The sequence below is a fragment of the Candidatus Bathyarchaeota archaeon genome, from assembly GCA_030739585.1.
Taxonomy (GTDB): domain Archaea; phylum Thermoproteota; class Bathyarchaeia; order TCS64; family TCS64.
Window position 1 is genome coordinate 342,703 of record JASLYX010000001.1, and the last position, 57,671, is coordinate 400,373.

The window sequence follows — 57,671 nt, forward strand, 5'->3', positions numbered from 1 at the left end:
CTACTGCGGCTATCGCTAGGAAGATCCTGGAGAGACTCTAAATGGATCGAAGGAAAATCCTCATCGCCATGACCTTGTCGGCCACTTTCTATGTCCTATTCTATAGGGCGCTATTATTCCTCATTCAGAGAACCTCTGTGCAGGAGGTGACTATGGCAAATACAGACCCGTTCATCTGGATGGTGGCTTACACCGCAGCCATCACGATGGTACCCCGTTTTATTATAGGCGTGATTTTTGTGTGTAATTTTCCTCTTCCTTGTCCCGAGGAAGAAGTTTAAGCCGATATTTGTATTTCCATCTGAGAAAACAGTTGTTCAAGAAGAGGCCGTAGCCCACAAAATGTCATGCGTCTCACGCGTGATGCCGCTTTCTTTTTACTCGAAGTTTTACCTCTTTTTTGGGTAAGGAGCCTAGGCATCAGTCCCTGCGTGTACCTAAGTTCTACAAATCCATTGGAGTATATTTCAAATATAGCATATTATTCTGCCGAGTATGGCGAAAAGATCGAGTTGGTCTAGAAGCTCCAAATTTTCTCCTTTAATCAGGCTCTTTTGGTCATTAATAGTCTCGCATTCAACCTCAGCTTCCATGTCCCAGGGCTGTACTGGGAGACCCGTGTGTGATCCATAAATTCTGCCGACCGTCCATGTTTTGCAGCAGCTTCCGCAATGAGCTTCTCTGCTTCGGTAAATCCATTCTCCTGGGGGCTCCAATAGTAGAGGTGGATGGCGCCTCTGTCCCTTAGGAGCGGGACAGCAACATCAAGAAACTTGTAGGCTCCCAGGGGGAGGGGCATAATAATCCTATCGTACGTCTTTCCTATCTCGGGGCAGATCTGCCTAACGTCGCCCTTGATGGGTTGGACCCTGTCAGAGACCCTATTGAGATAGATGTTTTCTATGCAGTAGTTATGGGCTACGGGATTCAACTCGACGGCGATCACATTGACCGAGGTTTTTTTTTTAGCTATTCTTATTGGAATCGGACCGATACCGCTAAACATCACCAGAACCTCTTCGCCGTTTCCCACAACCTCCGTCAATCTATCTCTCTCCATGCTTTCTCGGGGAGAGAAGTAGACGGTTGCTGGGTCGAGCCTGAATACGCAGCCAGACTCCCTATGGAGGACCTCGGTGTCCGGGTTTCCTGCGATAAGCCTGAGCTCTCTGATCCGATAGTCTCCGGTTCTGGCCGATTCCTTCGCGAGGACGCTGGAGACATTCCTGTGGACCCTCATGATAGCCTCAGCGATCTGCTTCTCCACGTCCCTCAGTTCGTCAGATATCTCAATCACCGCCACGGCCTTTCTCTTGGAGCCGTAAATATCGAAGGACTTTGTCATAATGCTGAACTTGTCGGGAGGGAGGAGGGTCTTCAGCTCAGCTCGAAGGCTAAGGCTCATTTCAGGAATAGAATAATAGCATGGACCTTATTTATCCAATGGTTCAGTCTCTTGGACTAAAAGATGGATCTCTCGCCCGTTTTTCGCATCAGTTTACCTCTAACCTTAATCTCATCCTGGAAAAGGTCATCGGGATCATAATCTTCCTGAGTCCTTCGCTTTACGGTCTTTCCGCAGACGCCAGTTTCGAGGAGCTGAGCCCGGTAACATACGGCGTAGTTGCAGCCCTTAGGGGCGCAATCATCGCCAGTCCATTCACACCTTGCCTCTCTGCCACTAATGATCAGAGATCGTTTGGTGCACTTGAAGTCGCGACAGTCCGGAAAACACTGTTTTACTTCTGTCAAAATAAATTACCTCGTCGTAGTAGGGGCGAATTTAGTAATAGTTTTATTCATAGGATAGCATTTAAACTTTATTTATGCCCCGATGTTTCTCCAACTACACTAACTAAAATTGAACTAAATTAGAGATCGGAACGCGGAAATCTTCAGTTTGAACCTTAGCCCAAACCTATACGAACCTCCTCTATTTTATCTCTCAAATCCCACGCAGGGCTATTAATCTGGGGCTGAGGGTTTCTTATATTCCACCATTTTGGAGCCGATCAATTGCACCAGAACGGTTCTTAGGATCGAAGCTGCAGGAAGGGTCCCGCCTTCATCTAAACCATTATTATCTCCTTAGTTTAGGGACCAAAAAGTTATGGAGGTGAATTTCTCAGTGATCTGGTACGTAACGTGGTCCCAGAGAGACATTAAGAAATGGCGAGGGATGTCGCGGTGAAGACCGGAGGGTTCAGTAAGGAGGCCGTCTCCCAAGTTCCGGGGTTACCCCGCTTGGGGGAGTTCATTGCTTTGTTATCCTACGGGGGATTGGAAGCTAGCTCCTTTCTCGTAGCTCCTTGTATTGCTCCTTGACTTCGTTTATCCTGTTGCAGGTGAATCTCCCCTCGGTGCAGTATCCCCGCTGGCTACAATAGGGGCCGGTTTCCTTAAAGAGGCTGGGGGCCACAGCTATGACTTCGAGGAGCATAGCGTCTGCCAAGTCCCTGATCTCCCATTGAGCCCGTTCACAGCAACGAAGACCGAAAAAGTGGTTGAGCGATTCTCCATCCATTGTCATGATCATACTTGTCTCGGCAGCATTTGGGAGAACGAACCTAGCGTCTTCCTTGGGGACGCCTGATTCCACCAGTTTTCCATATGCTTCTCCGGAGGCTTCCACAAGATCACGGAATATTTCGGATCTTTCTCCGATGGAACTGGGAGTGACGATTTTTTCTCTGAGCTTTTTCTCTGTGATGTATCGCTGGCTCTGCTGGGAATAGGATGCCACTCTATGCCTAACAAGCTGATGGCTGCAAGCCCGGCTGATCCCTTCAATGGCGAAGGTGAATGCCGTGTGAGATAGGAGGTCATTATCCGTCAGGCCTTCCTTGGCGTTTTTCTTTAACCGTTCAATGGGGGTATGGCTCAGCAGTTCTGCTTTCATCTCATTCTCCCCCTCAATGCCTTCAAAGAGGGGGCGAGATCACTCACCGAGTCAACGAGGGCGTCCCTGAATTCGGTTCTCTCCGTGCTTGAGTATTCCATAACTGTCCTGAGATTGGCGCTCATGAGCCATTTACCATCGCTGAGGGGAGTGAACTTGAAGAAGTTATTCTTCAGGATAATCCTGAGCACTTCACTTTTTGTTACCTCAATAGTCCAAGTAAACCTGTTGTGCTCTAGGACACTCCCATGTTGCAACTCGAGCCTCCCAACGGTGGTCTTTATTTTATTTGGTTTGTTCCTTAGTCGCTTGTAGAGTACAGATGGTTTGGCTCCTGTGGTCGTAGTGAGTATTGCTGTGGCTATGAGCGTCTCGATGTCCGGTGTATAACAGATAAGCTTCAGTCTCACTGTGTCCTTCCCCTGAAGGGATCAGGTTAGATAGGGGGCATCTCAGACTTTTTTGGCTTGGCCTTAAGTTCCTGGGGAATATCGACTGCTCTTGAGACATTTATCGCATTGATGATATACATAGGTGCACCATCGGGCTCGAAGGTTCTCAGTCTTTTAACCCCCCGGAGAACGAGCTTTACCTTTAGGGTGGTACCGTCGCTTAGGGTGTATGCGTTCCATGTATCCTCAATTTCCTTAAAGTCGAGATCGACGCTCCCTTCAAGGGCCCCCATGGGCAATTTACGCATCGCCATATTACCTTTCTGTATGCAGGGGCGTATATTTACTCTTTCTCACAACGAACCTTTAAAACAGACTGTTCAATATGTTCTGATGTTAGAAAAATGTCTAATTGGGATGATTGGTTCAAGAGGCTCAGAGAGCGGAAGGGATTGTTCTTCCCAGAGATCGATAAGATAATTGATGATATGGAAAAGGCGATGGCTGAGTCATTTAGAGACATGGAAGGCGAGATGCCCCGGAACATGGTCAGGGTGAGGCGCCTACCTGACGGATCGGTACACAGAGAGTACGGCCCTTTCGTCTACGGCTACTCCGTCAAGATAGGGCCAAACGGTAAGCCTATCATCAGGGAGTTTGGGAATATGAAGCCAACCCAGGGGGGCAAGGAGGGGCCCGCACTCAGTCTTCAGGATCAGAGAGAGCCACTCGTGGATATCATCGATGAAGGGGATCAGATCAGGGTGCTCGCAGAGCTTCCGGGCGTGGACAAGGATGCCATCCACCTCTACGTCGAAGAGCACACCCTCACCATAAAAGTGGAGTCTCTAGAGCGGAGGTACTATAAGGAGCTATCACTCCCCAGCGAGGTCGTAGGTTCCTCCTCAAAATCCACCTACAGGAATGGGGTCTTGGAGACGATTCTTAAAAAGAGAAAGCAGAGAGACCGAGGCACCCGCATCACTATCAAGTAAGTCTATTCTATCCAGGCAAGACCTATCTTTAACGGATATTCAATTTTCTTTCCGGCTCTGATTGCCCCTCTGAACCTTTCTAAGGGGCCGGGCTGACTCCAGAACCACTCGAAGACATGATACTCCACCTCTGATGATTCTAATGTTTCAGGACTGTGTCCTGGAATCATCTCTAATCTGATGCCTTGGCTCCTTGCTGCCTTCAAAAGGACAGGATAGTCTCGTATAGCCAGGGTGGGATCCATGAACATTAGTCCCTTGACGGGGGTGAACAAGGTTCTGTTGTCCCTATCGGATTGAGATGCCGTGTCGTTCGCGACCTTTATGAGAGCCATAATGTAAGCCGATGGATCTCTTGTTTGGTCGACAGCATACCTGTCGCCAAAGGAGGAAGCAGAATGCGTCGCGGTAACGTATTGGGACACAGTAAGGGCGAATGGGATGTATCCGATTGCAGCCATGACTTTGTCGACGAATTGCTCCCTGGGGTTGCCCATTCTGCTCTCGATGTATCTGCTCGTTAACCTGTATGAGAGAATGAGGATCCCAGCAAACATTGTTGCAGCAACTAGGAAACCTGACATCGAGGTCCCTATCATATAGGATATCACCGCTCTCATCTCACGGTAACTGAGTCTTTGCATCAGGCCCTTAGTGAGGAGGAGTATAGGCTCCCCCCTAAATGAGGCCGCTATCAACGCATTTGGGGACTCTGAATTGATGACTCCAATCTTCGTAATCTTGATCCCAGCCCTGCTGGCCTCCCCATGGACCAGAGCCCAGATGACGGGGTCGGATGCCTCACTGAGCCATCGGGGGTCCAGATGGTTGACGACCTGGCTGGAGCCTATCATCACCTCCATGAAGAGAGATGTGATCGTTAGCAGGAATCCCACTGCTATTATGGTGACAGGGTCAAATCTTAGCAGTAGTGACAGGAGGACCCATGAGAGGAAGAAAATGAACGCGAAATGGATCACAAAGTGAAAGACTATGACCGGGCGGAGCTTGGCTTTGAGTCTCCACATGAGATGTAGACGAATCACTTGGGGAAGATAATACCTTTTGTGAGCTGTCTTGTTAGGTACTAGGATTCGAGACCATGAGTCCTTTGTATGGCAATCTATATAATGGGTAGCGAGTTGGTAGGGGCTGGCCGATGATGTGAAGGCATTAGTGAGATTCGTGATCGATCAGAGTTACGCTGAGGCCATCGTTCACGTGGTAGGTTAGATGAATCAACTTACAGTGTCTCATTGGCTCATATAGAGCCTAGATTACGGAAAGAGGATCTCCACAGCGTTTAAGTCTAGGATCCTAGGGATCGCCGTATAGTTTTTAGATATCGAGGTATCTTTGCTAGAGACGAGAAGAAAAGATCTTTTCGGGAATCATAGATCTGAGATGACTAATGACGAAATGGGTGCCCTAGAGGAACAAGCCTCTGAACTATTCAAGAAGCGGGATGGCTTCAACCAAGAGAGGGAGACGCGGAGGAAGGAGAGAGATCATCTCAATGAGTCCGTGAGAGAGCTGCGACTGAAAGCTAATAACGCGAAGGCCGAGAGAGATGTGGTGAACGCGAGGGTCGCTGGACTCAAAGGAAGGCTCGGTGGTCTTAGAGAGCGTCTCGAGGCAAAGCGGGAGGTCGCAGGGGAGATCTATAAAGAGAACGATGGGGATAGAAGGGGGCTAAGGCCCAGATGGAGGCTCCTGGAGGGGATCCGAGAGATAGAATGGGAGCTCTCTACCACCCCTACTTTAGTGATAAAGGATAGGGAAGCGGAGCTCATCGAAAGGGCAAAGTACCTGAAGGCTCAGGTAGAGGAGCATAGGAAGCTTGACACCCGGGACGATATGTACCTGATGTCTCTCGCGGACTCCAATGCCGTAGGGATAGAGATCCGGAAGACCCGGGGTGAGATGGACGCCCTCCGGCATACGGGGCAGAAGCATCACGAGAGGATGCTTGCCTTCTACAGGCAGGCAGATGAAGAGAGAAAGAGATCAGACGAGGCCCACAAAATGTTTGTGGATGCTCTAAAAGCCCTCAAGGAGGTCGGCAGGGAGCTCGACGAGATCATCCCAGAGTTGAAAAAGATGCGGAGGCTCTCACAGGATGAGACACGTTTCCTGCGGGAGAAGCGAGACAAGATCGTAGCCGATAAGCGGAAGGAGTTTGTCGCAATAGCTAAACGGAAGCTGGATGCCGGAGAGAAGCTCAGTTTCGACGAGATGAAGCTCGTCTACGGCGAGGGTTAACTCCTTTCGCGCACGTGATTATAAAATAGGTGGAATAGTTAACCTAGTGCTGGTTGATTCGCAAATTATTTCTGCACAACGCGCGTGGTGTCCTTAATGCAAGGAATGCGTCGTCTAAAATCATGAATGATCCTCTTTCCTCGAGCATTCTCTAAGCCATATCTATTTTAAGGTTAAAATAGAGTTGGCTTAATACTCTTTATGTTATAGTCTTCATTTTTTTCAAAAAGATGTTTTACGAATATCTTATTTCTGTATTTTCAGAAAAGACTCTGTAGTAGCATCAAAAGTCATTTTATGCACATATGGTCTTACTTCTTATGAGTAATACCGGTGAGATCCGATTGTAGTCCTTGTTGTTTCGATAATTCTTTATCGTGATTGAATAGATGTAAGCGCGAGGGTGCGTAAATGGTAAAGCTCAGAATAAGCCGGAGCGAGTACCGCAGGAGGATTTCAGATATAAGGAAAGTCATGGAGGAGAGGGGACTCGATGCTCTCCTTCTCACTAGAGGGAAGAGCATGTTCTATCTCTCCCACTTTAGCCACATAACCACGGAGAGGCCGGCAATTTTACTGGTTCCTCCTGACGGGGACCTGGTCTTCCTTGGGCCACTCCTAGAGGCGGATCACCTAGGGCATCAGACAGACCTCATAGGGGAAGTTAGGACCTATCTTGATTACCCCGGGGATGTACACCCAATCGATAAGTTCTCCGAGTGGCTTATTGACCTCGGCTACGGGAAGTCCAAGATTGGCACCGACAACCCAGCTGGGGCGGCGGGGATTATGGGATATACGGGTCCTCCTCTTCCCGAGAAGATGCCGGACGCCGAGTTTGAGAGGGCGGGGGACATTCTCTGGGAAATGAGGCTCCGCAAGTCTGAGGAGGAGGTTGCCCTCATAAGGGAGAGTGCGAAATGGGGAAACCTCGCGCATCAGTTCCTCCAGGACTATTCCTCTCCAGGTAGGTGGGACGTCGAAGTGAGTCTCATGGCCAGTATGGAAGCATCATCAATCATGAAAAAGACGCTGGGATCCGAGTACGAGACTCTAACAAGGAGGTCCCCTGCGTCAGCCGGTTTCCGTGGTCAGGTGGGGTGGAAATCCGCTATGCCTCATAGTATAGGGACTCCTAAGATGATTGAGAAGGGGGATGTCCTGGTAACTGGAGCCGGCTCTGATGTTGGGGGCTATTGCAGTGAGTTAGAGCGGACTATGATTGTGGGGGAGCCCACCCCCAAGATGAAGAACTACTTTAGGGTAATGATGGAATCTCAAGACGCTGCTATCGAGGCCCTTGGGCCTGGGGTGAAGTGCAGCGAGGTGGATAAGGCGTCCGGAAATGTAATCCGGGACGCCGGATACACCGCCCTCATGAGACATCACACCGGCCATGGCATTGGCCTCGAAGGGCACGAGCCCCCCTGGCTTGACATTGGAAACGACTCCGAGCTGCAGCCGGGGATGGTGGTGAGCATCGAGCCTGGAATTTATGAACTGGGATATGCCGGCTTCCGTCACTCCGACACCGCTGTCATCACTGAGGATGGATGCGAGCTGTTAACCTATTATCCGAGGGACATTGAGTCTCTTACTATCCAATAATCTTGTCTCGCCCTTCAGGAGCTTTACCAGTTTGAATATGTCGAACTGTTCTGAGTCTTTTAAGGATCCTTTGAGTTTGAACACGAATTTTATAGTATATCCCACTTTAATTAGGTAGATTTCGGGTTCAATTCCCACGGGCACTCTTAGGGGATAATCAAGGGCCATGAAGGTTAACTCTATAGTTCTCTATATCCTGGAGACTAATCCACCGGACCTCTTGACAAACCCCTCGCGTTTGTGGGGTCTTTTCAGAGTTCTCTCTGGATATAGAGAAGAAGCCCTCCCGGACAGATTTAATACTTGAGAAACTCAGAACTTGCTGCTATGGCCGAATATCTGTACTGAGATTAACCCTCAAGCTATATTCCATTTATGAATGCTTAGATGATGTACATATTCGCGAAGGTCTTGAAACCCGGAGAAAACCCTTGGTATCAACCTAGGAGGAGGACAGTTAAACCTACCACTCAGGAGGTCTCTCCTAGGGTACGAAAGTGGAACTTTACAAGGCCCGCGTTGAGCATACCCGAGGTATATGTGCCCAACTTGTCATGTAAGAAGAACAGGCCCCCGAATAGGAGGACAACCGAGCTGGAAATACCATTTAGTTTCTAGCAAGCGTCCTCAACACAGATCTGCTTTATGATTCTGGTGTAGAATACTGCGAATCATATACAAACTGGCGTGATTATTAGTGATGTGAAAGTTATTAATATCTGAGATCGAGCACTTTCATCACAGTCCCTCCTTTAATCTCCCCCTCAATCTATTTATCGGCCCTGCTCAGAGCATTCCCCGAGTTGGGTAAGAAGATCACGAAGCGGGTTCAGAAGCCCAAGAACGTCTGGATCCGGGAAATGTTCTCAGGGGACCCTAGGATGGGGTCTGGTCTAGACTACACCAACGATTATCTGAAGATGCAGGCGCCCTCGGGGAGCATATGCGCTGTCTGCAAGGGCTCCAAGCTCCTCTGCGGTAAGACGAGCTGCCCCGTGGTGGCCCGGGCCGCCTCCCACTTCAACATCTGGAGAAGCATCAAAGGCACAGAGATCAGCGGCTCATCCCCCCCCAGCGTCTTCGTGGGCCGCTTCGGCTACCCCTACGTCAACATCGGCCCACTAGCACCCAACCGTTACGGGGACACGTCCATTCTCGACTCCCCGGAACAGTGGATGGGACGAACCATCGACGAGATCATAGACTACCGGAGCCAACTCATCAGGGGGATGACCAGGGTCAACGTCCGGAAGCCCGAGAAAGCGGGGCGCATCATGGACAGAACCCGGGAGCTCAGCCTCGCAGAGCACTACGTCGAGACAGAGATGAAGCTCAAGAAGAGGCCCCGTAGGAGCTTCAGGGTCGACGCCGACGTTCAGCCCATTGGACCCACTGCCCCATTGGAGCGGATAGAGATTGGGTACATCCGGTGGAACAGGGAGATGGAGAAGGCTCACTACGACACCGATTTCAAGGCGGCTCCTGCCACAAAGGCGCTCTACCAGGAGGGTGTCCCGGTGACCCAGATCATGAAGGCGTTCAGCATGGGGAGCTTCGGGGTCGAGAAGAATAGGCGCCTCGTCCCCACTCGGTGGAGTATCACCGCGGTCGACGACATCCTAGGGAAGGACATGGCCCGGCAGACCAAGCACTTCCCCCTAATCAACAACTACGAGATCTACGAGTCCGACTATATGGGGAACAGGTTCGAGGTCCTCCTCGTCCCCGACGCCTGGGGCTACGAGGCCTACGAGGCGTGGTACCCAGGAACAGTCTGGAACCCGAGTACGAGTCACGTCGCGATCATCACAGATTGGGAGGGCTACAACGGCCGGAGCAAGTACGCATCCATGGGGGGCTGCTACTACTCGGGGAGGCTCGCCGTGATGGAGCACCTCATGAAGGAGAGGCGCCAAGCCCGGGTATTCATCATCCGAGAGGCCTATCCTGACTACATCCTCCCGGTTGGGGTCTGGCAGGTAAGGGAGAACGTCAGGAACGCAATGAGGCAGCCCCCAATGGTCTACGCCACCTTGGATGAGGCCATGGCGAGGCTCCAGAGCAGGCTCAGCATCCCATTGGAGCAGTGGATGGATGCCGGTTTCCTCCTAAGGCAGACCATCTCCCAGAGGAAGATCACCGAATACTTCTGATTCAGCGGATTTTTTGACCGATCCATGTAATATGTACTGATTTTGTTAATATGTCCCAGATAAGATTAATAAATTTAACATGTTAATACATCTCATGGGATCGCATCCAGCCCCTAACATCATTTATACAAGGAATCCACGAGATATCCCCGTGAGGTCTAGTAAATGAAGTTCAACGCAAAGGTCTACGTCAGCCTCAAGAAGGGATACTCCGATCCTGAGGGAGAGACAGCCGCCAACTCCCTCAGGGGGCTCGGGTATAATGTCGACGATGTCCGGGCCAGCAAGGCCTATGAGGTCTCGTTCCGGGCTGATGACAGAAAGTCCGCCAAGGCGGTCCTCGACGAAATGTGCCGGAGGCTCCTCACCAACCCCACGAAGGACGACTACAGCTTCGAGATCAGTGAAGCCTGATGGCCCGCATCACTAGAAGCCCTCATCCCTTCGAGCACCATGATGTCGATCTCCTCAACGCGAGCGACGACGACCTCCGAGAGATAGCCTCCACCCTAGGTCTCGGCCTCAGCATCGATGAACTCCGCCACATCCGGGACGGCTACGTGGTGAGGGAGAGGAAGGCGACGGACCTGGAGCTCCAGACATATGACCAGACCTGGAGCGAGCACTGCAGCCATAAGACCTTCGCGGGGATCATCCACACCCCCGAGGGCACCGTAGACGGCCTCCTCAAGACCTACTTCAGGAGCCTCATCGACGAGCTGGAGCCGGAGTGGTGCTACAGCGTCTTCGAGGACAACGCAGGAATCGTAGACCTCACCGACGAGGTGGGGATCGCCATCAAGGTGGAGACTCACAACCACCCTTCCGCCATAGAGCCTTTCGGAGGAGCAGCCACCGGCCTAGGCGGGGTCATCAGGGACATCTTAGGCGTCTGGGCGAACCCCATCGCATGCACAGACGTCCTCTGCTTCGGGCCTCTGAACTATCCATATGAGAAACTCCCCGAGGGGGTGAAGCATCCCCGATACATCTTTGGCGGAGTCGTGGACGGCATCGGGAGCTACGGGAACAGCATCGGGATACCCACGGTGAACGGGGCCACCATATTCCATGAGAACTACACTGGGAACGTGGTGGTCTACGCCGGCTGCGTCGGGGTCATCCCAAAAGATCAATACATCAGAGCGGTGAAGCCCGGGGACAGCGTGCTCCTAGTCGGGGGTAGGACGGGCCGGGATGGAATCCACGGGGTTACATTCGCCTCCGCGGAGCTCACCGAGGAGTCCGAGGAGGTCTCCCGGCCAGCGGTTCAGATCGCGAATCCCATCGAGGAGGAGAAGATCAAGAGAGCCCTCAAGGAGGTTAGCGACCGCAAACTCGGCTCTGGCATCACCGACATCGGCGGCGGAGGCCTCAGCTGCGGAGTCTGCGAGACCGCAGAAACATACGGACTAGGGGTCGAGGCCCACCTGGACAGGGTGCCCCTCAAGGCTACAGACATGGCCCCCTGGGAGATATGGGTCTCCGAGAGCCAGGAGAGGATGCTCCTCGCCGTCCCTACGGGGAACATCGACGAGGTAGTATCCATATTTCACGATGAACAGGTGGAGACCACAGTCCTGGGCACATACAACGAGACTGGACAGGCGGACATTTACTATCATGGGGTTAAAGTCGCCGAGATGGAGCTGGGACCTCTTTTTAACCCTCCCAAGCTCGAACGCACCACGAACTGGGCGCCACCCATGCTCGAGGAACCCGAGATTCCTGAGCCAGACGACCTAGGCTCCATCCTACTGAGCCTTCTGGTATCGTATAACATCGCGAGCAAGGAGAAGGTGGTCCGCCGCTACGACCAAGAGGTGAAAGGCCAGACAGTGGTGAAGCCTCTCCAGGGCTGGAACGCAGGCCCCAGCGACGCCGCTGTCCTCAAGCCCCTCGACGACAACTGGAGGGGCATCGCGATCAGCAGCGGCATCAACCCTCGGTACGGGCTCATAGACCCCTACTGGATGGCGGCATCAGTCATCGACGAGGCGGTCAGGAACAACGTCTCAGTGGGGGGGCGCAGGATCGCCCTCTTGGACAACTTTACATGGGGAAACCCAGAATACGAGGACCGCCTCGGGGGACTGGTTCTCGCCTCCCGGGCCTGCCACGACGTGGGGAAGGCTTACGGGACCCCCTTCGTCTCGGGGAAGGACAGCCTCTACAACGAGTCCCCCCTAGGTCCGGTAACCCCGACCCTCCTCATCACGGCCTTAGGGATCGTCCCGGATATCCGGAAGGCTGTGACAATGGACCTTAAGGAGGCGGGAAACGCCCTCTACATCATCGGAACCACCAAACCCGAGCTGGGAGGCTCAGAGTACTACGCACTCCACGGAAAGCTGGGAGCATCCGTACCCAAACTAGAGCCCAAGAAGAATATCATAGCCTACGCCCGCCTGAACGAGGCGATGGACAGGGGCATCGTGAGGGCCTGCCACGACCTCTCCGAAGGGGGGCTGGGGGTCTCCGCCGCCGAGATGGCTTTCACGGGAGACCTGGGCATAGACATAGACCTTTCCAAAGTACCATTGTCTAAGGATATGAGGGACGACTTTGCGCTCTACTCCGAGTCCAACGGGAGGCTTCTGGTGGAGGTGCCGGAGAAGGATTGCGGAGAGTTCGAATCCATCATGAATGACTCGGTCTTCGCCCGAATCGGTAATGTGAAGGAGGAGAAAACGCTGAGACTTGCAAAAAAAGGGGAGCCCATCATCGAGCTGCCGCTCAAGACGCTTATCCGGGCATGGAAGACCCCCCTGGAGGACCCGAGATGAGGCGGGAAGAGATCGACGTCCTCCTCATGAGGGCGCCGGGAACCAACTGCGACCTCGAAACCTTGAGAGCCTTCAGAGACCTTGGGGTCCGGGCCCACCTCGTCCACAGTCAGAAGGTCTTCAAGAAAAAGAACCTCCTCGACTACAACGTCCTCGTTTTCCCCGGGGGATTCAGCTACGGCGACTACGTCCGGAGCGGCGCCATCTGGGCCAAAGAGATGGAGTCCCACATCGGAAGGGAGATGGTGGAATACGTGGACACGGGACGCCCCGTCATCGGCATCTGCAACGGCTTCCAGGTCCTAGTGGAGACAGGGTTCCTCCCCGGCTTCGAGGGACGGAGCCCCGAGCCCCAGGTCGCCCTCGCGAACAGCAGCCACGGCTACCAGAACCGCTGGATCAGGATTAAGAACATCGGGAAGGGGAACTGCGAGATGCTCCAGGGCGTCCCAGAGGGTCAGGTCATCGCGTGCCCCATCGCCCACGGAGAGGGACGTTTCATCATGCCCCAGGACAAGACCGAGGAATGGCTGGAGAGACTCTACGACCAGAACCAGCTTGTCTTCAGATACGTCAAGGGGGACGGCTCCTACCCCGAGGGCGCCTGGCCCGAGAACCCCAACGGAGCCTACCACGACATTGCGGGCATCTGCAACCCCGAGGGGAACGTTCTGGGGCTTATGCCACATCCGGAGAGGTCCTACTTCGGCTACTTGATGCCCGAGTGGACCAAGAAGGGGTGTCCCGACGAGTACGGGGATGGCAGGATCTTCTTCGAGTCCATCGTCCGGTACGTGGAGGCTAAGTTCTAGCCGCCCTCTTCCGGTGATACTCGACCAATTTTTCTCTCAGACCTTCATCGGATAGGGCTAGAATCTCTATAGCGAGCAGCGCTCCGTTCCTGGAGTTGTCGATCCCAACGGTGGCCACAGGGACTCCGGGGGGCATCTGGGCGATGGAGAGCAGGGAATCGATTCCACCGAGCTTAGCGTCCTTGGGGACCCCGATGACGGGCTTCAGAGTGTGGGCAGCGATGAAACCGGGGAGGGCCGCGGAGAGCCCCGCGACGGCGATGTAGATTGACGCGTCCGACGCTACGATGTACTCCTGGAGGGCCTTGGGGTTCCTATGTGCCGAGTAGACCTGATAGTCATATTCGATCTCGAACTCTTTTAAGATGGCTTCTGCCTTGTCTCCTATCTCTTTGTCGGATGTGCTACCTATAATCAGCGCGATCCTGGACATTTTCGAACTCTTACTAAACTGATGAGACTAAATAAGACTGCGCCTCAGGGCTCTCGTTTTTGCGAGCGCAGGGTCTGTATTGCCGCTATACTTTGATCAAACCTCTGAATTTTTGAAGTTTTTTCTGCCCAGTATTCTAGTTGGATCAAAGAGCCGGAATATGAAGGATTGGAGATACTAGCTAAGACTGCTCTCTGCTGCGGGCTACAGCGCTCTCATAGATCCTACCTTTCTCAGATTCGCCCAGTTTGATCTGTTCCCGCATCTTTTTAGCGAGATACATGGCCAGGGGCGTAGGGTACTCTCCTGTTACACAGCCGAAGCAGAACTCATCCTTAGCCATACCAGTTACCCGGACGTAGTCATCTATTGACTGGTAGTTAACAGTATCAGCCCCTATAGTCTCTGCTATCTCCTCGTGTTCCTTCCAGGCTCCAATGAGCTCGGTGTAGGTGGACATGTCAATGCCGTAGAAGCATGGACCTGTGATCCTAGGGAATGTGACGAACATGTGGACTTCCGCAGCTCCAAAGGCCCTAAGCTTGGAGATCACCCTCCGGGTCGTTTCCCCTCGAACGATGCTGTCGTCGACTACAGCTAGCTTCTTCCCCTTAATCCTCGGCTCTAGGATGTTTATCTTCCTATCGATGATGCTACCCCGCTTTGTTCCCCCTGTGATGAAGGCCCTTTGAGTGACATACCTGTGCCGTCTAGTTGCCATGTCCCAGGTAAGTCCCGACTCCTCGTGGAAACCATAGGTTGCATCATTAGCCGATTCTGGTAGGGAGAGGACCACGTCGCACCTCTCTACGATACCAGGGGAGGCCTTGGCTAGGTTGGCCCCGAAGCCCTGCCGGGCCAGGTAGACATAGGTGTCGTTGAACCTTGAGTCTGGCCGCGCGAAGTAGGAGAACTCAAAGGCACAGAAAGCCTTCCTCTTGCATGGATAGAGCTGCTCCCGGGTGACCTCGCTACCTGAGACCTTTATGAACTCCCCTGGCTCTACCTCTCGCTCTAGGTTTATCCCATTAATATCGAGGCCAACACTTTCCGAGCTGAACGCGTTCACGTTTCCTTTAGAGCCATGACAGAGGGGCTTTATACCATAGGGGTCCTTAAACGCGAAGAGTATACCTTCGCTGTCCAGTCCAGTGATGGAGAATGAGCCCTCCACCTCCTCCATGCATTTCCGGGCGGCCTCCTCAATTGATCCTAAGTTCCCGGTCTCCTGAAGTATCAGCTTACATAGGGCGTGGGCATCGGAACGGTCTTTTTCTACCCCCACGAGCTCTTGGAGGCTTCGGACGTTCACCACGTTCCCGTTGAAAGAAATCGCGACGGATCGCCCCCCCTGTGAGGCAATAATTGGCATCGCGTCCCCGTGGAGGCCGCTCAAATCAGAAGGGCCCGAGGTGGTGTACCGGACGTTCCCAATCCCGATGCTCCCCTTGAGGTTCCTCAACCCGTCCATCCTTCCTGCATTACTTATTGGGGGGATTAACCCTATCTCCGAGTACCGTTTGAGACTCCCATTGTAGGTTGCGAATCCATGGCTCTGGTGTCCCCTATGGTTCTGGGAGAGCATGCCCCAGTAAAGGTATGGAAAGGCCTCCTCGGCTCCAGCCTGGACTCCGTAGATGCCGCAGCTCTCCCTTAAGCTCAGGTTTCCAGCTCCTTCATTACCTCGTCCACAGTCTTCAGGTCTAAGTCTTTGAGAGTAACCTGGCCGGTGATTATTCTATGAGAGGCGATGCACCGCTTTGAGACCTCCCGGATCACAGGTTCAGGTATGACGGGGGGTGGCCCATCCCCTATGTATCCGATCCGTCTGAGACACTCGCGGAGGAACTCTTTGTCTAGGCATGTTGCCTCCTGGCCTTTCCCGGGCTCGTAGAACGCCTCAGCCCAGTATCTGGCAGAATCATGGGTGGGGGGCTCATCGATCTGGATTAAACCTCCGTCAAGCCGGCCGAATTCGAGCTTGAAATCCGGGATGATAAATCCCCTGCTCTTTGCAGTCTCCCTGTAATAGGTGAAGAGGTTATGGGTGGCCTCCTCAAGATGATCCCACTCATCCCGGGTGATGAGACTCTGTTCGATGGCCTTTTCTCTACTAATCTCCATGTCGTGGCCTACATCGCTCTTGGTGGTGGGGGTTATAATGACCTCTGGGAGCTCTTCTGCCATCACGAGGCCGTCTGGGAGGTCTATGCCACTAACCGTCCTAGCCCCGTTCCTATAGGCCCTCCAGGCCGAACCGTAAAGATATGCCCTGCAGACCCACTCGACATCTATGCGCTCCGCTTTGGTTACCCGCATGCTGCGGTCGTCCACCATCTCCTTGAAGTGGTTGGGAAAGACTTTTTCCGTTTTCTTGAACCAGAAAACACTTAGTGCGTGGAGACTCCTCCCCTTGTGGGGTATGAGATTGGGAAAGACGACGTCAAAGGATGAGATCCGGTCGCTGGTGACGATGAGTAGCTCCTCTCCTAGATCATAAACGTCCCTAACCTTTCCTTTCCTAGGTGGGTTCGCGTCCCCATAGACCTCCGAAGCCCCAAGTACTTCAACCATGCCATCGCTCAGAGGGTCCGGGACCATGTATGAACCCATCTTTGGGTTTCCGTCGTTCTTCATTATGCCACCAACTCCTCTAATTGAACGCTTTATGTAATATGTCGGCGTATTTCAAGTTTCTTTTAACAGGATAACACAATTTATAATGGAAACAGCAAAAATCCTAGATGGTTTCTGGCAAAAGTTCACGGCAGATAGGATAATACCACGAGACTTAAGCTTTACACGCCCAGATAAGGAGGCGTTAGCCTTGGTTTCCAGTAGGCTTAAGAAAAAGTTTGAGGAGATAGTAGGCCTGGGGGTAGGTCCACTAGCCTCAATAGGTGTGACTCCCAATGCCCTTACGGTTATGGGCCTACTAGCTTCAACGGCATCAGCTTGGGCATATCTCCACTGGAGAATAGATCGGATTTACTTTATTGTTGCGGCTTCTTTCATTCTCCTCTCCGGGATACTGGACGCTTTCGATGGCATCCTAGCCAGAAAAACCGGGAAAGTCACTAAATCCGGTGGGTTCTTCGACTCCGTGGCTGACAGATACTCTGACGCAGTAGTCCTTGGAGCAATCGTCATCTCGGGGCTCTGCGATCCCATATGGGGGGTATCTGCCCTCATCGGCTCCCTTATGGTCAGTTACGTAAGGGCTCGGTCCGAGGCTGTAGGAGTCGCTATGATCGCTGTGGGTTTTGCCGAGAGGGCTGAAAGGATGCTCCTTCTTGTAGTCGCGACTCTAGGCGCCTATTATCAAATTGAATTTATTGGCTACGGGATAATTATTCTAGCTATGATTGCTAACTTGACTGTTGTCCAGAGGGTAGCTTACTTTATGAACGAAGTAAAAACAAGTTAGTATTTTCTTCTTCTTCTTCCAGCCCGTCGAGGGACCGTTTTTCTCTCGTTCTTGTTTCTGATCTTCACTACCCCCCTGTGAACTGCACAGCTGATGCAATAGTGCTTTGTGGACCTATAGCTGGCGATCTGGGTTCCACTGGCCCTGAGTTCTTTGAGTAGCCTCGGCTCAACTAGGGATGTGTACTTTGTCAGCCTTTTCGCCTTGTCCTTAGGGACTTGGGCCCCGCAGAGACTGCACTGTACCGTGCCTGATCGACCCTTGCTGCCCTTTGAGCGTCCACCACTAGTTCTCTTCTTGGGCATTCAAATCTCGTGGGATTAGAGCTGAGCCTCCTATTAAATGCTAGGAAAACATCTTCTCCCTAAAATGCAAATTAGCAGCTATTGAGCTCACACACAGGCTATTATACACACCTGTTGCACTTCAAGCCACGATCTCATTTTATAAATAGCTGAACTCTTTCGAGTTCTTTTAACAGATTTTTCACCGGCTCAAAGTCTATGGGTAGGGCAGCTAATCATAATCGTGGTATGTCACAGATTTTAATTCCCTCAGGTCTCCCAGAGGCGCGCTTGTGATCCACCACTAGCGTCGCTTTTGATTAAAATATAGGTTTAGAACTTATCCTCTAATATTTTTCCAATAGCCACAAGTTGGGGGTGAGGTTTATCCAACCTTCTCAATACCTTATATTCGTAGCAGAACTGTAAATATGTCTATAATTTATTTTTTCGCTTAATCCTCACAGGATCGTAGTTTTTCAGTCTCATATAAATCTCAAGCTACTCGTGACTCCCTCTCCTCATACGCATAAGTACTTTAAATAAAAAGAATAAAGCAACCTCTTTCCAGAAACTTTGGGCAGCTCCGTCACAACATAAAATCTTATGGAATATACTTCTCTATATCCCCAATTACTTGTATGCGCCAAAAAAGTGAAGTAAAATTAAAAAAAAGAGAACAAAACTAGAGTAAATCACAGAATGTTCTCTCCGCATTCTTTTATAGAAAATAAAATTCTCGCTAGTTCTTGACCATCTCTTTATGGCGGAATTCTATTATAGTGCAGGATGATTCACAGGAGATTTTGTTCCCATGCAGAATTACATTGGGTCGACCTCCTCAAGCAAAGACAGTATAACCGGGGTATTGTGGTGCCCTCCCGTATTCACGTAAATGTTCTAATGGACCAGCATCAGCTCCTCCACTCCTGGTAATTTGAAGCTAGTAGGGAACCTCATTCAAGGGAGCTTAAAATCCAGCCTGTCAAGAGCTACATAATATGACTTATGTCGGATCAGCGTGCTGATATTTCCAGAATTAATTAGGAGGGGAATCCTTAGTCCACGCACGAGACAATTATCCCCTCGACCTGTAAAATCCTTTTAAAGCTCGTCTTGTGGTACGAATGATCGATCATAAAACCTTTGAGACTGAATTTTAGAGCCCTTTCCAGACCATCATAAGCATCCTTGTCGGAGGGGCTCATCTAAGCGAAACCCACAAGCTGATCCTGGCTTTTCTTAACTGCATTAGTATGAGATCATATTCTCCTTTATTATCATGATCGGAAATGGCGTCAGGAAGCTCTTGGAGATATGTCGTTTTCTGTCATTATCCTAAGGCGTGTTTCTATGTCTTTTTCGAACAAGAGGTTGGAGATGCCTGAGCATGGGTATTAATCTCAGCTAATAGGAAACCAAACATGAGTTATTATGCGGATTTGACATAGATCAAGCCTTTGATAGCGCCTCCTTACACAGCTTGGGTTGACCTCTCATTTGCCACAGCGGTTCAATAAACACCATTGCATGAGAATGCCTCGAGCTTTCACGCGATGCGCGTGGGGCTATTGGAGTTATCCTCTTTCCTTTGAGGGTAAACGGTGTGTGATTTTTTTAAAGGTAGATCTTCAATCCAATCAGAAAGAGGTTTAGTTCCCGAGGAGCTTCAAAGCTGCTGACTTGGCAGCTATCTCGGCGAGGATTTGATCATCAGAGGACCCGATAATTATTACGTCTCCCGGACGAGGCCCCAGCTTCCCTATGATAAGGCTGTGGACCGATTCCACGATGGGCGTTTCCATTCCGGGCATCCTGAGCCCCTGATCGTCTAGGACGAGAGTTGTGGCACCCGAAGCCCCAGCTATGATGGCGATGTCCCGCTGCTCTAGGCCACATTTGACTTTCGGGGCAGCTCCCCTAACGAGCACTGCGTGGTTGAGGCTACCCACTGTAATGGGAATAGCCGTGAGGTCGCATCCCCAGGTCAGATCTCCAAGAGTCTCAAGAAATGTCATACCGTCGCCAGTCAGGCTCATCCCTGCACGGCTGGTCTCGACGAGGCCTATGGCCTTCATCCGTCTGACGAGGGTCCTTATTGTCCCTTCCCCGAGCTCCAATTCCCGAGAGAGCTGCTGGCGCCCTATTCGTATGCCCGAGCCTATGGTCTCTAGCAACATAAGAGCGTGGGCTTCGGTGTAGGCAGGGTGGCGTCCAGGAGCCACCTTCCCCGCGATCTCTTTAAGGATACTCAGTGGGTCCAAGCCTGTTCTCTCCTGGGTTGTCTCGGCTGACTATAACAATTCCCGTTAGAAAAAAGGGTTATCCGTCGGAGTACTTCCATGAGACAACATCGCCGTCGTGGAGCAACCATGAATCAGCGGCGCTCGGACCTAAAACCCAAGCCCCCGTCTCAGAATCAAGGTAAAACCAGTACCAGAACTTGGTGGAGTCGTCGCCGACCCCGTTGACCTCCTCTACAAACGCCCCATACTCCCCTGTGGTGTACTCAATATCAGCGAGGAGCTCAAGAGCCTTTAAGAGGTTGATGTCCAATGGGAGCATAGTGTTGTTGAACCAGATGACGTTGCCGTCTCCATAGTCGATCATCATGCTAATCGTTAGGGTTAGTCCCTTGACGTCCTCAATGAGAGCTTCGTAGTCCCCTTGGATCCTCGTGTTCTGGTACTGATAGTTCAGGGCAAAGTAAGATGCCCCGATTGTTGTGCATAGGAGGACCGCCGAGGCCCACATCCAAATATTCTTTTTTTCATCCATTTTTTGCACTTTCCGGGATGAGGCGGCCTACTGCTGATACTAGAGGTTGCACTCCAAAGAAGAAGAATGCAGCGTTAGAGCTCTCATGGAGTATTGCGAATGGGATCCCCGTGATTATAGTAACTGCTACGGGTATCCCTGTTGAGAGCCCTGTGACGATGTTGGTGACAAGGTCGTAGATGAATGTTAGTAAGAACCCAATGATGCCGAACTTGAGGTTTGACATTAGGCCTCTGCCTATTCTTCCTTTGGTCCCTAGGAATCCTCCCACGACGCCATAGAGGCTCTCCATGAGGGATGTGGATACCAAGATAGGGAGTGAGAACCCGTAGGGATTAATGGTCCCGTAAACGAGCCAGGAGAGGATCCCGATACTTGCTCCTACTGCGGGTCCGAAGAGAAATCCCGAGGAGAAGACGATAAGGTCCATGAGTTTGACGTTGAAGACCCCGATGAGGAGGTAGTTGCTAATGATGCAGGCCGCAGTCATGACTGCGATTATGCTGGCCCTTGTAGCCTGGCTATGAAAGGGACCCCGGTTGGCTGCCACTCTATGGTTGGATTATCCATCCAATATATATATTATGTCCTAGATGGAACCAAAAAATGTAAAAAAACTAGAAGGAAACCATTACCTAAGTAACCAGGAGCCAGAAGCACATATTACGGTCACCGGTGCCCCCTTCTTGAAAAACGGGAAAAAACCTCCAGGTGGTCCCAAAGCTGGTTGAGAATATGGATGCCGATATCTTCATTCACCCTGAACGTAATTCACAAAGATGCCTCGTTTATTACAACGGTGTGACTGAACTATGAATCTATATAGGTTTATTATATTGCGCGTGATTCATCAATTTTGTTTTTTTATTTATACAAATGACAGAAAACACTGTGGTTCTCGTTTATTTCAATCTTTTTAGGTTCAACTTCTGAACAGATAGGCATTCTCTCAAAACATCTTGGATGAAACCTGCAACCAGTTGGAGGATTTATAGGTGTTGGAACATCTCCTTCTAAGATTATTCGTTCTTTTTTAACATCGGGATCTGGTATTGGTACGGATGACAAAAGGGCTTTTGTATAGGGATGTAAAGGCTCATCAAAAAGTTCAGGAACTTTGGCTGTTTCAAAGATTTTGCCTAGATACATTACAATAATTCTATTGCAAATTTGTCGAACGACCGCTATATCATGGGAAATAAAAAGTATAGTTATATTGTATTGTTTTTGAAACGTTTTCATTAAATTTATTATTGATGCGCGGACTGAAACATCAAGAGCTGCTACAGGTTCGTCTGCAATGACAAATTTTGGGTTTAATATCATAGCCCTAGCAATTCCTATCCTTTGTTTTTGTCCTCCACTAAATTGATGGGGATATCTGTAAATGTGATATGGGTTGAGTCCTACTTTTTGGAGCCATTCAGTAATCTTTTTTTCTTTTTCTTTGCCACGAGCGGTTCCATGAATCACATGGGGTTCTCCAATTATTTCACCTACCGTCATCCGAGGATGTAACGATAGAAACGGGTCTTGAAAAATAATTGATGATTGTCTTCGGAAGTCTTTCATTTCTTTTTTATTCAAGCTTTTTAGTGACTTATTGTTATATATTATTTCTCCATCAGTTGGTTCAATTAAATGTAATATGCATCTTCCTAATGTTGTTTTTCCGCAACCACTTTCACCGACTAATCCAAGACTTTCTCCCTCATATATTTTAAAGGAAACATCATCAATTGCGCTCACCCTAGCAACTGTCCTATTCAAGACTCCTCCAGATATGGGAAAATATTTTTTTAATTTCTTTATCGAAAAAAGTTCTTTGGTTATATTTAGTCACTCCTTGATTTCCTTATATAAATGACAGGAAGTATAATGCTCAGGCTCTATTTCCACGTATTTTGGGTTTATTTCACTACAAATAGTAATTTTCTCTGAACATCGAGGGTTAAATACACAGCCTGCTGGAAGGTTGATTAATGATGGGACAATTCCTGGAATGGTGGTAAGCTCCTCCAATGTCGAATCTATTCTTGGAAGTGAACCTAAAATGGCTCTGGTGTATGGGTGTTTAGGATTTTTAAATATATTATGAGTATTAGAATATTCAATAATTTTTCCTGCGTACATTACAGCCACGTAATCACAAAATTCGGCAACAACAGCTATGTTATGGGTAATTAACATAATGGCAGAGTTAAACTCCTTCTTCAAGTTCCCAATTAAATCTAAAATTTGTGCTTGGATCGTAACGTCCAGTGAAGTGGTGGGTTCATCAGCTATCAAAAACTTTGGATTACACGACAAGGCCATTGCTATCATTACTCGTTGTCTCATTCCTCCGCTAAACTGATGTGGATATTCAGAAAGCCTTCTCAAAGCATCGCTTATCCCCACTTTTTCTAATATCGCAACTACTTTTTCTTCCAGCTCGTGTTTGTTTTTGATTTTTTGATGTAGTTTAATAGTCTCTCCTATTTGACTGCCAATAGTAAAAACAGGATTTAAAGATGACATTGGATCTTGAAATATCATGGCAATATCCCCCCCTCTAATTTCTCTTATTTTTTTCTCATCCATTTTCAGAATGTCTTGGTGATTGAATATTATTTCCCCGTTAGTTATCTTTCCAGGTGGCCTTATCAATCGCATAATAGACTTACCTAAGGTGCTTTTTCCACACCCAGATTCTCCAACGATTCCAATTGTTTGTCCAGCAGATAGATCCAAAGATACGTCGTAAACAGCTTTTACTATGCCATCATCAGTGAAATAGGAAGTTGAGAGATTCTTTATCCTCATCAGATCGTTACTCATATTTGTCACTTCTATGTTACAGTTTTAATATCTAAAGCATCCCTAAGGCCATCTCCAAATAAATTAAACGCCCATGTCACTATTGTAATAGCTAATCCCGGGAATAGTGTAGCCCACCAAAATGTTAGTTGAGCCCCGGATCTATGTGCTCTTGTTATCATGCTTCCCCAGCTGCATATTGTTGGGTCTCCAAGCCCAATAAAATTCAAACCTGTCTCTGTTAAAATAGCGGCTGCCATTCTGAACGAAGAAATAATTGTAATTGAACCAAATAGGTTTGGTAAAATGTACCTCATAATTAATCTAACGTCACTTGCCCCCATGGATTTTCCAGCCTCCACATAAGGCCTCTGTTTTAATGATAACACCTCGCTACGGACCACTTTCGCAAATGTTGGCCACATCATTATACCCATTATTAGTGTTATTGTCCAAATTCCCCTAACATCCCACATGGACAATGCTGTAATGTAAATGAAGAATGATGGAACAGCCATAAAGGCATCAGTCGCTCGAGTTACTATTTCATCTACAAAGCCACCATAATAACCAGAAATGAGTCCCAATGTTACTCCTATAGTCATGGAGATAATCACCACTGATATTGAAATAATCATTGAATAGCGAGCTCCGTATATAATTCGACTTAGTATATCACATCCAAGATTATCTGTACCCATCAAATGAACTCTGTCAGGTGCTTGAAATCTATTTCGTGGATTAAGCTCATATGGGTCAAAAGGAGCAATATCATCCGCAAAAATTGCTAATAGCAAGGTTATCATTATAACTATTAAGCCAAACATTCCAGGTCCATGTTTAAGAAATCGTTTTAATACTGTGTAATAATAGGACACTCGTTTTTCGATAATTTTTTCATGTGCATTACCTTTCTTATTTTCCACTGGTTTTTCCTCTTTTACACTAATATCTTATTCTTGGATCAAGAAGTGCATATGTAATGTCAGTAACTAACATAGCCGCAAGTATCGTTAAGGAAACAATTAGATTTACACCCATTAATGTTGTATAATCTCTTCTATTCGCTTGTAACACAAAGAACTTTCCCATACCCGGCCATGAAAAAACGGTTTCTATAAGAACAGAACCGCTCAAAATAAACGCTAAAGACAATCCAATCAATGTTACCACTGGTAAAAGTGCATTTCTTAAAGCGTGTTTGTAAATTACTAGATATTCCTTTAAGCCTTTAGCACGTGCTGTGACAATGTAATCCTCGTTTAAAATCTCTAAAACACTATTTCTAACCATCCTGGTAAGCATTCCCAATCGACTCAGTCCCAAAACTGTCATGGGTAGGACTAAAGATTTTAAATGAGCCAGTAAACCCATACCCAGACCTGCTCCTGAAGTTGGAAGTAGACGTAATTCTACTGCAAAAATTGTAATCATAATTATCCCAACCCAAAAAGAAGGCATAGAATTTGCCATTACCGAAAATGAAGTCACAAAACGATCAAACACCGATCCATGTCTTACTGCAGATAATACTCCCAAAGGGATTGCCATCATTAGTGCCAATATTAAAGAGGAAAATGCGAGTTCAAGTGTTCTGGGGATCCTACCAAATACGAGTTCAGTTACTGGTCTTCCAGTCATATAGGAATAACCTAAATCTCCTCTAAATGCATTTGATAACCACATTATGTATTGCTGCCAAATTGGTTTGTCTAATCCCCATTTCTTAATATACATCTCTTTTAATTCTGTTTGGAATTCTTCCCCTTGTTGAGGAGAAAAAATATATGCAAAAGGATCACCCGGAGCGAGATGGATTAAAGTAAATACCAGTAATGTTACGGCTATTAAAACAGGGAAAAGCGTCAAGAATCTTCGTATCATGTACTGGTAAAGCTGGGTCATAATTTTATCAAACAAGTAATCACAAATATGTTTGCTAATAAAACTTTGGTATAGTTGTAAACCGAGGAAATACCGAAATTTATTTTAAAAAAGTGAAGGATTGGGATAACCTCCGGTTTACTCTTTTGTAGCCATCCCCCTGTTAACCTTAATGCGCGGAAACTCTATCGCCCTCCTCGAATTATTCAGCTTTTATCTTTTCCGAAAATGCAATCAAAGTCGGTGGTATTTTAGCGTTCATTGTTATGTTTAGCTTAATGATATAGAGCCTCAACGGAAAGAATATAAAAAGGAAAAAACGACGTAGACGAACATCTCTCTAATTTAGAGCCCCTCTTAGACTGGGCAGTCTTTGGACACCTAACTAAGTTCCGCGACGACCATCGAGGACCCTTAAGAGGAATGCCAACATTGGCGGTGCGTGTAAAGATACAAGTGCAATAAAACTAATAGACATATTTGGAGTCCGACCTAGAACCTTGCCAAAGATCACATCAATTTCAAGTTTCATTGGATTCCTGGGTGTTATACTTGTTGTCACCATGATCGACCTGCTAACGTAACGCCTATTATGTGTCTTGACCTCAACTTTGTTTACTCCGATATCTTGGCGTCGAGTGTATAGATGATGACTGTATACTGATGAAGGATTGTTGAGGAGATATTAGATGGAGATCTCGAGTGTTATTAGGGTTCATGAGGGGTTCTGCGATTATTCCTTCTGTAGTTTAAAACCAATTCCCTTCCCCTAGGAGAGAATACAGTTATCTGGTATCATAATAAATAAAAAAAATGCGCGCGATAGTTGGTTTTCCTATTGGACCATAATTATCGATGGTTGGCTAATGTATAATGAATGTATTTTCAAAGCTGGAATAACAAAGGACCCAATACTTTTCACCGTTGTTGAGTCTCCGATTTCTATATCTTTTAATGTATCCACCAGAGAGTCCGTAAACCGAATATAGTTCGCAGGTCCTGCTACTTCTCCGTTTTTAACTCTCCAGCATTCTTGTGTATCCGCTCTAATTATGTCGGGCATTATTGTTTGCCCTTTTGCTGCTGGACATCTTAGACGACGAACTAGGATGCCCTCTTTTGTATCGGATATCAATTCATCTAACGAACTGTTGCCTGGTTCAATTATCTGATTGGTTGGTGTATAAGTTGATCCATTACCTGTACCCGTCCAGAAATATCCAGTCCAAGGTGATGTTGCGTGACCTGTTGAAAATGTCCCATTGGATTTTGCAGAGTCCCTAGAATAACATCGATTTTCGGGTACACCGTTATTAATCAAACATAGGTCCATTTTAGGAGTCCCTTCTCCATCTATTGCGGCAGCTTGCAATGTTCGCAGATTTCGACCATTATCATGAACCGTCAACATATCATCTAGAACAAGTTCACCTAATGGAACTTTTGATGTTGTTCGAGGATCTCTTTCTATTGAGAACGCCTGTTGAATTAGGGTACCAAGGAATTCAGCAGCAGCTTCAGACTCAAATATCACGGTTCTTTTTCCGGTTGGTATAGTTTGTTTTCTATATCCTATTGTAGAAATAGCCGATGTAGCCGCTTCCTCAGCTACGTTCTCTAAATCTAAATCATAAAAGTTTCTACTATCCTGTCTTTGATAACCTGAACCTTGGTTTCCCGTTTTTTCTGCTACTGCAGTTACTATAACTTGAGAACCCGTGAATTCATGTTTAGCCTCAAGACCTAGCGAGTTGATTAAAACTGTTTTTGATGACATGTTAGATAGTACGCCACCAACAGACTCGATGTTTTCACTTAGATCCTTTGAATAATCAACTATTCTATTTACTGCTTCTATTCTCACTTCTGGTTCAAGATTTGCAGTATCTCTATGATATAAATTGGAAAGACTAGGGGCTCTTTTAGGAGAGATAAATGTTTCAAATGTTCTTCCATATTTAGCGCTTTTTAATGCATCTTTAATTAAACTTGATTTATTTATAGTCGAAGCTGTGGCCATTCCAAGTTTTTTATCTTTAATTACTCTCAATTTAACTGAAAAGTTGTTATGAGGTGGTCCAATAGGTCTGAACCCCTCGATATTTTGGTGTATTGCCCTATCTTTGAACCTGGCAACTCCAATATGCGCATTATTTATTACAATCTCTACTTGCTCAACATTATTATTAAGCGCAGCATTCATTATATTATCGGCAATACCGAGTATTTCATTCATATATGCCACCTCCACCAACGAAAACATCGTTAAATCTTGCTGTGCTACAAAAGTGCCCTACTCTTCCGCTTTGCCCTGGTCGGCATTTTCCACATCCTCCACCATATCCTAGGCCCCAGTTGTCTTTGCTGATACCATCACAGGATCTCCAGAATGGTAGTGTAACCCCATAATATGTTGGATCCCTATACATCGTAGTAAGTTCCCCTTTTTCAATTTTCCAAGATTTCTGGGCTCCAAAACCAAAGGTTGTCCGCCTCTGGTCAAAGATCTCAGTCCTATATCCACTCATTAAAATTCCGTTTCTTGTATCTTCTACAAGCTCGTCCTTTTTCCACTCACCTGGTAATAGGTTTAAATTAGTCATTCTAACAACCGGTTTGTCATATCCATAAGTCCCTAGATATTGTCCACTGCTCTCCTCAAATCCTGCTTCAGCAGCGGTTTCTCTTGAACTCTGTAAACCCGCCAATATTCCATTCTTTATTAAGTAAGTTTTCTTTGCAGGTACCCCCTCATCATCGAATCCAAAGGTTCCATGCCCTCCTTCCATTGTTGCGTCGGCTACAATATTAACAAGTTCTGAACCAAACCACATCTTTCCAATTTCATCAGGTGAAAAGAAGCTTTTTCCAATAGGTCCAACAAAATCCACTTCAGTTTGAAGTATTCTATCAAGTTCCGTACAATGCCCTAATGTTTCATGAATTTGTAATGAAAGCATGCTATCTTCAATAATTAATGAGGTCTTTTCTTGTGGACATCGTTCAGCTACAACCAGAGCTGCCGCGGTTCGCCCCTCTTCTCTACCCATTTCCGATAATTTATTTGTCTCTACCCATTCGAATCCCTTGGTAGCAAAGTTTTGACCTAATCCTGAGCTCTGGACCATACCATTCCTGATCGCTGTAGCCGTCACTCCGCAAGAAGTTCGATCAAGTTCTTGTTTTATGAAAGCTCCTTCTGATGTCCCATGAAACCTTAATTCTCTTTGAGAGATTATACTGGCTCTACTCTTTTTCAACAGTTTGCTTTGATCCATTGCTTCATGTACACTTGATTGGAGAATATCATAATACTCTGTAGGATCAATTTCGAAGGCATCTTTTTTAACAGGAGTACAGTAATGTCCCTTTATAGATTTGTTTTCTGCTAATTTAACACGATTTTGTCTAAACTCCGCGTTCATTTTACCAAGTTTAATAGCTATATTAGTCAATTTTTTTATTTCATTATCATTTACTTCCGTTGATCCACTGAATCCCCATGCTCCATTAACAATTACTCTTACATGACAACCCGGCACTCTATTGATATAGTAGCTTTTGACATCATTATTTACCTCATAAGTTATGCTTTTAAAATCGCTAATTTTTACTGAAGCATATTCTGCCCCAAGTTTTTCTGCTTCTTTAATTCCCAAGTTTATAAGGTCTTCATCGATTTTCATATAAGTCCTCTAAGAAATAGATGCGCGCGAATAAAAGATATTAGGAATTACAGTCATAAAGCTTCCATATTTTGATGAATTTTTCTAGGGCCGCTTGGTTGATCCAAAGAAGTTTTAATGCATTGTCAAGTCGTATCCTCGCAGAATCAATATTCGTAAAAGGATTATCGACTAATTCAGATGTTATATTATTTTCTTTTGATAGATATTTCTGTCTTTTTAGCGCTTTTTCTGCTTTATCAAGTGAAATATCAATTAAATCATATATACCCTGGAAAACCTGATCCCCTTTTTGATTCCATAGGGGGTCTTTTTGCTTAGCTAGCATATTGAAGCATCCGAATACTGAAAACATCCCTCTTTCCTGCAGTATATCCAGTGAATTTATTTCATTATTATTTGTCGTAACTGCAAGCATATTTTTTATTTTATTTAATATTTTCATTGATTTTATTACTAAATCGTCAAGTTTTTCAAACTCAGATAAAATTATTTCACATAGATTTGGTAGATCTTCCAATATCTTATTGTACATTTTTTCAGGGGATAATCCATAAGATAGTGTGTAAAACTCTTTATTTAAGAAGTTAATATCTGCTTTTACATCATTTCTCTTTAAAATAACGGTAATTTCCTTTATCCTCTTCAACTTATTGATATGTTCTGTACATTGGGATCTTAATGGAATGATAATGTTATTTTTTATCTTAATTTTATTCTTTTTTTTCCTATTATTGGTCGAGGCCAAAAAAGTTGCATTGCTTAGTATTTTGGCTGATTCCCATATGTTATCTTTAGAGAGTTTTGAACCAAAATCTGTCTTCATTTCCGGATGACTACCTGACAGAATCACTAAACCTGTTCCAAAATATCCCTGGGCTATAGCGGTTTTTTTTCTCTTACAAGCTTTATGAATGCCTGTTTTCTTTATTTTTAAGTCATCTGCTATTTCATTGGTTTTAAAATATTCCGATGGTGTAAATTTCTCTGGTGAAACATTTTCAAATTCTACTAAAGATTCTGGTGATGAGGCATTTTCTACTGCACTCTCTATAAGATTCCATATAGGTCCATTCCAATGGACGCACTCAAAGAATTTTGGCATCCCAAACATAATTGGATTATTGGGTGCTGCGTTCTTAGCAACATAGGTTCCCATACCCGGTGACTTAAATCCACTATCCGAGTTTTCATTGATATGCCAGTCTTCGACGTTTAACAATGTCATGTATTTTTTTGCTGGATGCCACCATTTCATGAATCTATCTCTGACAACTGAAGCAATATATGAACCCCCACAACATCCAAAGTAGGCTCCTCCTTCTCTAACAAATTTTGTAATATTTTTTGCGCCTTCCACCCCCATACTGGCAAGAAGCAAATTTTCTCTGTTTATGTTTGCTTTTTTGGCACCTCCCCCACCCCCCGACATAAAAATGTCATAACTATCTAAGGCTCCAACAGCCACATCCATGCCTGAAATCCAATTAACATCAAAACCAGATGTTGAGATTCCTAAAGCGTGATTAAAACCGCCCGAATCTTGATATAATGCAACGTTAGCAGGTTTTAATTTGAATACATTAATGGATTTCGAAATCTCTATTTTTTCATAGCTCACATTTTCAATATGTAAAAACTTTATTATGCTTTTTTCTGTAAGTTTTGTGTATGATTGTATTGAGCCTCTATTATTCCAATCTTCTAATATGTTTTCTAGGGGGATTAAAAAGTCTCCCTGATTAATCTCTAATCCCTCTTGTGCTACTGATTCTTGACTCCAGAGAATATTAACCCCATAACTAAGTAAATTGTTGATGGCTCTGTAGGTCTTTAGCCAGTTTTTTCTTCCATTAAAAACAAGTATAGCCTTCATCATTAACATTTAATTTCTATTTTAAAGATAATTCTTTCCATCTGGCAGTCTTCGTTAATTTAACTTTCATCCATTATTGAAGAGGCCAAACAGTTATATTCTCTTTGCACCATTCATAAAAAATAAATTCTAAAAAAAAATTAACAATTAATAAGGCCTAGGAGTTTTTCAGGATTCGTTTTAACCATCTTAGTGAGATCGTCATTTGTGATTCCAAAATCCATCAAACATGCAATAAACTCTCTTAATCCCTCTAATGGCGTTGGTAGGGTATAAACACCAAAATCGGTTGAAAGTATACAATGCTGTGCTCCTAATTCTTCTATCTGCTCAGCAACATGTTTAACTCCCCCAGATACCTCTCCGCTCATCCCTTCATCAATAGATGCATACTCTCTTTCAACGTAATAATGTGTTTTAGGTATGGTTGTTGTATGTGTGTAGGCGGCAAGAGTATATTCGATGAATGCATTTTTTTCCGTTATATATTGAAGTTCATCCATTGTGGCCTCTTTAACGACAGCGCTGGATACTATGACCTTTTCAATTCCATATTCTTCAGCGAGGTCTACCAGTCTAATCGATTCATCAACCGAGGTATGACCGGTTATCATGTAAACGTGAGGCTTCGCAGCAATCAACCTTAATATTTCATCAAGGTTCTCCCCAGGTTTTTTTTCTAATGGGATCTCAATGCACATGTCAAGTTCTTTTTTAAATTCTGGGTATAATTTACTTAGAGGTACATATTCACCATCGACAACTCTGCCTTCTCTCGCGGCCTGGAAGTATGTACTATGTGCTCCAAAACTTACGTATTTAGCACCATCACCATAGTAAAGTGCCGTTTTCACTGCTCTTGGATTCATTCCACCATAGACAGTATTTAATATCAAGCCACCATACGTCTGAAAATCAGGTATTTGTCTATTTACTAACCAAGCAGTTCCGTTGCTCATTTCAAATACATCCATATAGACTATTGCTTGCATACCCGCGTCCCTTGCTTCAATGGCTGCTTGGAATGGGTCCACTCTCCGAGGACTGCTGAAAATATGAGGACCTGCATGAAGGTGTATATCTATTGCTCCTTTGAGCAGTTCCTTTGATTTTTCAAATGATCTTCCTTCAGGTAATATCATGATTAATCAACCTATGTTCCACAAACATAAATCTTCATGTTATAGAAAATAGGTAGTTGAAAATATTTTATCGAAGCCTTAAAACTCTCAACTCTAAATATTTGATGATATATTAAAAACGGATAATGTTTTATATCGAGTAAAACTTATTTGTCCTTTAATGAAAATGAAGAAAATTCGTAAAATTGACATCTTATTACCTGTATTAGTAGCGCTATTAATGACATCTACAGTAGTAGTTTTTCCTGGATTAGCAAAAGAAGAAAACTATTTCTTTGAAATAACTATGATGTTGGATCCAGCTAATATTGATGCTGCTGAAATCATGAAAAGAGGCTGGGAGGAAATCGGGATCAAGGTAAATATTGTTACTCTTGAGTTCTCCACAATGTTGAACCGATACTTATACGGAGAGTCCTATCCCGGAGCTACATATGATGAAGGCGGTCTTGATATTGCGCTAACTGGGTGGGGAACTATGATTCCCGATAGTTACGGAAATTACCATTCTCACTCAAGAATCGGTATAGGTAAATTTCCAAATTACAACATGATGATGTTTGCTCATGGAGAGGTTGATGATCTATTAGAAGAAGGCTTAAAAACACTAGATAGAGACAAAAGTATCGAAATCTACAGACGAGTAGAAGAAATCGTAAATGATGAACTGCCAATAATATACATATTCAGAGATAATCGAATTGTAGGTCAAGCCAGTACATTGGAATTAGGAGATTATGTGCAGCTTGGAAGCACTTCAGCCAACCTAAGGTCCTGGGATTTCCATTATACTGACAAAAAAGGTGGGGAGATGGTCTTTATTGGAGACCAAAACCCTCCCGGTCTCAGCGCTATGTATTCCATTACAACAGTAGGTGTGAACAATGCTTACCTCATCCAAGAACCATTGGTGGCCTTTGGCCTACCTGTGGGAACGTTTGAAGGTATACTGGCCGAAAGTTGGGACATTTCAGAGGACGGAAAAACCTACACGTTCAACTTGCGAGAGAACGTAAAATGGCAAGACGGAGAGGCTTTTGATGCTGATGACGTAATGTTTACTTGGGATCTATTCATGAATCCTGAAGCAGGTTTTAGTGGACATGGATTCTTTGCTAAGAATGTAAAGGAAGTAAGAAAGGTAGATGAGCATACCCTCGAAATGGTGCTTAACGACATATATACGTCTGCCATATATCGTCTGGCTACACGAGTAATGCTTCCAGAGCACATCTTGGGGGATGTAAGTCCATCTGAACTTAAAACACACGGGTTCAACAAGGAACCTATTGGTACAGGACCATGGAAAGTTGCTAAATGGGTTGATGATGAATACATCCAATACGAGCGATTTGATGGTTACTGGCGAGGGACTCCTAAACTAGACAGTATAAAATTCAGAGTAATGCCTGACAAAGCAACAGGAATAGCAGCTTTACAAGCTGGAGAAATCCAGTGTATATTCCAACAAATTTACCGTACTGCCTTGATTCAAAACTTTGAGACACTTGAAAAAAATCCGGATGTAAAATTGATAGAGTATCCACCTACTGGAACTAATTATGCAATCATTAACTTAGAACACCCAAATCTGAACAATAAATTCGTAAGACAAGCAATGGCCCAAGCCATTGATTACGAAGGAATAGTTGAGGGTGTCTACAATGGTCATGCATCAAGAACATCGCAGTGGTATTCCAAGTTAATGGAGGGTTATTTCAACCCCGACTTGGAATGGAAATATGATATTCCAGCAGCTAAAGAAAAAATGGAAATGGCAGGCTACAAGTACACTTGGCTAGAGGCACCAACGGAAGTTACAAAAACAGTTACAAAAGAAGTCAAAGTACCTGGAGAAACAGTTACAGTACCTGGAGAAACAGTCATAGTGAAACAAACTGACACTATACAACTAATTGCTAGTATAGTGGCCGGAGCCGTCATAGGCGGACTTGTCGTAAAATTTGCCTTTAAAAAAGAAACCTAATAAATCCTCCTCGTTTTCTTTTTTTTATCCCTTGATTGTTAATGTTGCATCTATAACTGGTTTTTCGAGTTTCTACGTGTTATCATCTAAGATTTGTAAAAATAAACTGTATCATGAGGTCAAAAAACTAGATTGAATATTTCGTTAAAAGTGCCTGGTGGGTCGGGAGCTATCTTCAGAGCTTTTTATCTTGGGAGAACTGTATCCATTTGCAGGAGCATAAAATTGATGCAAACCGATTCAGCTAGGAAATATTTAGCAATTATAATTCTTCTTTTTACATACCTTATTTTACCAATTTTATCAATGTTGTTGATAATATTCTTTTTTTATGTAATGCATCAGTGGATCAGCATGTTTCCATCTATTAACCTTAATGATGTCGTAATCAATCTCTTTCTTACCATACTTCTATTTTCATTTTTATATCTTTTCAGAAAATTAATTCTTTGGCTTAGAGATTAAATACTTAAGGACAAATGGTACATATATCTAACCATGTATGACCTCATAATAAAAGACTCGAAAATTCTCGATGGAACCGGTATCCCAAGTTTTAGAGCAGACATTGGGATAAAAGGAGAAAAAATTGTTGAGGTATCCAAGGCTCAATTATCTGAAGAGTCTGAAACAATCATTGATGGCAACGGATTATTTGCCGCTCCAGGTTTTGTAGATATGCATACTCATGCAGATATCTCTATATTTACGAATCCACTTGGGAAAAGCCTCATAATGCAAGGAGTGACACTTGTGTTGACTGGAAATTGTGGTTCAAGCCCTGCACCGCTTGACGATGATATTAAAAAAGGATGGCTTTTGAGAGGTGGTGGATATAAACCTGATTGGGATGATTTTCCTGGATATCTGGATGCAATTGAACGTGCAAAATTTAGTTCAAATATAGCCACTCAAATTGGACACAACTCCATAAGAGCTTATGTTATGGGAGAATACGCTGCTCATGCATCAAATAAAACTGAGTTAGATGAAATGTCAGAAATACTGGAAGTTGCAATGGATGCAGGGGCCATAGGTTTTTCATCTGGTCTAATGTATAGGCCTGGTATTTGGTCTGAAACAGAGGAATTAATTGAGTTATGCAAGGTCGTGGAGAAAAGTGGTGGCGTTTATACATCCCACATGCGTGGTGAAGCTAATGAAGTTTTACAATCAGTTTCTGAGCTAGTGAAAATCACTGAAGAATCAGGAGTTTCCGCACATATAGGTCATCACAGGGCCGAATGCCGAGTTAATTGGGGCTTGATTAAACATACTCTGGGAATGATGATGCAGGCTAATCTCAAAGGTTGCAATATTACGTGTGATTTTTTTCCTTATGAAGCATGTGGTGTGGGTGGTGGAATACCATTACCAAGATGGGCAAGTCCGCTATATATGCCTAAGAAAGATGCAGAAAAAATGATACATGACTCTCAAACCCGTGAAAAAATAAAGGATGAAATAAGAAAAGGAACTGAACTTGGACCAGACAAACGGTCTTATGAACCAATAGATAGTACGGATGATGTCGTAATCACAATTTACCCAGATGAACCCGAACTTCAGGGTAAAACAGTCACAGAGTTATCAAGAATTAAAGGTTATACCGATCCTTTGGATTTTTTTTTATATACTGTTACTAGTGACAAACCCTTTGGTGTGGTGGCTTTCAATGTATGGGAGAAAGATCTTGACAAATTAGTAAAATCTCCGTTAGCTATGATTGGTACTGATTCAGGCTTTGTCGATAATATTGGTGTTCCCAATAGACATCCCAGAGCTTATGGTTCTTATCCAAAGATTCTTGGAGAATATGTCCGAGAAAAAAAACTTATTTCTTGGGAGGAAGCAGTGATGAAATTTAGTACAAGGCCACACTCAAAGCTTGGGATCAAGGATAGAGGAGTTATTAGGCCCGGGTTCTTTGCGGATTTGGTGTTTTTTAACCCAGATACCGTTGGTACAAAAGTGGATTATTCAGGAGTAGCAAGGTATCCTATAGGCATTGAACACGTGGTTATTAATGGACAATTAGTTGTGGAAAACTCAATACATACTGGAAAGAAATCCGGAAAACTCATAAGAAAACTGGGTTAAACTACAAAAGCATTTATTTTTCTTTAATCGTTTTAATCTATCCTACGTTGAAACAATACAAGTTAGATTTAATCGGTGCATTACTTGTGTTGATAGGTTTAAGTGGATTACCCTGGTATATTATTAAAATCAGAGTGTCTCGGGATTTATGGTATAATTTTTCTTATTCTCCTTTTAAATTAATTATTGAAATGGGGGATGTTGTTGATGCTGATTTATTTTATAGATTTGATTCAACTATTGTTGGCATTATCCTATTATTAATGTTGTTATTAAGATTAATTAAAACAGACATCTTAAAAATGAAATATTTAGCTCCATTAATCATGGGATTAATACTAATATTTTTTACATCATTTCTTCCTATACATGTAACAACAGCATCAAGGCTAGTTATTGGGGATGGGGCTTATTTTATTCTCTTTGGATCTGCCCTACTAATCATATCAAGTATTATAAATCAACTTTATTCTCAATGAATTTCATGATAAATAACTTATTAAATATTCCGCGCACACTCTAGTGCTCTTATTTAAGTCTTCTAAATATTCTATCATCACTGTAATAGAAGTAGCCCATAATCTTCTTTTTAACTCAATGTTCCCCAAACGTTCTTTCTTACGTTCAAATAAAGTTACTGAAAAGATTCTGGCGGTCAATTCAACGGTAACAAAACTTCAATTTAGATATTCTATTTAGAAAAACTAATCGTGAAATTGGACAAACCTCCACAACCTGATGGCAAGAAAAGGGGGACTTTCAAGGAGGCAGACATAAAGGGGACACGGGCGACTGCCAACTTTAGGAGGCGGATCCCCCCTTTGGTGTTGGATCTGGAGAAGCTACTTTCCAAAGTAAGGACTGCTATGGTAGAGGAGTACGCCCATGTCTACAGTATGAGAAGGGTGTACTGTGAAAAATCCCCCTTCTGTTCTGCCATTAGAGGCTTATATCTGATTAGAGGACAAGTCTAGTTTATACTGAATGGAGGACGTTTCTAATTGATCCACTACTTCCCTGCTCCTGATGTAAAGAGGAGCATTGAGGAGATGGTGGGCCTCCTTAGGTTCGATCACATTGACTTGGGCAATATATATTGCGTCAGAAGCAGAGGCTCTAAGGCGAAAAGTACTATTGCTAGGATCCACGGCAGGAGCAAGGTTTGGCAGGCTGTTGGTCTTGAGCCCTCATACGTTATCGAGATAATAGCGGAGCGATTTGATAGACTATCTCCAGAGGATCAGGCTAGGATCTTGATCCACGAGCTTCTCCATATCCCCCACGGGTTTAAGGGAGGCTTTCGACATCACAAAGACTATGTCAACGACGAGACGGTCGATACCTGGTATAAGAGGTATTGCGAGAAGAAAGACGCTTAAACTTGTAGAGAAGCCCGTTTTCCATATCTGGATTGGTTTTTGTATTTTAGGGTAATACTGGTGTTTTTAACTATTTTTTTTAGACTAAATATTCTTTCCACTGGCATAACTCTACACTTCTATTTTCCCACATCCAAGATGAGGACCTTAAAGGGGCCCGTGGAGGTTCATGATAACGCGCGGCTATCTTGAAGGAACCCATACTCCCTCGTCTGAAACATGGAAATCCAGTCCCTCTGAAACGGTTCTATATAGGCCTTTATCCCAGCTCTCACGCTCATCATCAAGGGGTTCCCGTAGGTCATGTTAAAAAAAATCTATTGTCTATCATGGGGAACTTGGTCCCCCCACTTGATCTCCTCGAGAACCATGCAAACTTTCTGAATGAGACATCAAAACGGATGAACCTCCTTATAGAACTAAAGTTAAATCATATACCCAGAAAAAGCTTAATCACACCTAGAACAGGCCAACCTTACAATGCACCCTATATTCTCAACAAGTTAGCCTCCAGTTCATTAGTAAAATGTACTAACACGTAAGGGCGATCTAGCTCTCTACGGAGCGCTTGATGATCTCATGGTTGATCTTGCCACATGTGAAGGAGGACCCAGTCTTGGAACTAGTCAAGGTCACCACAGCCGGCGCGAAGAGGGCCGGATCGATCTTGATGAAGTCGAAGTTGACCGCTTTGTAGATCTCATAGCTTGACTTTCCGTAGTCGCTGCAGTTGCTAGAGGGCGCGCTTAACGCGATCTCCTTGAGAACCTCCTCCTCCTCGTCAACTATATAGGTGGTTACCCCTCCATAAGTTAGGGCGTCCTCGGCCCGCCCCATAGCCTTCCCCTTATCTGGATGTACTGGCATGATTGGGGCGTAACCCGCCCCATACCGAACCTTCTTGAGGTCGAGGCCCAGAAGGTCTAGCCTGAAGAGCCCCGTCTCCACGATTCTCCCTGAAATCTGGACCATCCCCGCCATGGATGTCCCTGTCGTGAGGAGCATATAGACGTTCTCGGGCTTCACTTTACACGCCTCAGCAATGAAGTAGGCAGCCGAGTCCGGGGGCATTTCTTCTGTTTCTAAGACGATCACTGCGACGTCCGCCTCGTCTTGATATTCGATTTTCCTGAACACCTTCTTTGGTTTCAAGGCAAGCGCCCGGGCGGGTCCTGAACCGTCGGCGGTGTATCCTTCCGGTTTTATCCGCCAACCCGCAAGCTGGGCCCCAAATAGGGCCACTGCAGGGTGATCCGTTGAGATGACTACCGTGGGCAGAGTGAGCCCCCCAAAATCAGCGTAGCCGAGCTCTGCAGTCCCAGCCCCCCCCATAGCTATCCTGGTCGTCATTAAACCGGCCTCATAGCCCCCGTGGGCCTTGATCCCAGTATCTATAACTGTCGCCCCGGATGGCAGCATCTTGACTCCCACGCGATAGTACTCCGGGTTGGTCAGGATCTCCCTAATGAGCTCATAGGCCAGCTTGTTTATGCTTAGCATATCTTTTCGTGAACACATTCTATGATTCCTTTATATCCTTAGTGAGCAATTTCCACAATCGATTTATGGCGTTAAGGCAGGATCTCGCCATCGCGTACGCGTGGAGCCTTTACACACACTTCAGGGGTCTACTATCGATCAAAGGATGATCCGGGCATCCACGACCATAGCGCCCTCTTCATAGACGAGAACAGGATTCATATCCAGTTCAGATATCTCGGGACAATCAACAAGCATCTCTGATGTTTTCAGCAGTATTTCGACGATGACCTTGGTGTCTGAGGGGGGCTTCCCCCGAACCCCTTCGAGGATCTTGTAAGCCTTGATCTTTTTCACCATCTCCTCAGCGTCTGACCGGACTATCGGAACGAGCCTGAAGCTGACGTCTTTCAAGATCTCGACGAAAATCCCTCCGAGCCCAAACATCAGGGTTGTGCCGAAGGTAGGGTCCTTGGTGGATCCGACGATGACCTCGGTCCCCCAAGGGGCCATCTTTTGGATCAGGATACCGGTAATCTCAGCCTCTGGAACGTAAGCTTTGATATTCTTCAGGATAGTCTTGTACCCCTGTCTGACCCCCATTTCGTCCTTAATGTCGATAAGGACACCACCGACATCAGATTTGTGGATGACCTGGGGAGATACTATCTTGAGGACCACGGGAAAACCGAGTTTCTTGGCGGCATCAACGACGTCTTCCTCGGTCTCCCCGACAGTAATCTTGGTTACCGGGAGACCATAAAGGACACAAAGGTTCTTAGCCTCGTGCTCGAAGAGGAAATCCCTGCCCTCGGCCTCGGCGGTTTTGAAGATCTCGTTGACTGCTTTATCTCTCATCCTTGGACACTCCGAATTAGATCCTTACTGCATTAACCCGTGATTTTTAAAAATATCGTACGATTCCCCCGCGCGTTGAATCTCGGAATATAATAAACATGTATATCTCTCGCCAGTTATGCATCAGAATCGCTGGCTATACCTCTGCTCCGTCCAGGGGTCTGCTTCATTGTGGTAGCCGTTCCTCTCCCAGAAACCAGGGCGATCACGATCCTTAAACTCAAGCCCTCTGAGCCATTTTCCTCCCTTCCAGAGGTAAGTGGTCTTCGCCTCACTCCTGTCTGGAAAAGAGCCGATAACCCCCCTAAGAGGATATCCGTGATCTGGAGTGAGGGGTTCCCCCGCATAATGGGTAGCAAGGAGGAAGTTGTCAGCCATGACTAGATCGATGGGAAGATTTTCAGTGAAGTTATGCTCACAATGCTGGATGACAAATTTGGCTTCGGGTTTGGGCTTAATTATGCCCTCCTCGACGAGGTCCCTAATGAAGACACCCTCCCACTCCGTATCTAGTTTTGACCACCAGGTTACACAATGTATGTCCAGGATGATCTTCCTCTGTGGGAGATCATTGAACTCCTCCCACGTTAAGATGACTTCCTCCTCAACAAGACCGAAAACCCTAAAGTCCCAATCTGATAGGTTGACTTTAGGGATTGATCCGTAGTGGAGGATGGGGAACTTCTCAGTGAGGGACTGCCCGGGGGGGAGACGTCTGAGTTCTTCCCCATCGCCCTTCTTGAAACGAGATAAGAAGCCACTCAAAACAAGCGCCAAGATGAAGAAACAAACAGCAGTTTATCAAGGTATGTAAAAATCTGTTTATTCCCGGCGGATAAATAGGTGGCATTCATATTTCTCCGAAGTTGTCTGCTTCGACGATTTCTTTAAGGATCAAAGGCTATCTATCTTTAATCATCATGGATTTTGAAGGAAGGCTGAGTCGAGCAAGAGAGGAGATGCGGAAAATGGGCGTTGATTTGATGTACCTCCGCCGGGGAGCTAAGCTATGGTACTTGGCTGGTATTCGGAGGCGAGGGCCTGAGATGACTGATCATAACACCTATGGGGACTATATTCAGGGTGCTTACGTAGGGGCTGAGGAGGGCTTCGTCCTAGTGGGACCCCGGATGGGTAGCGCAGCATGGGTATACGAGGCCAAGGGAAAACCCTGGATCAATGAATTGAGGATCATTGATGAGTCTGAGACCCCGGAGAAGGTCCTAGAGGAGGTCCTCAAGGGATTCGATGTTAAGGGCGATGTCATGGTTGACGAGCGAGCCTGGGCTCAGGGAGGGCTTCTAATTCAGAAAAATCTCCCGCGATCAGGCTTGAGACTTGCTTCGGAGATCATCGATCCAATGAAGATGATTAAGGACAAAAACGAGATCGCCCTTATGAAAAAGGTGGGCGAGATTACTGATAAGGTATATGGCGAGGTAGTAAATCACCTCAAGGTGGGTCTGAAGGAGGAGGAGGTGGCCCATGAGGTGGACTACCAGTTCACCAAACACAACTCAGATCAAACCTCCTTCGTTACCGGGGTGAGGTTCAGCAGCCCCAAGAGACCTAGGAGGCTTCACGCGTCTCGGTCGACATCTAGGAGCCTGCATGAGGGAGATACTATCACGTTTGACTTTGGTGGAGTCTACCAAGGTTACTGCTCCGACTTCGGGAGGACGGTCTACGTGGGGGATCCCCCGGCAAAGGTAAAGGAGATCCATAATGCCGTGATGGATGCACAGGCTGCAGCCATACAGGTGATGGTGAGTGATACGATAACAGCGCAGGGGCTGGATAGGATAGCCCGGGGCCTCATCACAGACAGGGGATACGGCGAGTGCTTCGGCCACAGACTAGGACATGGGATAGGGGTCACCGTGCACGAGCCACCTTTTCTCTACATCCCCGACGACACGATGCTCCAGACCGGGATGACATTCACTGTGGAGCCCAGCATCCGGCTTCCAAACAGCTGGTCGGTTAGGGTAGAGGACGTCGTGATGGTCACTGAAGAGGGAGGACTCCCTTTCACTAACTATCATAAAGAGCTAATCACCATATGACCGACACGCAATCACGTGTACCGTTGTCAGGTTTTTTTAAGGGTCTTCTCCAGGATGTCGAGACCCTTCTCGAGGAGATCGTCATTTATGCTTAGTGGTGAATGCAAATGGATGCAGTTGTCATAGAGGCCTGCCTTGAACGTCAGCAGTCCCGAGGAAAGTGTAGCCTTCATCACCCTGGATGAAGCCTCCGGGTTTGGCTTTTTTTTGAGCTGCGGTCATCACCATCTCAATGACAAGCATGGGTCCCTTACCACTGTCCTCTTCAATGGTCTCGAATGTATCGAACTAGATCTTGATTATGTGGGACCCACTCCTTCAGGGAACTCTGCCTTCAGGAAACGAAGGTAGGAGGGTTTATCCCAAAGTGCGGGTGGTTGGATTCCCACCCAGATTTACTAGTAAAATTGAAACATAATCGATGATTTTATCCTCACATCCCCTCAACTCTATGATATAGCCGACCCATTGCTTGGTATCGAAGTGATGAAAAATGATTGACATAACACATCGATTTCAAACAGACTTTAATGGGAAAGACCCCGACAAATATTAGCAGATTAGGAACCCGATCTAGTAGAAGACTTACTAGACTACGCCCAAGAATCTATGAGAACCCGAACAAATAAAGATTCAGCGAAGAAATCGAGAGTTCTTTGTCAATTGATAAGCGACGATAATTGTATAGGCGGGAAAGTAGAGCGCAAGATCTGAATGCTATGTCAATGTTCGTGCGCTTGATCGATTATGCGCGTGCAGGCCCTCATCGACAAGAATTTCTTGCGTAAAACACGGGATTTCTGGTAGATGAACCATGGGTGTTGTCACGATACTAATCATAGCCTACCCTAGAGAGTCTAGAAACAAGAAAATGATTTTAATTCTAACATATTCTCAATCTAATGTTATTATCCCATCTATCATACAGAACTTTATTTTCCTTAAATCGCTGATGTCTTTTTCTGGGTTGCCCTCCACGGATATGATATCTGCTTTCACCCCCACTTTAATTGTCCCAAAGATGTCTCCCATCCTGTATGCCTCTGCCGCGGTACCCGTTGCCGAGGATATGACTTCTAGAGGTGACATACCTGCGTCCACCATCATCTCCATAGCCCTCAGCAGACGCGTCGAGTTCCCGAGTCCCGTAGCGTCTGACCCCGCGACAACCTTAACCCCCATTTTTCTCATCCTAGAGAGGTTTTCGAATTTCCTTTGGAACTTATAATTCAGTTCCTCCCAAGCTCTTTCTTCGTCATCAGCCAGCACCTGCCCCTCTTTCGTTATAGCCCCGAGTGAATCATATCTATCAGACCCGGTCTGCAGAGTGGGGCAATAGTAAAGACCCTTCTCGGTCATGGTTTTCACGGCGTCCTCGTCGAATCCTCTGGACCCATCCGGGGTCAAGAAGCCACAGTGACAGAGGATGTCCACGCCAGCCCGGGCCGCGTTCCCCACGGAGTCATACGCCTCACAATGGGCTGTTATCACGCGTCCTAACCTGTGAGACGCTTCCACCGCCGAACGCATCTCTCCCTCGCTGAAGGTGACCTGGCTCGCCGTTGGGCCTCCGAGGGATCCGATGTTAACTGAGCCTCCACCTGATGCCATAATCTTGACAAAGTCCACATCCTCCTTGACGAACTGCCCTACCCTCGCGACCACCTGGTCAACTCCATTTGCCTCGTTGTCGTTGCAGAAGTGGAAATGTCCGCCAGTACTGGTGAGAGGTCTACCAGCGACGAGAAGCCTTGGGCCCTCCACTATTCCTAGTTTGATTCCCTGCCTCAGGCTCTGGGCCACTAGGTTTCTGGCCCCTGCATCCATCATGGTGGTTATTCCTGCTCGTAAGGCCGCTCTGACGTTTGATACTCCAGCCATCAAGTGGATGGAGTCAGACTCTCTGCTGATCTTGCTGTATCCCCCATAAGTCCCTAATGTGAGGTGTATGTGTGTGTCCACCAGACCTGGGAGCACTGTCTGTTCCCCTAGGTTCACCTCCCTGACCCCGGTACCTTGCGGTATTTCATCTTGACCGTCCTCGTCTATGAGGTGTATTTGGTTGTCTTTGACAACAATCACAGGATCATTAACTGGTTTATTTCCAGTTCCGTCAATCATGCGCTTGGCGCGAATAACCGTGTATTCACTCATAGTAAGTGAATACTATGGTTGGTATATTGTTTTAACTCGGTGGGTCTGAGAAACAATTTTAACAATTTGCGTCAGATATTTAGAAAATGCATATCAATATCGCCGATGTCGAAGGATTGGAGATTACTCAGGGAGTTGTGGAGAGGACTTTACTCCGACCTGAGCAAACAGAGACTAGTGACCTGACCGTAAAACACCACGTCCTTACCGGGGGGGAGATAATGTTCGTGGAGGATGGCGTAGAATATCAGCATTATATCATCTCCGGGTGTGCCCTTATGAAGGGCCGCCTACTGCACGGCGATTCGGGTGTCTTCGTCCCTGGCAGCAGCCGGTTCGGTGAGCCCCATAAACACGGCTTTGCCCATACGGGGGAAGGAAAGCTGCGGATACTTACGGTGATATATAAGACGCCTCGTCCAAACTTCAGGTGGGCCAAGACTAGGATCAAGAACCTGAGCCAAGTCGAGGGCCGCCTCGGGGGCATGTTTGCCCAACAAATATTCACGGAGGAGGAGCATGCGCTTATGGGGGCTCTTAGAATGCATTCTCTTGATGTTCAGACTCATGCGCCTGGCGTCGTTCTGCCCGTTCACCGAAACCCTGAGGAGTTTGCGTATATTCTAAGGGGGACGGGCGAGGTAATGTCCGGAGACAATAGGGTAAGGGTGAGACCCGGTTCTTTGGTGTACACCGAAGAGGCCGTTCCGCATGCAGTAAAAAATACTAGCGAAGACCTTCCTCTTCAGTATGTTGCATTCGAGTTCACGAGACAGGACGAGAGCTGGACCGAGATGGGGTACAATGAAAAAACGTGAGCGCATAATATCGTTTTTAGCGAGCGATGTCCGCGTATTTATTGGTGGATAAAAGGATTCTGTGATGAATAATGCACGTTAATATTGACAGCGTAAAAGAGAAAGAAATATCACCCGGGGTAATTGGGAGGGTTCTCCTGGCGGAAGGCCAGTCATCTCCGGGAGGCTTGACGGTATTTCACCACACCCTTACGGATGGTGAAGTTGTTTTTGATCAGCAGGGAGCCGAGTTCCAGCACTATATCGTCCAAGGATGTGCCAGGATAGGAGGAAAGTTCGTCCACTCCGAGACCGCGATATTCGTGCCAGGTAGCTCAAGGTTCGGTGATCCCCATAAACATAGGATAGCCCACGACGGGGAGGGGGAGCTCCGAATAGTCACCGCCATCTACAAAACGGATCGACCGAATTTCAGGTGGGCCAAGTCTCGCAGCAGAAACCTCTACCAGGCGTTGCCGAGCGTCTCAACCATCATAAATCAGCAGCTCATAACCGAAGAGGAGCACGCCCTCATGGGGGCGCTCAAAATGCATGCACTTGACATCCAAACCCATGCGCCCCTCACGGGTAACCCCGAGCATAAGAACCCCGAAGAGGTCATGTACGTTTTAAGAGGAACGGGAGAGGCGGTATGTGGCGAAGAAAAGTATCATGTGAAGCCTGGAGCGCTCATCTACTCAAAGGAAGGAGAGGTCCATGGTATCTATAACCGTGACGACAAGCTGCCACTGCAGTACTTTGTCCTCGAGTTCATTGATCACGACAAGATGTGGACGGAGAGAGGCTACAGGGTCTAAACTCATTATCTCTGTTTTTTGAGCCACAGGCACAGACGAGACTCTTTTCAGAGTTCTTTGTCAACTCTGACTCGCCCACCACATAATTGAATTATGTTTCATGGCCGAGTAAAGATTTCTTCAATCAAATACATTTATCTGGTTAGATAGAATAAAAGCAAACCCGCTAGTTTTCTAGGCTTTAGAGTCCCTAGCTGGATTACGCCCCTATATGGCACTTGATTCCGTCCACGCCTTCCTCGAGGAGAGAACGGTCATTAGGCTCCACGAGTTCGACGAGCTCCTGAAGAGCGTCGAAAGATAGCCTCCGGAGGTTCCCGGACCCCATTTAAATAAGCCCCGCCGTTAGGATGAACCATGTCATTCACACTCCATATAGGAGAAAAAGCACCGGACTTCGAGCTCCCCGCCACCGACGGCAACACCTACAGCCTCGGCGACCTCGACGATGAGACCCTCGTGGTCTTCTTCACATGTAACCACTGCCCCTACGTCATCGGATCAGACGAGGCGACCCGGGGGACAGTGGAGAAGTTCTCGCTCAAGGGCGTCAGGTTCGTGGGGATTAACTCCAACAGCATCAAGACCGTGCCCGGGGACGGATTCCCCCAGATGGTGGAACGCATGAAGGAGCACGGGTTCCCCTGGCTCTACCTCAGGGACAAATCCCAGGAGGTCGCCAAGGAATACGGCGCCCTGAGGACGCCACACTTTTACGTCTTCGACAGGGAGCGCAAGCTGGTCTACACGGGACGCGCCATCGACAACCCCCGAGAGTCCTCGAAATCGACGGTGTTCGACCTGGACAGGGCCCTCGAGGAGCACACCTCGGGGAAGCCGGTGAGCGTCCCCCTCACTAACCCCATCGGGTGCAACGTAAAGTGGGAAGGGCAGGACGCCCACTGGATGCCCCCCGAGGCTTGCGACCTCGTCTAGCGACGGACTAACTGCTGAAATACTGCTTCAAAGGGGCCACGGCTTTTCACCATTGAGAGACTTCCGGAAACGAAGGTAGGAGGGTTTATCCAAAAGTGCGGGGGGTGGGATTCGAACCCACGGAGGACTAGTCCATCAGGTCCTAAGCCTGACCCCTTTGGCCACTCGGGAACCCCCGCTGGTAATCATATCAATCTCCTGAACCGGATTAAAGCATTACCTGACACCAAGGCTCCATCGCACGCGAGCCATCTTGCTAAAGAAGATAACGGGGTTCTCCTTTAATGGATTCCACTAACTCTAAGGCCGTCTTAACCTTCTGCTCTATCCCATCTAGGATGAGCCGGACCGAGCCCTCGGCTCCTGCTATCCCCCCGGCAGCATATAGATGCGCATCCACCCCGGTCAGGAGCCGGAGCGCCTCTATTTCAGTGATAATCGTCCCCATGAGGGGCCAGAGGGTCATTCCCTTGGAATCTTCTTGGGCGGCGAGCCGGTGCAGATTATCTATATTCTCGTAGACCTGCTTTTCTAGCCCAATCGGGATGACGAGATGGATCTTCTTCCCTATGACGCTTCCTATGACTGATCCCACAGTGCCCCCTGTGGGGCTCGCAATTAGTACCCCCGCTTTACTTCTCAGATAATCCAGAGCATTAGCTCCTTTGAGGTAGACGTCCCCCTGCCCCATTTCCCCCACGGCGCTGAACCTATCTAGCTCCGGGGCCACCTTCCCTTTTCTGAACACTACGTCGGGAATCCTTTCATCATGGGCCTCAGGATGCCTTTCTGGTTGCTTCGGCGTCGTGATACCGCTCCGATACCTCCTCTTATCGAACCGTTTTCCCCAGAGCTCCTCAAGAACATAGGCGTTCGTGGTCCCTGTCGCTACCACCACCATCCCTTCCTTCATAGCCCGTCTCACCTCAGGCATTGCAGCAACGCCCATGGCGATTAGTCTCTTGGACTCTGACACAGTCAGAACAACCTGTCGCTTCAAATCAGATCTTGATACCATTCGTTTAATTAGAATATTAGTTGAACCCTCAGTAACCAGGCTCATCTGATTATAACTATGTAAATCTCAAGACTTCCAGAGGATTTCCGAAAGCTGCTGCCTATATAGACGTTCTTCGAGTGTTTCGCCTTGGACATTATGACCATTAATAAAAAAGAATATCAAAGACTTCTGCACGAATAAGGAGACCTCCAGTTTCCGAGGGATTGAACATGGTTACCTAAAAGATAAAAGAGATCATAGATGATCTCTAGACTCCATTTTTCCTATGAATCTCGTTTAAAACTGACATCTTTTCCATTTTAAGGATTACTAGTAAATTGGTGCGGCCGCCGGGATTTGAACCCGGGACGTTGGCTTGGAAGGCCAAAATCATGCCAGACTTGACCACGGCCGCTTACCATCAAACATGTGCATGACCGTTAAAATGTTTCTCAACCAGCTAGGGGGATTATAATCTCGATGGTGAAATCTTGAGCATCTAAATCCTCAGGGATATACATGATCTCAATGCTATGGAATTCGTTTGATGTTTCGTGTCCTTGATTCTCGATATATTTCCGCAGGATTTTGTAACATTCCTCTTGAGAAGTATCCGTGTCCTTATAGACAAGAAAAGCCCCGCGGATCGAGGGGAAGACCTTAGTTTCAAGCCCCACCACCGAACCATTGATTGGGACCATCAACTCCCTCCGAGTGTTTGTGTCTTTTGTAGGATCGTATTGGACTACCATTGAATGGATATATTTGTCTACGTCGATAGAGTGCTGTCCGATGAGGAGACTCAAGAGCTGAGAAATAGCTGGCCCTTCAGATTCCCATGGCCTTAGCACTTTATACGCTACTTTGATGGGGTCGGTAGTTCTGATTCCTAAGTGTAGAATCATTTAGCGTTCACCTTAATTCCCGGCTCTTAGAGTTCCCTGAACTTTACACTCAATACATGTGAGCCATTAAAAGGCATATCTCTATGAAAAATGCCATCTCTGCCGAGTCAAAAGACGATAGGACTCTATGTTCTTATCTACTTGCTTGAAAAATATTGTGTATCTAGTGAAAACAACCCGTAGAAAAATATTTCAAAGACTTTAAACACTGTTCAAGAAATGAACTGGTCTTTCTTTGTGCTCTACCTTGGAGGATTAGGTCTTGCAAGTGGCCTTGTGATGAGCCTTATCGGGGCTAGCGCAGTAATGGTAATCGTACCTGGCATCACAATCGTCCTCAATTATCCAATGCATAAAGCAATCGGCGTGAGCCTTCTAGTAGACGTTATTGCTTCTATGGCAGTCGGTTACGCATATTGGAGAAACGGGAATGTGGACCTGCGAGAGGGGCTCTGGATAGCTCTTGGCGCTATTGCCGGGGCTCAGTTTGGGGCTGGCATAACCGTTGAAATCCCCGGGACATTTTTGGCAATTGGCTACGGGGTTTGGATGATTGGGGCTGGGGCCACTATCTGGAAAAAGGGTCTTGATAGGACTAAGATAGCTGACCGTTTCTATAAATACATCAGATTCAAGACCCGGACGTGGCAAATAGTATTATGCATCTTTCTGGGACTGCTGATCGGGCTCAATAGTGGCATTTTCGGGGCGGGGGGAGGGGTACTCATTATGCTTGTACTAATGTTCGTCCTAGACTATCCCATCCACAGCGCCATAGGTACATCTACCGTAATTATGGCTATCACTGCAGCCTCCTCGACAACGGGCTACATGATGAGAGGAAACGTAGATGTCACCGCCAGTCTAATTGTGGCGGCGGGAACAGTAATTGGGGGTTTGTCTGGAGCCAAGTTCGTGAATTATGTTAGCGAAAGAAAACTCTCAAAAATAGTTGGGGGGATCTTCATGATTCTTGGGGTCGTAATGACGGTCCTTAGATTCTTCTAGAAAAACTGAATCGCGTTTTCGAGCCTGCTGAGCAGAACAATAGAGCTCAAGGGTTGCTCATCTATTATATTGTAGCCGGACTCTTTTGATAGTTTTTTAGCGAAAGATCGGATGTCTTTGTGCCACGCCATCTCGTTATATCCAAAGCGTTTCCTGGCGTAGCCTACTGACATTGCTGCCTTTGTCTCGATATAGGTGGGGTAAGAGACTTTTGCTATCTTCGCGTAGCCAACGGGGTTATGCATATTGAGCTTGGGAATAAGGGTGTGCCGGATTACAGTAGGGCAACTAAAGCTCCTGAGGAGTTCTAAAGTTTCGTTGAGCCTTTTCCATCCATCCGATATCAACGGTCTACAGGTCCGATTATAAGTCTCCTCATCGGGAGCGCAAACGCTGACATAAAGTTGGGTCGGCTCTGTTGAAAGCTTTGAAATTGCATTAGGGTCAAGACCGTTGGTCACGATGAATACTGACTTGAAACCATTATCGTAGAATGCCTCGATAAGCTCCCCTAGCCTGGGATAGAGTGTAGGTTCACCCTCAAGGCTTATTGCTGCATGGTATGGCTCATTGGCCTGCCTCCACATTTCACTTGTAACTTTTGGATTTCCCCCGAATCCACTGATAGCCTTTCTATGGGCCTCAAGACACCCTTCCACAATTGTTTCAGGGTCGCCAGACTCAGCAGCGGGGAATCTGGATTGATCCCATATTGCGCCTATGGTTTCTGGGGTGGCCCTCCAGCAAAATAGGCAGCTCTGTGTGCACCGGCCAAGGCTAGGGGTCATCTGAAGACACCTATGGCTGGGTACACCATAGAACCTTTGCTTGTAACAATGTTCCCGACCCCCGGTTCTGAGGCTCTTTTTTGCCCAATGGCATATTTTAACAGCACTGTGGTTTCCCACCAAGCGGTACCCCTGGTGCTGGTAAAGTTTCTTTAGTTCCAATGGGGCGCTCAAATCTACATCAGTATCCGCATAGATTCAAATCCTTTTCGTCGCCTGAGTAAGTGGGGTATTTCCTGTATCATTATCTCCCCTATTTAGCCCCCGTAGATGTTGCCTTTAGAGTGTCTGGGACGCAGCAAAAGGCGCGACCGCCCCAGAGGGTGCTCAGCATCAGACCCTCTGGGTTGCCTTGTAGCCTGACATCTATTATATTCATTGCACTTTTCACGCACGCGATTCGAATAATTTTCCTTAAGGCCTCCCTTGAGATCACTCATGACTATCAATCTTAGATGGGAGTTGTATATGTTTTTACTCTTTCCGAGTATAATAGCCCCCTTTTGCTGTCCTTATGCGATCTTATCTATATGGACCTTACCTTGAGCCGAAATCAAGGCTCTTGAGTGTCTAAGCGCCCAGCAACTTATAACCAATCCAACAGGGAGAGAGGCAGGATGTCTTGCAGCTATCTCGATGTGGAGGTCGAGGGCCGTCGGTCCTTCACCCAGTCCCATGACCCCTATTCCTAACTGGTTGACTTTTTCGAGGAGCTCATATTCTATTGCTGAAACATCGGGGTTCTCATTTCTCGATTTGAAAGGCTTCAGCAAAGCTTTTTTCGCTAGGGTCATGCAGAGGTCCTCTCCTCCCCCGATTCCTACACCGACAAAGTAGGGAGGGCAGGCTAGGGACCCTGCTTCTGCAAGGGCTTCTATAACGAACTGCTTGATCCCTCTCCATCCCTGACTAGGCTTGAGCATTCTATAAGCGGCTACATTGGTGCTTCCTCCGCCTTTAGGCATCACAATGATCTCTAAGTCTTCTCCAGGTACGAGGTCGATATAGATGATGGGCACGTGCCCATTGAGCCCGACGTTATCCCCTGTGTTTCCTTTGAATATGTCTACAGCGTTAGGTCGGAGGGGGACTATCTCCGTTGATCTACGAGTCGCTTTTATCAGCATCTCTTTTACCTTAGACCTGATGGGGAATCCATCCCCCACATTGATTAGAAAAGCTATTATGCCCGTGTCTTGACACATCGGCTTGGATCTATCCTGGGCCAGAGTGATATTATCAAGGATGTTCATTATCTGGGCCCTTCCCACAGACCCAACCAAATCCTCCAGACCTTCCTTAATAGCCCTGATGTACTCAACTGGGAATTCGGTAGCCGCAATTCTTAGCAGCTCGACAGTAGTATCCTCAACGATCTTTTCTAGAGCTAAACTCATTCCTTCATCTCAGCTAAAATCTTTTTCATTCTTTTAGTTACTTTGGCATTGATCTCTTTAGTCACGTTCCTCCCGTGGCTATCAATTGTTACTATCATTGGACCAAAATTATCAACGTCGTAGACCCATAAGCACTCTGGCATACCTAACTCGTCGAGCCAGAAAACATCCCTCACTTTCTTGATCCCTCTAACTGCTAAAAGGGCTGCTCCTCCAGTGAAAGCGCCGTACACACATCCATGCTCTTGACATGCCTTAGATGTTCGATCTCCCATGCCTCCTTTCCCTATGATGATAGCAGGGCGAAACGCTTCGATGAAATTGTCTTGGAAGATCTCCATTCTAGCAGATGTAGTGGGGCCTGCCGCGATAACGGTCCATTCCCCCGCTACCTTCTTCATTATGGGGCCGCAATGGAAAATGCCGATCCCTTCGAAATTGACAGGCAATCTTTCTCCTTTTTCGTTGAGCTCTAGAGACTTAAGATGTGCCTCGTCCCTTGCCGTGATGATTGTTCCCGTTACATAAATGAGATCTCCTATTCTGAGCTTCCTGATCTCGTCCTCTCTCACCGGCGTCTTGAGGTGATACTCCATCTCTTGAACACTTTTCAATACTCGGATTAAATTAATTAAAAGTTCTAATAGGAGACCCTAGGCATTTTTGTGTTATAGTAATAATTAAAATATTGCAGCAATTTACCTCTTAGGTATATGCCAGGCAAGTTGGAGCACTAAATCACGCGCGATGTTAACTGCATCATCATGACTCAGCTAAGCTATATTTATACTTATAGGAAATTGAAGCGAATCTTCCAGATATTCCGCAAGATAGTTGAGGTTGAGAGCCTCCGATAAAATGAGGTCCGGAAAAACCTGAAAGAAGGTCTCGTTTCGAGCGCCAGTTCATAGTTCTTTTATATACATTTATCTTTGATCTGGAGGGATACTAAAATGGAAGTCACAAAGGAAGATCTCATTACAAAAGCCTCCAAGTGGAGTAAGATCGCCCCGCCCTACCATGCATTCTACAGGGGAAAGGTTGAGGTTATGCCGAAGTGTGCTATCCGGAGCCTCCAAGACTTTTCTATCTGGTACACCCCGGGGGTCGCTCAGTCATGTAGGGATATTGAGAAAGATTTAGGGCAGGCCTTCGAGCAGACAAGCAAATGGAACTACGTTGGAGTGGTTTCTGACGGGACACGGGTACTCGGACTCGGAGATATTGGGGCTCATGCAGGGATGCCTGTCATGGAGGGCAAGGCCCTCATCTTCAAATATCTTGGGGGAGTTGATGCTTTTCCCATCTGTCTCGCCACAAAGGACCCACAGGAGATCATCCAGGCCGTTAAGTGGCTGGAACCCACCTTCGGCGGGATAAACCTTGAGGACTTTTCAAAGCCTAAGTGTTTCGACATTCTGGATACTCTCAGGAACGAGATGCCCATCCCTGTTTGGCATGACGACCAGCAGGGAACCGCCGCCGTCGTCCTGGCAGGGGTAATCAATGCCTTGAAAGTCGTTGGAAAAAAGATGAGCAATGCCAAGTTTACCATCGTCGGCAGTGGAGCTGCTAATACTAGGTCCTTCTATATCCTAGAGTCCGCAGGAGTCAACCCTAAAAATGTAATCATTGTGGATAGCCGAGGAACGCTCCACCATAACAGAGGAGATCTCAAAGGTACGTATAAATGGCCCATGACGCTCAAAACGAACCCTGACGGGATCGAGGGAGATAAAACGGAAGCAATGAAGGGAAGTGATATCGTCATAGCCGCTTCTAGGCCTGGTCCAGGAGTCATCAAGCCTAATGAAGTAGCATTGATGGCCGACGACGCTATCGTTTTTGCCTGTGCTAACCCTATTCCAGAGATCTGGCCTTGGGAGGCTAAGGAATCAGGTGCTAAAGTCGTTGCAACGGGGCGTAGCGACTTCCCTAACCAAGTGAATAACAGCCTCGTTTTTCCCGCAATATTTAGAGGTGCTCTTGACGTTAGGGCAAAAACCATCTCAGACGAGATGTGCATTGCTTCAGCTATTGAGCTAGCCAAATATGCCGAGGACAAAGGGATCAATGAAGAGTATATCCTCCCTACTATGAGTGAGTGGGAAATCTACCCCCGCCAGGCAGTAGAGACAGGTCTTACAGCCATCAAACAGGGACTTGCAAAGAGAAAGTTAAGCAGGCAGGAACTCTATGAGCACGCTGATTATATTATTGGGAGAACCCATAAGATCGTTGAGCTCCTCATGAAACAGGGATTCATCGAGGCTCCTCCCCCTGAGCCCGTGTGAGCATGAATTTAAACACTAATATTTTTATCCTCCCCCTGTGGCATCTATTCGAATAAAGATGCCATCATATTGTACTGACTGCGGTGGTGAACTTATCTGGGACCGGAAGCAGAGGATGCACAGTTGCAAGAGCTGCGGTACAATGTTCACAGAATCTGAGTTTTCTGAAGCTATGGATAAGCGCTTTGAGAGGCCTGAAGATGACGAAGACAAAAGACGCAAACGCCACAGTGATTATCTTGATTGGTGGACAAGCAGCAAAAAAAAGTAGGATTTACCGTAAATTAAAAATCTGATCAACCCTGTATATTCTCTTTGTTCTAGAAAATATGGAAAGTTACCTCGAACGCTTAATAATCTGGATGAGAACTAGTTAATATATTACAGGTGTACAATATTTGGTTTTCCCCGTAGAAAGTGAAGATAGAGCGCTCCGTAACATCCTTATGATCTGTCAGGATCACGCTAGACTTGTCGTTGAAATCTATCGCCGGGTCCTCGTGATGATAGATGGCCTAGTGAAACATAAGTATGGAGGCATAAAAGAGAGCGTTGATGGGGTTCAGAAGATACGATCTGAGGCAATAACTATTAAACTGGCCATCATAAAGGAGCTCCGCTCCTCAAGGACTCTCTTGTTTAACCGAGAGGATTTTTATCGCCTAGTTGTCAAACAGTCCGAGGTTATTGATCACGCAGAGTCAGTGGGGGTTCGCATTGGGGCAATAGGGGAGAATAACTGGAAGATCCCTTCCCAGATCGGTGTTAATCTCTTAGACCTAGCTGACGCCGCCTTCGATGCTCTTATCAAGCTCAGGGAAAGTCTCATTAGCCTTGGGTTCAACTCTGAGCGTTCCCTCATTCTAACCAGCGAATTAGACGAACTAGAACGAAAGGTAGATGTGCTCTATAGAATCCTTGATCTCTCGATTATAACCAGTCAGGAAGAACTACCCCTTATATTTACTCTCCGAGACGTTTCTATGAAGCTCGAAGAGATGATCGATGCTGCTGTCGAGGAGGCCGACCTCATCAGAATCCTCGCCCTCTGAAATGAATATCAAAAATAACCTACTCGCCAGCGTAGAGGCCCTCATGGATGGTCGCTTGGTGGTATGGTCTCCACAAGAGAGCCGGAGTCTTTACGCCCACAATTTTTATGGTAAACCATTGGGTATACCTAAACCTAAGGGAGACTTTAATGCACCTCTTATTCTTGATCCAATAGAAGGAATCTATCTCCTTGAAAGGATGATGATCTGCGTATATCGAGGAGATAGGGAAAACGAAGTAGGTTTAGATGAACTCATAAAGTCCGCATCTGGGATGCTTGATGGATTTAAAGAGAGATATCAGGTTTACAAAGTTTTGAGAGATAAGGGGTTCATTGTCACCCCTGGGATCAAGTACGGATGTGATTTTGCGGTGTACGAGAAGGGCCCAGGAATTGATCATGCTCCGTACATGATCAAGGTAAAGCGAGAAGAGGAATGTCTTACAGCAGCCGAGATTGTAGAGGCAGGCAGGCTTGCAACCAGTGTCCGGAAAACGTTTATTATCGCTATGGTAGATGCTAGAGTAGTAAGATTTCTGAGCTTTAAATGGTGGCGACCTTGATGGAATCGAGTATATGCTCTGAAATCTTTTGAAAAATCTTTTTCGTGGATATCTGAAAAGTTCTATAAACGAGGAAGGCAATCAGAATTAAATGGGGTTAGAGATGTTAGATCGCTTCGAAGGAAGGATTAACGAACTCGATTCGGTTGTCCGGGGGTTAGCCATTGATATAACAACAGGAACTGTGGTTGATCGAATCCCCCAAAAAAAATTATGGAAAAAGACTGGAGGAAGGATCAAGGTCGTCAGGGAGCTCGTTAAAGAACTCTGGGAATACCTCTCAATCCTAAAGCCCGAAAAAGTCCCTTCGATCCAGCGAAGAGTAACAAGTATTTTCGAGCGTCTTGATCTTTTCAAGGAATCTCTCCTCCAAAATGGCAGCGAGGAAGGGAGCGCAAAGGCATCAATCAACGAACTGAGGAAAGCTCTTGAAGAGATTGCAGAGTTCACTTCCCTCTGCAGATCTATTCTAGATGATCCCTCTGAGATAATCCAGACTATCTTGGAGCTGAGAGCGAACCAACAGACTAACCGGCCTCCTATAACTCCCACAAAGATGATTCGTCTAGGAAATCTGGTGAAAAACGCTCGGGATTCCAATGGAGAGATAGCTGACCTCGTGACTCTACTCCATGGGAAGCTAACTGAGGTCAAGGAGGAATACGACGAACTCTATTTTAGCCTCAGTAGAAACAAGGAAGGCTAAAAATAAAACATTCTTGTTTAGTCAATCCTTGAGTTAAACCTTGGAGAGCTATTTTTAGAGACGCATAGTATTCAACTTAATTCACTTTTTCCATTTAGCGTTTTTTTTCTCATTAGAAAGCCATCTCTTGATATTTTTTATATCGGTCTCTGTCTCCTTTGTTATATTGTTTCTCATCTTTTTCATCTCACGTTGCTTATATTTTGAATAGTTTTCAAGGCTCACGAAATCCTTTGCCTTCTTTTTAAAGGACATGTGTTTCAGATTCTTGAGCTTATCATTCGGGGATTTAAGTATCCAGGTGGAAAGATCTTTGTACATCGCCTCATTGATTCTGATCATATAACTGAGGAGGGGCAGTATCTCATTTCGCACTTTGCTTAACGATGAATGGGTCTTAACAGATAGTCGCTTCGTGACGCTAATCATCCGCCTCCTAGATTGGTATGTTCTAATAAAACGCCACTTAGCTTGTGGTTCCCGATAATATGGTAGCATCCAAATGTTCTTGCTGTAAATCCAGCTGGCGCCCAGTTCACGAAAGTTAGTGTTAAGTTTTGTCCATATTTCCTTACCTAGCCAGCGGTTTGGCTTGAGCATGATCCCCTCAGGGACGTTAGTCGTTTTTATAATACTTGGATTTAAACCAGCACCCATAATTGCAACATCAAGTTGATCTTTGTATCCCTCACCTTTGCTGTTTTTTCTTGCAAATGTGATGCCTCCAGTCATGAGGTCAAAAAAGTACTTGAGTAGTCTATAATCAGTTTTCCTGGCTCGTTTCTGGTAAATGTCCGCGCGTGACAAAGCTTGCAGTGCCGTTAATCGCTCATATGGGTTATCCAAAACGATTGGTACATTTTCATAAATCCATTCATAAAGATCATCGTATTTGATCATGCTCTGATTTATCGTTCTTCGTGCTTTGCGAAAGTCAAATGATGTAAATATCTTATTGAGAATGTTTGGAGTGTAGTCCTGTCTGTCACGGTGCCCCATAACATCCAAGTCCTCTTTAGTGATAGTCTTCTTTCCGCTTGCTATTGCTTCAAGGTCGTTTGTAGCGGATCGGAGATCTCCTTTACTATTCATGGCTATTTCCATGAGGACCTCTGGATGCACCCGTATACCTTGATCCTCTGAAATATATTCAAGTTTTAATACTA

At 46.3% G+C, this 57,671-nt stretch carries 57 protein-coding genes and 2 tRNA genes (1 of these 59 running past the window's edge); 24 read left to right on the forward strand and 35 right to left on the reverse strand.

Annotated features, from left to right (window positions below):
• The first annotated feature begins 41 nt into the window (after positions 1-41).
• A complete protein-coding gene (locus QGG23_01750; GenBank protein ID MDP6048162.1) occupies positions 42-281 on the forward strand; it encodes a hypothetical protein in 240 nt (79 codons plus the stop codon).
• A 263-nt stretch (positions 282-544) separates the two neighbouring features.
• Here the strand turns inward: QGG23_01750 and QGG23_01755 are convergent, their stop codons facing one another.
• The 5 genes from QGG23_01755 to QGG23_01775 all read right to left on the reverse strand — a co-directional run bounded on the left by QGG23_01755 (position 545) and on the right by QGG23_01775 (position 3,605).
• On the reverse strand, positions 545-1,405 hold the full coding sequence (locus tag QGG23_01755; GenBank protein ID MDP6048163.1) for a class I SAM-dependent methyltransferase family protein: 861 nt from the start codon (positions 1,403-1,405) through the stop codon (positions 545-547).
• A gap of 56 nt (positions 1,406-1,461) precedes the next feature.
• Positions 1,462-1,752 (reverse strand): hypothetical protein, encoded by a 291-nt coding sequence (locus QGG23_01760; protein MDP6048164.1) that lies wholly within the window; start codon positions 1,750-1,752, stop codon positions 1,462-1,464.
• A gap of 535 nt (positions 1,753-2,287) precedes the next feature.
• Positions 2,288-2,899 (reverse strand): FAD-dependent thymidylate synthase, encoded by a 612-nt coding sequence (thyX, locus tag QGG23_01765; protein ID MDP6048165.1) that lies wholly within the window; start codon positions 2,897-2,899, stop codon positions 2,288-2,290.
• Entirely contained in the window at positions 2,896-3,309 is a 414-nt protein-coding gene (locus QGG23_01770; protein ID MDP6048166.1) for a hypothetical protein, read from the reverse strand. The genes thyX and QGG23_01770 overlap by 4 nt, the downstream gene beginning before the upstream one ends.
• Before the next feature lie 26 nt (positions 3,310-3,335).
• The gene (locus QGG23_01775) at positions 3,336-3,605 is read right to left on the reverse strand and encodes a hypothetical protein (protein MDP6048167.1); all 270 of its coding nucleotides are present in this window, start codon (positions 3,603-3,605) and stop codon (positions 3,336-3,338) included.
• Positions 3,606-3,695: 90 nt separating this feature from the next.
• Between QGG23_01775 and QGG23_01780 the strand changes: the two genes are divergently transcribed.
• Positions 3,696-4,286, forward strand: coding sequence for an Hsp20/alpha crystallin family protein (locus QGG23_01780; protein ID MDP6048168.1), 591 nt, complete (start codon positions 3,696-3,698; stop codon positions 4,284-4,286).
• A gap of 2 nt (positions 4,287-4,288) precedes the next feature.
• Here the strand turns inward: QGG23_01780 and QGG23_01785 are convergent, their stop codons facing one another.
• Positions 4,289-5,314 (reverse strand): M48 family metalloprotease, encoded by a 1,026-nt coding sequence (locus QGG23_01785; protein ID MDP6048169.1) that lies wholly within the window; start codon positions 5,312-5,314, stop codon positions 4,289-4,291.
• Positions 5,315-5,690: 376 nt separating this feature from the next.
• Here QGG23_01785 and QGG23_01790 point away from each other — a divergent pair, with 376 nt between their 5' ends.
• From QGG23_01790 to purQ, 6 genes are all read left to right on the forward strand, one after another.
• Complete coding sequence (locus tag QGG23_01790) at positions 5,691-6,548, forward strand: hypothetical protein (GenBank protein MDP6048170.1); 858 nt, start codon at positions 5,691-5,693, stop codon at positions 6,546-6,548.
• Positions 6,549-6,959: 411 nt separating this feature from the next.
• On the forward strand, positions 6,960-8,156 hold the full coding sequence (locus tag QGG23_01795) for a Xaa-Pro peptidase family protein (GenBank protein MDP6048171.1): 1,197 nt from the start codon (positions 6,960-6,962) through the stop codon (positions 8,154-8,156).
• Between the two features lie 803 nt (positions 8,157-8,959).
• The gene (locus QGG23_01800; protein ID MDP6048172.1) at positions 8,960-10,309 is read left to right on the forward strand and encodes an Nre family DNA repair protein; all 1,350 of its coding nucleotides are present in this window, start codon (positions 8,960-8,962) and stop codon (positions 10,307-10,309) included.
• A gap of 165 nt (positions 10,310-10,474) precedes the next feature.
• A complete protein-coding gene (purS, locus tag QGG23_01805; GenBank protein MDP6048173.1) occupies positions 10,475-10,723 on the forward strand; it encodes a phosphoribosylformylglycinamidine synthase subunit PurS in 249 nt (82 codons plus the stop codon).
• The gene (gene purL / locus QGG23_01810; GenBank protein MDP6048174.1) at positions 10,723-13,095 is read left to right on the forward strand and encodes a phosphoribosylformylglycinamidine synthase subunit PurL; all 2,373 of its coding nucleotides are present in this window, start codon (positions 10,723-10,725) and stop codon (positions 13,093-13,095) included. The genes purS and purL overlap by 1 nt, the downstream gene beginning before the upstream one ends.
• Positions 13,065-13,907, forward strand: coding sequence for a phosphoribosylformylglycinamidine synthase I (gene purQ / locus QGG23_01815; protein ID MDP6048175.1), 843 nt, complete (start codon positions 13,065-13,067; stop codon positions 13,905-13,907). The genes purL and purQ overlap by 31 nt, the downstream gene beginning before the upstream one ends.
• On the opposite strand, the gene purE is transcribed toward purQ, so the two are convergent.
• The 3 genes from purE to QGG23_01830 form a co-directional block, all read right to left on the reverse strand.
• Complete coding sequence (gene purE, locus QGG23_01820; protein ID MDP6048176.1) at positions 13,897-14,340, reverse strand: 5-(carboxyamino)imidazole ribonucleotide mutase; 444 nt, start codon at positions 14,338-14,340, stop codon at positions 13,897-13,899. The genes purQ and purE overlap by 11 nt on opposite strands.
• 181 nt (positions 14,341-14,521) lie before the next feature.
• Positions 14,522-15,811, reverse strand: coding sequence for a hypothetical protein (locus QGG23_01825; protein ID MDP6048177.1), 1,290 nt, complete (start codon positions 15,809-15,811; stop codon positions 14,522-14,524).
• Between the two features lie 188 nt (positions 15,812-15,999).
• Entirely contained in the window at positions 16,000-16,977 is a 978-nt protein-coding gene (locus QGG23_01830; protein MDP6048178.1) for a phosphoribosylaminoimidazolesuccinocarboxamide synthase, read from the reverse strand.
• An 85-nt stretch (positions 16,978-17,062) separates the two neighbouring features.
• On the opposite strand from QGG23_01830, the gene QGG23_01835 reads away from it, so the two are divergent.
• Positions 17,063-17,767: a CDP-alcohol phosphatidyltransferase family protein gene (locus QGG23_01835; protein MDP6048179.1), complete on the forward strand. Its 705-nt coding sequence runs from the start codon at positions 17,063-17,065 to the stop codon at positions 17,765-17,767.
• Here QGG23_01835 and QGG23_01840 read toward each other — a convergent pair.
• The 12 genes from QGG23_01840 to QGG23_01895 all read right to left on the reverse strand — a co-directional run bounded on the left by QGG23_01840 (position 17,764) and on the right by QGG23_01895 (position 32,216).
• A complete protein-coding gene (locus QGG23_01840) occupies positions 17,764-18,072 on the reverse strand; it encodes a 30S ribosomal protein S26e (GenBank protein ID MDP6048180.1) in 309 nt (102 codons plus the stop codon). The genes QGG23_01835 and QGG23_01840 overlap by 4 nt on opposite strands.
• 1,631 nt (positions 18,073-19,703) lie before the next feature.
• A complete protein-coding gene (locus QGG23_01845; GenBank protein MDP6048181.1) occupies positions 19,704-20,315 on the reverse strand; it encodes a hypothetical protein in 612 nt (203 codons plus the stop codon).
• Positions 20,316-20,373: 58 nt separating this feature from the next.
• On the reverse strand, positions 20,374-20,829 hold the full coding sequence (locus QGG23_01850; GenBank protein ID MDP6048182.1) for a hypothetical protein: 456 nt from the start codon (positions 20,827-20,829) through the stop codon (positions 20,374-20,376).
• A complete protein-coding gene (locus tag QGG23_01855; GenBank protein MDP6048183.1) occupies positions 20,822-21,379 on the reverse strand; it encodes an ECF transporter S component in 558 nt (185 codons plus the stop codon). The genes QGG23_01850 and QGG23_01855 overlap by 8 nt, the downstream gene beginning before the upstream one ends.
• Before the next feature lie 314 nt (positions 21,380-21,693).
• A complete protein-coding gene (locus tag QGG23_01860; GenBank protein ID MDP6048184.1) occupies positions 21,694-22,662 on the reverse strand; it encodes an ABC transporter ATP-binding protein in 969 nt (322 codons plus the stop codon).
• A 6-nt stretch (positions 22,663-22,668) separates the two neighbouring features.
• A complete protein-coding gene (locus QGG23_01865; GenBank protein MDP6048185.1) occupies positions 22,669-23,649 on the reverse strand; it encodes an ABC transporter ATP-binding protein in 981 nt (326 codons plus the stop codon).
• 11 nt (positions 23,650-23,660) lie between these two features.
• Entirely contained in the window at positions 23,661-24,554 is an 894-nt protein-coding gene (locus QGG23_01870) for an ABC transporter permease (GenBank protein ID MDP6048186.1), read from the reverse strand.
• 19 nt (positions 24,555-24,573) lie between these two features.
• Positions 24,574-25,548, reverse strand: a complete 975-nt coding sequence (locus tag QGG23_01875) for an ABC transporter permease (GenBank protein ID MDP6048187.1) — start codon at positions 25,546-25,548, stop codon at positions 24,574-24,576.
• A gap of 799 nt (positions 25,549-26,347) precedes the next feature.
• The gene (locus QGG23_01880; GenBank protein ID MDP6048188.1) at positions 26,348-27,748 is read right to left on the reverse strand and encodes a TldD/PmbA family protein; all 1,401 of its coding nucleotides are present in this window, start codon (positions 27,746-27,748) and stop codon (positions 26,348-26,350) included.
• Entirely contained in the window at positions 27,741-29,198 is a 1,458-nt protein-coding gene (locus tag QGG23_01885; protein ID MDP6048189.1) for a TldD/PmbA family protein, read from the reverse strand. Before QGG23_01885 ends, QGG23_01880 begins: the two co-directional genes overlap by 8 nt.
• A gap of 40 nt (positions 29,199-29,238) precedes the next feature.
• Positions 29,239-31,077: a hypothetical protein gene (locus tag QGG23_01890; protein MDP6048190.1), complete on the reverse strand. Its 1,839-nt coding sequence runs from the start codon at positions 31,075-31,077 to the stop codon at positions 29,239-29,241.
• 137 nt (positions 31,078-31,214) lie between these two features.
• Positions 31,215-32,216 carry a DUF6282 family protein gene (locus QGG23_01895; protein ID MDP6048191.1) on the reverse strand — a complete coding sequence of 334 codons (1,002 nt, stop codon included), beginning with the start codon at positions 32,214-32,216 and terminating at the stop codon, positions 31,215-31,217.
• A gap of 160 nt (positions 32,217-32,376) precedes the next feature.
• On the opposite strand from QGG23_01895, the gene QGG23_01900 reads away from it, so the two are divergent.
• The 5 genes from QGG23_01900 (at position 32,377) to QGG23_01920 (ending at position 37,682) form a co-directional block, all read left to right on the forward strand.
• Entirely contained in the window at positions 32,377-34,203 is a 1,827-nt protein-coding gene (locus QGG23_01900) for an ABC transporter substrate-binding protein (GenBank protein MDP6048192.1), read from the forward strand.
• Between the two features lie 498 nt (positions 34,204-34,701).
• Complete coding sequence (locus QGG23_01905) at positions 34,702-36,303, forward strand: D-aminoacylase (protein ID MDP6048193.1); 1,602 nt, start codon at positions 34,702-34,704, stop codon at positions 36,301-36,303.
• A gap of 47 nt (positions 36,304-36,350) precedes the next feature.
• On the forward strand, positions 36,351-36,782 hold the full coding sequence (locus QGG23_01910; protein ID MDP6048194.1) for a hypothetical protein: 432 nt from the start codon (positions 36,351-36,353) through the stop codon (positions 36,780-36,782).
• A 237-nt stretch (positions 36,783-37,019) separates the two neighbouring features.
• The gene (locus QGG23_01915; GenBank protein MDP6048195.1) at positions 37,020-37,277 is read left to right on the forward strand and encodes a hypothetical protein; all 258 of its coding nucleotides are present in this window, start codon (positions 37,020-37,022) and stop codon (positions 37,275-37,277) included.
• A 27-nt stretch (positions 37,278-37,304) separates the two neighbouring features.
• Positions 37,305-37,682, forward strand: a complete 378-nt coding sequence (locus QGG23_01920) for a putative metallopeptidase (GenBank protein ID MDP6048196.1) — start codon at positions 37,305-37,307, stop codon at positions 37,680-37,682.
• A gap of 549 nt (positions 37,683-38,231) precedes the next feature.
• Here the strand turns inward: QGG23_01920 and mch are convergent.
• The 3 genes from mch to QGG23_01935 all read right to left on the reverse strand — a co-directional run bounded on the left by mch (position 38,232) and on the right by QGG23_01935 (position 40,796).
• Positions 38,232-39,182: a methenyltetrahydromethanopterin cyclohydrolase gene (mch, locus tag QGG23_01925; protein MDP6048197.1), complete on the reverse strand. Its 951-nt coding sequence runs from the start codon at positions 39,180-39,182 to the stop codon at positions 38,232-38,234.
• A 138-nt stretch (positions 39,183-39,320) separates the two neighbouring features.
• A complete protein-coding gene (locus QGG23_01930) occupies positions 39,321-40,019 on the reverse strand; it encodes an acetate--CoA ligase family protein (GenBank protein ID MDP6048198.1) in 699 nt (232 codons plus the stop codon).
• 123 nt (positions 40,020-40,142) lie between these two features.
• Positions 40,143-40,796, reverse strand: a complete 654-nt coding sequence (locus QGG23_01935; protein ID MDP6048199.1) for a sulfite oxidase-like oxidoreductase — start codon at positions 40,794-40,796, stop codon at positions 40,143-40,145.
• Positions 40,797-40,939: 143 nt separating this feature from the next.
• On the opposite strand from QGG23_01935, the gene QGG23_01940 reads away from it, so the two are divergent.
• Positions 40,940-42,085, forward strand: coding sequence for a M24 family metallopeptidase (locus QGG23_01940; protein MDP6048200.1), 1,146 nt, complete (start codon positions 40,940-40,942; stop codon positions 42,083-42,085).
• A 120-nt stretch (positions 42,086-42,205) separates the two neighbouring features.
• Here the strand turns inward: QGG23_01940 and QGG23_01945 are convergent, their stop codons facing one another.
• Both QGG23_01945 and QGG23_01950 read right to left on the reverse strand, forming a co-directional pair.
• The gene (locus tag QGG23_01945) at positions 42,206-42,328 is read right to left on the reverse strand and encodes a hypothetical protein (protein ID MDP6048201.1); all 123 of its coding nucleotides are present in this window, start codon (positions 42,326-42,328) and stop codon (positions 42,206-42,208) included.
• 651 nt (positions 42,329-42,979) lie between these two features.
• Positions 42,980-44,239 carry an amidohydrolase family protein gene (locus QGG23_01950; GenBank protein MDP6048202.1) on the reverse strand — a complete coding sequence of 420 codons (1,260 nt, stop codon included), beginning with the start codon at positions 44,237-44,239 and terminating at the stop codon, positions 42,980-42,982.
• Between the two features lie 86 nt (positions 44,240-44,325).
• Between QGG23_01950 and QGG23_01955 the strand changes: the two genes are divergently transcribed.
• The 3 genes from QGG23_01955 (at position 44,326) to QGG23_01965 (ending at position 46,790) form a co-directional block, all read left to right on the forward strand.
• Positions 44,326-45,057, forward strand: coding sequence for a cupin domain-containing protein (locus QGG23_01955; protein ID MDP6048203.1), 732 nt, complete (start codon positions 44,326-44,328; stop codon positions 45,055-45,057).
• Positions 45,058-45,128: 71 nt separating this feature from the next.
• Complete coding sequence (locus QGG23_01960) at positions 45,129-45,854, forward strand: cupin domain-containing protein (GenBank protein ID MDP6048204.1); 726 nt, start codon at positions 45,129-45,131, stop codon at positions 45,852-45,854.
• A gap of 357 nt (positions 45,855-46,211) precedes the next feature.
• A complete protein-coding gene (locus QGG23_01965; protein MDP6048205.1) occupies positions 46,212-46,790 on the forward strand; it encodes a thioredoxin family protein in 579 nt (192 codons plus the stop codon).
• A 96-nt stretch (positions 46,791-46,886) separates the two neighbouring features.
• Here QGG23_01965 and QGG23_01970 read toward each other — a convergent pair.
• From QGG23_01970 to QGG23_01985, 4 genes are all read right to left on the reverse strand, one after another.
• A tRNA-Leu gene (locus QGG23_01970) sits at positions 46,887-46,969 on the reverse strand.
• 77 nt (positions 46,970-47,046) lie between these two features.
• The gene (locus QGG23_01975; protein ID MDP6048206.1) at positions 47,047-47,790 is read right to left on the reverse strand and encodes a hypothetical protein; all 744 of its coding nucleotides are present in this window, start codon (positions 47,788-47,790) and stop codon (positions 47,047-47,049) included.
• Between the two features lie 339 nt (positions 47,791-48,129).
• Positions 48,130-48,205, reverse strand: a tRNA-Gly gene (locus QGG23_01980).
• Between the two features lie 37 nt (positions 48,206-48,242).
• Positions 48,243-48,695 carry a hypothetical protein gene (locus QGG23_01985; protein MDP6048207.1) on the reverse strand — a complete coding sequence of 151 codons (453 nt, stop codon included), beginning with the start codon at positions 48,693-48,695 and terminating at the stop codon, positions 48,243-48,245.
• 219 nt (positions 48,696-48,914) lie between these two features.
• Here QGG23_01985 and QGG23_01990 point away from each other — a divergent pair, with 219 nt between their 5' ends.
• Positions 48,915-49,703, forward strand: coding sequence for a sulfite exporter TauE/SafE family protein (locus tag QGG23_01990; GenBank protein MDP6048208.1), 789 nt, complete (start codon positions 48,915-48,917; stop codon positions 49,701-49,703).
• On the opposite strand, the gene twy1 is transcribed toward QGG23_01990, so the two are convergent.
• The 4 genes from twy1 to QGG23_02010 all read right to left on the reverse strand — a co-directional run bounded on the left by twy1 (position 49,700) and on the right by QGG23_02010 (position 52,502).
• Positions 49,700-50,689: a 4-demethylwyosine synthase TYW1 gene (twy1, locus tag QGG23_01995; protein ID MDP6048209.1), complete on the reverse strand. Its 990-nt coding sequence runs from the start codon at positions 50,687-50,689 to the stop codon at positions 49,700-49,702. The genes QGG23_01990 and twy1 overlap by 4 nt on opposite strands.
• A gap of 55 nt (positions 50,690-50,744) precedes the next feature.
• Positions 50,745-50,870: a hypothetical protein gene (locus QGG23_02000; protein ID MDP6048210.1), complete on the reverse strand. Its 126-nt coding sequence runs from the start codon at positions 50,868-50,870 to the stop codon at positions 50,745-50,747.
• Positions 50,871-51,003: 133 nt separating this feature from the next.
• The gene (locus tag QGG23_02005) at positions 51,004-51,888 is read right to left on the reverse strand and encodes a fumarate hydratase (GenBank protein MDP6048211.1); all 885 of its coding nucleotides are present in this window, start codon (positions 51,886-51,888) and stop codon (positions 51,004-51,006) included.
• Positions 51,885-52,502, reverse strand: coding sequence for a FumA C-terminus/TtdB family hydratase beta subunit (locus tag QGG23_02010; GenBank protein MDP6048212.1), 618 nt, complete (start codon positions 52,500-52,502; stop codon positions 51,885-51,887). Before QGG23_02010 ends, QGG23_02005 begins: the two co-directional genes overlap by 4 nt.
• Before the next feature lie 339 nt (positions 52,503-52,841).
• On the opposite strand from QGG23_02010, the gene QGG23_02015 reads away from it, so the two are divergent.
• From QGG23_02015 to QGG23_02035, 5 genes are all read left to right on the forward strand, one after another.
• Positions 52,842-54,182, forward strand: a complete 1,341-nt coding sequence (locus QGG23_02015) for an NADP-dependent malic enzyme (GenBank protein ID MDP6048213.1) — start codon at positions 52,842-52,844, stop codon at positions 54,180-54,182.
• Between the two features lie 37 nt (positions 54,183-54,219).
• Positions 54,220-54,453, forward strand: coding sequence for a hypothetical protein (locus tag QGG23_02020; GenBank protein ID MDP6048214.1), 234 nt, complete (start codon positions 54,220-54,222; stop codon positions 54,451-54,453).
• A gap of 127 nt (positions 54,454-54,580) precedes the next feature.
• Positions 54,581-55,234, forward strand: coding sequence for a DUF47 family protein (locus QGG23_02025; protein ID MDP6048215.1), 654 nt, complete (start codon positions 54,581-54,583; stop codon positions 55,232-55,234).
• Positions 55,235-55,277: 43 nt separating this feature from the next.
• Positions 55,278-55,799 (forward strand): tRNA-intron lyase, encoded by a 522-nt coding sequence (endA, locus tag QGG23_02030; GenBank protein MDP6048216.1) that lies wholly within the window; start codon positions 55,278-55,280, stop codon positions 55,797-55,799.
• Positions 55,800-55,902: 103 nt separating this feature from the next.
• Positions 55,903-56,505, forward strand: a complete 603-nt coding sequence (locus tag QGG23_02035; GenBank protein ID MDP6048217.1) for a hypothetical protein — start codon at positions 55,903-55,905, stop codon at positions 56,503-56,505.
• Between the two features lie 81 nt (positions 56,506-56,586).
• Here QGG23_02035 and QGG23_02040 read toward each other — a convergent pair whose 3' ends face one another.
• Positions 56,587-57,671: the 3' portion of a replication factor C large subunit gene (locus QGG23_02040; GenBank protein ID MDP6048218.1), read on the reverse strand. The gene runs 514 nt beyond the window's last position; the window shows 1,085 of its 1,599 coding nt (coding positions 515-1,599); the start codon falls outside the window, past its right edge — the gene reads right to left on this strand; the stop codon is at positions 56,587-56,589.

Coding starts and splice junctions, on each gene's coding strand:
- QGG23_01835 (MDP6048179.1), top strand. CDS start 17,063: ATGGAAACAGCAAAAATCCTAGATGGTTTCTGGCAAAAGTTCACGGCA.
- QGG23_01930 (MDP6048198.1), bottom strand. CDS start 40,019: ATGAGAGATAAAGCAGTCAACGAGATCTTCAAAACCGCCGAGGCCGAG.
- QGG23_01965 (MDP6048205.1), top strand. CDS start 46,212: ATGTCATTCACACTCCATATAGGAGAAAAAGCACCGGACTTCGAGCTC.
- QGG23_02000 (MDP6048210.1), bottom strand. CDS start 50,870: ATGAATATAATAGATGTCAGGCTACAAGGCAACCCAGAGGGTCTGATG.
- QGG23_01895 (MDP6048191.1), bottom strand. CDS start 32,216: ATGATATTACCTGAAGGAAGATCATTTGAAAAATCAAAGGAACTGCTC.
- purL (MDP6048174.1), top strand. CDS start 10,723: ATGGCCCGCATCACTAGAAGCCCTCATCCCTTCGAGCACCATGATGTC.
- QGG23_01790 (MDP6048170.1), top strand. CDS start 5,691: ATGACTAATGACGAAATGGGTGCCCTAGAGGAACAAGCCTCTGAACTA.
- QGG23_01905 (MDP6048193.1), top strand. CDS start 34,702: ATGTATGACCTCATAATAAAAGACTCGAAAATTCTCGATGGAACCGGT.
- QGG23_01900 (MDP6048192.1), top strand. CDS start 32,377: ATGAAAATGAAGAAAATTCGTAAAATTGACATCTTATTACCTGTATTA.
- QGG23_02035 (MDP6048217.1), top strand. CDS start 55,903: ATGTTAGATCGCTTCGAAGGAAGGATTAACGAACTCGATTCGGTTGTC.
- purE (MDP6048176.1), bottom strand. CDS start 14,340: ATGTCCAGGATCGCGCTGATTATAGGTAGCACATCCGACAAAGAGATA.
- QGG23_01940 (MDP6048200.1), top strand. CDS start 40,940: ATGGATTTTGAAGGAAGGCTGAGTCGAGCAAGAGAGGAGATGCGGAAA.
- QGG23_01785 (MDP6048169.1), bottom strand. CDS start 5,314: ATGTGGAGACTCAAAGCCAAGCTCCGCCCGGTCATAGTCTTTCACTTT.
- QGG23_01955 (MDP6048203.1), top strand. CDS start 44,326: ATGCATATCAATATCGCCGATGTCGAAGGATTGGAGATTACTCAGGGA.
- QGG23_01885 (MDP6048189.1), bottom strand. CDS start 29,198: ATGAAAATCGATGAAGACCTTATAAACTTGGGAATTAAAGAAGCAGAA.
- QGG23_01755 (MDP6048163.1), bottom strand. CDS start 1,405: ATGAGCCTTAGCCTTCGAGCTGAGCTGAAGACCCTCCTCCCTCCCGAC.
- QGG23_01960 (MDP6048204.1), top strand. CDS start 45,129: ATGCACGTTAATATTGACAGCGTAAAAGAGAAAGAAATATCACCCGGG.
- thyX (MDP6048165.1), bottom strand. CDS start 2,899: ATGAAAGCAGAACTGCTGAGCCATACCCCCATTGAACGGTTAAAGAAA.
- QGG23_01865 (MDP6048185.1), bottom strand. CDS start 23,649: ATGAGTAACGATCTGATGAGGATAAAGAATCTCTCAACTTCCTATTTC.
- QGG23_01850 (MDP6048182.1), bottom strand. CDS start 20,829: ATGGATGAAAAAAAGAATATTTGGATGTGGGCCTCGGCGGTCCTCCTA.
- QGG23_01780 (MDP6048168.1), top strand. CDS start 3,696: ATGTCTAATTGGGATGATTGGTTCAAGAGGCTCAGAGAGCGGAAGGGA.
- QGG23_02015 (MDP6048213.1), top strand. CDS start 52,842: ATGGAAGTCACAAAGGAAGATCTCATTACAAAAGCCTCCAAGTGGAGT.
- QGG23_01775 (MDP6048167.1), bottom strand. CDS start 3,605: ATGGCGATGCGTAAATTGCCCATGGGGGCCCTTGAAGGGAGCGTCGAT.
- mch (MDP6048197.1), bottom strand. CDS start 39,182: ATGCTAAGCATAAACAAGCTGGCCTATGAGCTCATTAGGGAGATCCTG.
- endA (MDP6048216.1), top strand. CDS start 55,278: ATGGATGGTCGCTTGGTGGTATGGTCTCCACAAGAGAGCCGGAGTCTT.
- QGG23_02005 (MDP6048211.1), bottom strand. CDS start 51,888: ATGAGTTTAGCTCTAGAAAAGATCGTTGAGGATACTACTGTCGAGCTG.
- QGG23_01750 (MDP6048162.1), top strand. CDS start 42: ATGGATCGAAGGAAAATCCTCATCGCCATGACCTTGTCGGCCACTTTC.
- purS (MDP6048173.1), top strand. CDS start 10,475: ATGAAGTTCAACGCAAAGGTCTACGTCAGCCTCAAGAAGGGATACTCC.
- QGG23_01985 (MDP6048207.1), bottom strand. CDS start 48,695: ATGATTCTACACTTAGGAATCAGAACTACCGACCCCATCAAAGTAGCG.
- QGG23_01840 (MDP6048180.1), bottom strand. CDS start 18,072: ATGCCCAAGAAGAGAACTAGTGGTGGACGCTCAAAGGGCAGCAAGGGT.
- QGG23_01830 (MDP6048178.1), bottom strand. CDS start 16,977: ATGAAGAACGACGGAAACCCAAAGATGGGTTCATACATGGTCCCGGAC.
- QGG23_01945 (MDP6048201.1), bottom strand. CDS start 42,328: ATGCTTGTCATTGAGATGGTGATGACCGCAGCTCAAAAAAAAGCCAAA.
- QGG23_01890 (MDP6048190.1), bottom strand. CDS start 31,077: ATGATGAAGGCTATACTTGTTTTTAATGGAAGAAAAAACTGGCTAAAG.
- purQ (MDP6048175.1), top strand. CDS start 13,065: ATGGAAGACCCCCCTGGAGGACCCGAGATGAGGCGGGAAGAGATCGAC.
- QGG23_01825 (MDP6048177.1), bottom strand. CDS start 15,811: ATGGACGGGTTGAGGAACCTCAAGGGGAGCATCGGGATTGGGAACGTC.
- QGG23_01990 (MDP6048208.1), top strand. CDS start 48,915: ATGAACTGGTCTTTCTTTGTGCTCTACCTTGGAGGATTAGGTCTTGCA.
- QGG23_01795 (MDP6048171.1), top strand. CDS start 6,960: ATGGTAAAGCTCAGAATAAGCCGGAGCGAGTACCGCAGGAGGATTTCA.
- QGG23_01880 (MDP6048188.1), bottom strand. CDS start 27,748: ATGAATGAAATACTCGGTATTGCCGATAATATAATGAATGCTGCGCTT.
- QGG23_01950 (MDP6048202.1), bottom strand. CDS start 44,239: ATGAGTGAATACACGGTTATTCGCGCCAAGCGCATGATTGACGGAACT.